This is a genomic window from Vibrio sp. VB16 (assembly GCF_015594925.2).
In the GTDB taxonomy this organism is placed as follows: Bacteria; Pseudomonadota; Gammaproteobacteria; order Enterobacterales; family Vibrionaceae; genus Vibrio.
Genome location: NZ_CP087590.1, coordinates 115,343 through 173,013, shown reverse-complemented (window position 1 = coordinate 173,013; position 57,671 = coordinate 115,343). Strand labels below are relative to the sequence as shown.

The following is a 57,671-nucleotide window of genomic DNA, read 5'->3' as shown; positions in this document are numbered from 1 at the left end:
GTTAAATGGCTTAAAGATTGACTGCGATTTTGTAAAATTACCCGAATACCCAACCATTACCAAACTGCGCGTCATTAGTCGTGGGCAACAGTTGATTCGATTAGATTTTGAAGAAAAATTTAAACATGTCGATCCTGAATTAATCTTATCTCGCATGGACGCCGTACTTCCTACAATAAATGCCGTCATTTTGTCAGATTATGCGAAAGGCGCTCTAGAACATGCTCAATTGATGATTCAAAAAGCGCGAGCTGCTAACGTACCGGTGTTTATTGATCCTAAAGATGTCGATTTTGAACGCTATCGTGGTGCCACTCTCTTAACGCCTAATATGGCTGAGTTTGAATTGAAAGTCGGCAAAATCGAATCAGAAGAAGAGCTCATAGAAAAAGGGCTAGGACTAATTGAAGAATTTGATTTAGAGGCTCTACTCGTGACTCGTGGCGAACATGGCATGACGTTATTACGTAAAGGCATGGCTGCATTTAATCTTCCCACTCAGGCTCAGGAAGTGTATGACGTAACAGGCGCTGGCGACACGGTTATTTCGGTATTGGCCGCTTCCGTCGCGGCAGGAAAACCATTGGATCAAGCCTGTGCGCTAGCCAATGCAGCAGCTGGTATTGTCGTCGGTAAACTAGGTACTTCAACAGTATCTGAAATTGAACTTGCAGAAGCCATTCATGGTAGCCAAGACTCCGATTTTGGCGTCATTGGTGAAGAGGCTCTCGTTGAAGCCGTGAAGAAAGCAAAATCAAAAGGCGAAACGGTGGTCATGACCAATGGTTGTTTTGATATTCTTCATGCTGGCCACGTTTCTTACCTGAATCAAGCGGCAAAATTGGGTGAACGACTCATTGTTGCGGTCAATACGGACGAGTCAGTAAGAGGACTGAAAGGGCCCGGTCGACCAGTCAATCCAACCAACCGTCGCATGGCGGTACTGGCTGGTTTAGGCGCCGTTGATTGGGTTGTTCCATTTAACGAAGAGACCCCACAACGCCTGATTTCTGAAGTATTGCCGTCATTGCTTGTTAAAGGTGGCGATTACAAACCAGAAGAGATCGCAGGAGGAACAGAGGTTATTGCCGCCGGTGGTGAGGTTCGCGTACTTAATTTTGAAATTGGTTGTTCGACGACAGAGATAATTGAAGCAATTAAGTCTGGTATCTAATAACACGTTATATGATACCAATGCTGTCGGGTTAACGTTATCGAAACTCGTCATCCCGACAAAACCCGTCACTCTCTCGACCCTGTCGTCGTTCCCTCGGCCTCATCGTCATTCCCTCGAAGGAGGGAACCTAATGCGACAAGGTCGCTGACCACCCACACGGAAATGACGAATGAATGCAGGAATAGAGACGAGGATGAAAAAAGAGAGGCCGATACAACGGCGCATGTCATCGCCAACAGATCGGCCTGTATAAGCTACAATAAACCTCTCTCTGCGAAAGACATCACGTCTCCATCACCAACAATAAAATGATCCAACAATCTGATGTCAACTAAGGCAAGCGCATCAACAATACGATCCGTAATTCTTTTATCTGAAGTACTGGGTTCAGCAATACCTGACGGGTGGTTATGAGCGACAATAATAGAAGCGGCATTGTGATAAAGCGCTCTCTTAACTACCTCCCTAGGGTAAACACTCGCCGCATTGATGGTGCCTTCAAACAAAATTTCATCCATAATAACGTGGTGCTGGCTATCTAAATAAAGGATCAAAAAAGCTTCCCTATCCCTGTGTCTTAAGCGGCTAGAGAGGTACATCCTTGTATTATTCGGCGCAGAAAGTATGTCACCTTTGCTGATTGTTTCGGCAAGATACCTGTTGGTCATCTCTAATACCGCTTGCAGTTGGGTATATTTCGCTTCACCTAACCCTTTATGCCGACAAAACTCTTCTTTGCTACAACTGAATAGCTTTCTAAGCGAACCAAATTCAGAGATAAGAAAATCAGAAAGAACAACAACATTCATCCCTTTTATGCCTGTTCTTAAAAATATCGCCAACAGTTCAGCGTCCGATAAAGCCTGTGCCCCACGCAACAGAAGTTTTTCTCGTGGTTGAGATTCAAGTGGGAGCTTTTTGATAGTCATTACATATCCTTCATAAAAAAGGATATGTAACAAATAAGAAGCAAGATTAAAAAGTTTAGCGATGACTATGCGGCTTATACGGGTGAAGCTAATACTTAAAATAGTCGTGATGATGAAAAATTAAAACGTTGCCGCCTAAATTTACACCAACTTTCTGTTTCATCTCTATACAGGTAATTTTTCATAATTTTGTGATATGGTTTGCTCATAAAATGGAGAATCAACATGCAATCTTTAACCGGGAAAAAAATCCTTTTAGGTATCAGTGGTGGTATTGCCGCATACAAATGTGCTGAGCTAACCAGACGCTTAACTGAAAGAGGCGCGCAGGTACACGTCGTAATGACCAAAGCTGCTAAAGAGTTTATTACGCCTTTAACCATGCAAGCCGTATCTGGCAATCCAGTTTCAGACAGCCTATTAGATCCTGCGGCAGAGGCCTCTATGGGGCACATTGAGTTGGGGAAGTGGGCCGACATTGTATTGTTGGCTCCGGCTACGGCCGACCTTATCGCTCGAATAACTGCCGGCATGGGAAATGACCTACTTTCAACCGTCATATTGGCGACAAATGCCCCAGTGGCCGTCGCTCCAGCGATGAATCAACAGATGTATACAAATATCGCCACTCAAGAAAATATCGCCACATTAACAAAACGGGGCTTTCACATTTGGGGCCCAGCAGCGGGTGAACAAGCGTGCGGTGATGTTGGATATGGCAGAATGTTAGAACCGATGCAGTTGGTCGAAAGATGCGAAAGTTTTTTCCAGTCAACCATTAAGATGGATAAAATTCTCGACGGAAAATCTGTACTGATCACTGCTGGTCCTACCCGTGAAGCGATAGACCCTGTTAGATTCATTTCTAATCATAGCTCTGGAAAAATGGGATACGCTCTTGCTCAGGCCGCTTCGAAGCTAGGTGCTAACGTAACCCTAATCAGTGGGCCTGTGGTACTCAACACACCTAAAAATGTACGTAGAATTGATGTGGAAAGTGCAAAGGATATGCACGCAGAAGTGATGGGCAATGTGAGCGATAACAATATATTTATTGCCTGCGCTGCCGTCGCTGATTATCGCCCAGGATCCGTATCCGATCAAAAAATCAAAAAGAAAGAGGATTCTGACGAAATTTCTCTCACCATGATTAAGAATCCGGATATCGTTGCCAGTGTGGCGAAGCTCGAAAAAAACAGACCTTTTACCGTTGGCTTTGCGGCTGAAACTGAAGATGTCGAAAAGTACGCCAGAGGCAAATTAACGAAGAAAAACCTAGATCTTATCTGCGCCAACGATGTATCAGTTGAAGGGCAAGGGTTTAATTCAAATGATAATGCGCTAACGCTCTACTGGCATCAAGAGGAAGGGCAACAAGGCGAACAATCCCTGCCATTTGACTCTAAAGAGGCTCTTGCCTTACAAATAATGCAAAAAATAAATGCGCTTATGAAATAGAGTAAACAAAACTTAATCTTGTGTCTGAAATTGATAGTCCTATGCAAGTCAGGGGTAGATTTGGACACACAAGTAAGCAATAATCAGCAAAGAACCTATAGTAAGCACCAACTTCATTGATGATGGTGCTTCAACAAGTCTATTCAACTTAAGACTACTGCTGTAAAAGCATTTCAAAAAATGGCATTACAGAATCGTCAGTTTGTAGTCGCTCTATTTGTTGTAAAAGAGAATAAATACTCAATACGCTAGTAGAGATACGTAAAGGAATCGGAACCATGACCGGAACCAGAAAATCTAATCGCCGTGAAGAAATCCTTCAGGCCTTAGCTCATATGCTAGAGACGACTGATGGCGCATCTAGAATCACTACTGCCAAATTAGCCAAACAAGTTGGTGTCTCTGAAGCTGCACTTTATCGCCACTTTCCTAGCAAGGCTCGTATGTTTGAAGGCTTAATAGAGTTTATTGAAGACTCACTTATGTCCCGAATCAACCGCATACTCGATGAAGAAAAAGACACGTTGCAGCGGATCCGACTGGTTCTTCAACTGATACTCGCTTTTGCAGAGAAAAACCCAGGGCTAACAAGGATTATGTCTGGCCACGCGTTGATGTTTGAAAACGAGCGATTACGCGGTCGAATTAATCAACTCTTTGAAAGAATCGAAATGCAGCTCAGACAAATATTACGAGAACGTCAGTTACGTGAGGGCAAATCTTTTCCTGTTGATGAATCTATTTTGGCGGCACAACTTCTCGGCCAAGTAGAAGGCAGTCTCAATCGATTTGTTCGTTCTGATTTTAAATACCAACCAACTGAAAATTTTGAAGAATATTGGGCTCTACTCAGCGCTCAAATTCAATAATACGTATAACGCCCCAAAGCGAGACCATAATGAGTAGAAGCATTAAACCTAAGTTTACCTTATCTCTTCTCCACCCCAAATACTGGTTGGTTTGGTTGGGCTTTGGTTTTCTAGCACTTTTCGTCAACATATTGCCTTATAAATTGCTCTACCTTGTTGGTAGAAAGCTTGGTCAAGTGAGTATGAAAATAGGCAAGAGTAGAGTAAAGGTTGCTAGACGTAATCTAGAGCTCGCCTTTCCAGAAAGAACCGCTCAAGAGAACCAAGATTTTGTAGAAGAGAATTTTAAAAATACCGGACTTGCGTTAATAGAAACCGCGATTACTTGGTTTTGGCCGACTTGGCGCTTTAAAAGGTTGTTAAACGCCGGAGATTTTTCTGAGATAAGGAAATTCGAAAATGAAAAAAAAGGCATACTCTTTTGTTGCGCTCACGCACTTAATTTAGAGATAACCGGCCGAGCACTTGCCGTCTTGGGCATTGGTGGTTTTGGCGTTTACCGTCCACATAATAACCCTGTTTATAATTTCATTCAGTATCGAGGTCGAGCCCACAATGGCAACCGCTTAATAGACAGAAAAGATGTTAAAGGGATGATTCGCGCACTCAAAAGCGGAGATCGTATCCTTTACCTACCAGATCATGACTACGGCCGAAAAAAATCCGTGTTTGTTCCATTTTTTGCCGTTGAGGATGCCTGTACCACAACAGGTACCAGTATTTTGGCCTACACAAGTCATTGCGCCATTGTCACCGTTTCAGGGTTTAGAAATCCAAACCTAAAATATGATATTCAAGTTGACCCATCGTTCCATCTCGATTACCCACAACGCGATGAAAAAGCGGCGGCCGCATTTATGAATAGACATATCGAAAATATTATTTTGAAGGCTCCAGAACAGTGGATGTGGTTACATAAGCGTTTCAAAACAATGGAAGACGAATCCATTCCGCGTGGAATAAGATACAAATAATATGACCACTTCGCTTTAAGAAGCGAAGTGGTCCTGATTCAAGGTTTCTTTTTAAACCCCAAACTCAGCTCGATAAGCTTTCACTTTCTCTAATTGTTCAACGCTACCACCTTTCTCTTCGAGATAAGAGATAAGATCCGTAAGGCTAACAATAGAGACAATTTGACACTGGAAATCGCGTTCTACTTCTTGAATCGCAGAAAGCTCGCCTTTTCCTTTCTCTTGTCTATCAATAGCAACAAGCACACCGGCTAAGTCTGCGCCATTGGCTTGGATTATCTCCATTGACTCGCGGATAGCGGTACCAGCAGTAATAACGTCGTCCACAAGCATGATACGACCTTGTAGCGCGCTACCGACAAGGTTGCCACCTTCACCATGATCTTTCGCTTCTTTGCGATTAAAGCAATAAGGTGCATCCACGTCATGGTGATCAGCTAAAGCAACCGCCGTCGTTGTCGCTATAGGAATGCCTTTATATGCAGGACCAAAGAGAACATCATATGAAATACCAGAATCGATAAGTGCCGCAGCATAGAATCGACCTAGTCGAGCGAGATCTCTTCCGGTATTAAACAAGCCAGCATTAAAAAAATATGGACTGATACGTCCAGATTTCAATGTAAACTCGCCAAATTTAAGGACTTCTTTTTCTAATGCGAATTCAATAAATTCACGCTGATATGCTTTCATTTCGTTTTCCCCCTCACACTTAAGGTGACCAAATTAACCATCCACCAATAAGCTTGTTGGATTTAAATTTCTATGAATAATGAATCTAACACCGCGTCATTCCCGCGAAAACGGGAAACTTGGTGGAATTAGACCCCCACTTTCGTGGGGATGACGTTGTGTTCCGTAGGGACGACAAGGTTAGAACCACATTGCATGACTAATCGACTAGCGCCGCTTTCTGCACCTCAATAATATCGGAAATACCCTGTTTAGCGAGCGCCAGTAAATCCATTAATTCGTCATGCGAGAAAGGTTCGCCTTCTGCGGTACCTTGGATTTCGATCATCTTGCCTTCTTCTGTCATTACCACGTTCATGTCGGTATCAGCAGCAGAATCTTCTACGTATTCTAAATCACACAAGGCTTCTCCACCCACGATGCCAACAGAAACGGCCGCAACATGACCTTTCATTGGGTTCGCTTTTATTTTACCTTGTGCAACCAATTGTTGAAATGCATCCGCCATTGCGACACTTGCGCCAGAAATAGAGGCGGTTCTTGTTCCGCCGTCAGCTTGAATTACATCACAGTCAACAGTAACCATGAACTCACCCATCGCTTCAAGATCAACAACGGCACGCAAACTACGAGCGATAAGGCGTTGAATTTCCATCGTACGCCCACCTTGCTTTCCACTTGCGGCTTCACGGCGGTTACGAGTGTGTGTTGCTCTTGGTAACATGCCGTATTCTGCCGTTACCCAACCTTTGCCTTTCCCTTTTAGCCAACGAGGCACATTCTCTTCAACCGTTGCATTACATAACACTTTGGTGTTTCCAAACTCTACTAACACAGAACCTTCAGCATACGCTGTATAGTTACGAGTCATTTTAATTGGACGAACTTGTACCGCGCTTCTGTCGTTTGGACGCATGGGTATTTACCTATTATGTAATGGATTTCAATTGGGCGGGAATTATAGCGGAAAACATGAATGGTTCCTAGCTACGCTATGGAGGCCTCGCCCCAACTTGTGCTACCATCTTTTACTTATTACTTACATTCAATAACACACGTATTTCGACTATCAAGGAAATATCCATGATCTACAGCATGACGGCATACTCTCGCAAAGAAGTGAAAGGCGATTGGGGTAGCGCAGTATGGGAAATTCGTAGCGTGAACCAACGCTATTTAGAAACTTACTTCCGCTTACCAGAACAATTTCGTGGTTTAGAGCCTATTTTGCGCGAGCGCTTTCGTAAACGTCTTGCTAGAGGCAAAGTAGAGTGCCATTTGCGCTTTGAAGCCAACCCTGATGCGAAAGGTGAGTTATCAATCAATGAAACACTTGCTAAACAAGTCATTAATGCGGCAAACCAAGTATCTAATCTTATTGGTGAAAGTAATCGAATCAATCCATTTCAAGTTATGCAATGGCCTGGCGTGATGGAAACACCAGAACAAGACATGGATGCGATCAAAAAAGATTTATTAGCGGCGTTTGATGAAGGTGTAAGTGAATTCATTGAAGCTCGTGGCCGTGAAGGCACAAACATGAAAGATTTGATTACCACTCGCCTTGACGCGATTACAGATGAAGCCATCAAAGTTCGTGATCGTATGCCTGAGATTATTGAGTGGCAACGTGAACGACTAATCAAGAAATTTGAAGAGGCTAAAATCGAACTTGACGCGACTCGTGTGGAGCAGGAGCTCATTATGCTTGCTCAGAAAGTAGATGTAGCCGAAGAGATAGATCGTTTAGATTCTCACGTTAAAGAAACAAATAATATTCTGAAAAAAGGCGGGGCATGTGGCAGAAAGCTCGACTTTATGATGCAAGAATTCAATCGTGAAGCAAATACTCTGGCCTCTAAATCAATCAGTACAGACATCACCGCTTCAGGTGTTGAGCTGAAAGTATTGATTGAGCAGATGAGAGAACAGATCCAGAACATAGAGTAAATTCCTAACTCTTCTTCGAACGCCGTAAAAGCCCTTATTTGTAAGGGCTTTTTTATTGCTATTTTATAAGAATATTCCCGGAATTCCGGTTTAGGCCAGAGACAAACGGGCCGTACTGCAACACTAACATCTCTCACCTAGACACCTTGTTCACATTCAGATTAGGCTCACTGAGAAACAAAATGGGCGAGAAGTTGCATCTGAATCAGGGACTACCTCAGGGAAATGAAGTTTCAATAAAATCCCAATCGTACAAAAAAATTCTGTCCATCACAGCTAGAACACGGATATGCATTGCTGAAAAAAGGAGGGTGACATACCCCAGAAAAGATAGAAAACGACATAGCGCTAATGATCAAATAACCCAGCCTAAACCAAAAATAGCGGTTAGAACGGATATGCCTATAATTAGCCTTATAATGAATAAGACATTTTCCAAGTCATTAGAATCATCGTTTGTCTCGATAGTTGGATTTGAGATAGTTTTTGGTTGCGCAGTTATTGAATTCATATTTTTGCCTAAAGTGGTAAAATTCATATATGAGTTCAATTATTCACTATTTTTGTGACGAATGTCAACAAAAATACGTGATGTAGCGCATTGCAAGTTGTGCTGAGTACAAAGCTCGTAGCACAACAATTGCAATGACAAAGAGAAGTATCACAGCTCAGGCAAATGCCACTTACCACCGACAGATTCGGTCAGTTTTTTTGCAGATAGTTGTGCGAATATTTTAGCTTTATCTACACCTACAATATTGTGATGTAATGTTGTCGCATTCAAAGTCAGATACGGTATTGTTAAGACAGCAGCAGCGTTCCCATGAATGGATAGGATAGGTAAAGAAATATTGGTGACGCCGCTTATTTGTGGACTTTCTCCAACATATAACCCGTCTCTTATCGTCTTTTCAACTTCTTGTAAGACGAATTTTATTTCTTCTTCTGTCGCTCCAGAGCTTTCCAACATCTTCATTCTCGTTTCTAAATCATTAAATGCTAACGCTACAATACCTGAACCAGAACCAAATATATCTATTCGAGCTCCTAACCTAACGCCAAAACCCATTTTGTATGGGCTCTCTTGTCTCGCAACTATAAGCATGTGACCTCGATCATACATGCTCAGGTGACAAGATTGTTGTACATGCTCACTTAACTCGAGCATTTCAGGATTTGCCGTTCGAAGTAAACGTTTGATAGGAGGATGAAGATTAGATAACTCATACATCTTCAAGCTCAACTCGTATGTGCCCTGAACATCGTTATGAGTTACATATTCACGAACCTTGAGTACCTCAAGCATTCGAAAAATTTCATTTACTGTTCTATCTAAACTTACTGAGATCTCTTTTTTTGTAAGTGGTTGCTTCGATTGACTCAGTAACTCAATGATATCAAGAGCTTTTTCAAGAGCCGGAGCACGATATTCCACTTTATTCTGCATAGTCATTAAGAACCTTTTTATGGCGAATTGCACAAACATCAATTAGTGATTATTGTCACACGTATAAAAATTCATATACGAATACATTTGATTATATATGAATATTTAGGCAAGATTTAATTAATCCTAACAAATGAGGAAGAATCATGATAACAAAATATTCAAATTCTCCTGAAGATGTGAAACATTACCAGACCTCACGACTTCGCAAAGAATTTTTAATAGAATCACTATTTAATGATGATTTTATTAATATCGTTTATAGCCATATTGATCGTGTTGTCGCGATTGGTGTCTCTCCCTTGACGAAATCTCTGAAACTTGAAGATTTTATTGAACCTAAATCATTTGGTGTTGAGTTTTTCTTACAAAGAAGAGAAATGGGCATTGCCAATATAGGCGGAGCTGGGGAAGTGACCGTAAATGGCGAGTGCTACCACCTTGAGAACCTTGATGTACTTTATATTGGATTAGGAAATATCGATATTTCCTTTGCATCCAATGATTCTAATGCGCCAGCACAGTTTTATTGCCTTAGCTCTCCTGCTCACCAGAACTATCCTACCGTGCTCATAACAAAAAACATGGCAAAGTAGTTGGATCTGGGTGAGCCGGAAACGGTCAACGCTAGAACTCTCAATCAATATATCCACCCAGATGTCATGCAAAGCTGCCAACTCTCTATGGGAATTACTCATATTAAAACGGGTAGCGCATGGAACACCATGCCTTGTCATACTCATGAACGCCGGATGGAAGCCTACTTTTATTTCAATATTGAACCCAACGAAGTGGTCTTTCACTTTATGGGAGAACCAACAGAGACTCGTCATTTAGTTATAAAGAATAAAGAGTTGGTCTTCTCTCCTAGTTGGTCCATTCATTCAGGGTGTGGTACCAGAAATTACAGTTTCATTTGGGGAATGGCGGGTGAAAACCAGACGTTCGACGACATGGACTTTATCGCAAATAGCGATCTTAAATAGGAATTATTATGTTTGATTTATCAGGGAAAGTAGCCATTGTTACAGGTTGTAATACGGGCTTAGGTCAAGGTATGGCTGTCGCTTTAGCAAAGGCTGGAGCAGACATTGTCGGTGTTGGTCATATTCAACCGACTGAAACAGCGAAAAAAATAACCCAGTTTGGGAAAAGATTTAAGTTTGTTGAAGCAAACCTATTATCAATAGAGCCAGTACAAAGAATCATTGATGAAGCCGTAGAAGCTTTCGGAAGAGTCGATATTTTAGTTAATAATGCCGGTATCATCCGCAGAGAGGATTCGATCAATTTCTCTGAAAAAGATTGGGATGACGTTATGAACATCAATATCAAGGTTCCAATGTTCTTGTCTCAATCAGTTGCGAAACAGTTCATAAAACAAGGTAATGGCGGAAAAATAGTCAACATAGCATCCATGCTTTCGTTCCAAGGTGGCATACGCGTTCCTTCATATACATCAAGTAAGTCTGGAATTATGGGGTTAACAAAACTGTTAGCTTGCGAATGGGCATCTCATGGAATTAATGTCAATGCCATCGCGCCCGGTTATATGGCAACAGACAATACTGAAGCGTTACGTAAAGACGAAGATCGAAGTGCAGAAATATTAAGTCGAATCCCAGCCAGTCGCTGGGGCACACCAGACGATCTTGCTGGTCCTGTTGTCTTTTTAGCTTCTCCGGCTAGTGATTATGTGAATGGATATACCGTTGCCGTCGACGGTGGTTGGTTAGCAAGGTAACGCATTATAAATGTATGGCTAAGCTTAGCAGACGAGTCGAACAGTAAATTACGTGGTATCAAGGCTGCATATTGGTCTATTCAGTATTCTCAGATAAGAGGAGAATTAATGATTCTTATCGATCTGTAAATTAGAGCCTATGAGGCTAGCTTTCTTATTATAAATTAAGCTTAACCATCAGATTTAATTGATAAAATACAAGCTACTCCGCCTAGTGCAGAGTGGCTTTTTTTTGTGTTTTGAATTGAAAAATCAGTCAATAGACAAATTTAAAATAACATGTGATTTGGGTAACAAATATACGATCTTTACCTATGAATATTATTATTCATATGCAAATATCTAGGCATCGCGGAATAGCGATCCATAAAAAAGGAAAAGAAAATGTCTGTTGAAAGAAAACAATATGTCTACACAATTAAAGATCTTCCAATGACTCCCATTGTAGAGGAGCAAGGAATCAGTACGCGATTTCTTCTTGGAGATAGCATCATGGTTAGCTTCATTGAAAACCCTCCAGGTGCAGATTTTCCGATTCACTCACATGACTGTGAGCAAATAATGATTATGCTAGAAGGGTCAGAAGAACATGTCATTGGTGATCAAGTCATATCAATGAAGGCTGGTGATGTTGCGGTACATCCTTCAAATACACCACACGGTGGTAAAAGTGTCACTGGCATGAAAGCCATCGATATTTTTGCTCCGCCACGTCGTGGGCATTTAGAAAAAATGAAGCAATATGGAACATTCCCTAACCCTGATGGTACTTATCCTAAGAAAAACAACATTGATGATTAACATTTAGTTGGAACGAATACTTATAAAAGGACATTAAAATGAACATCTACCCTACATTGAAAAAAATCACATTGTCTGCCATTGCCTTGGGATTATTAGCTAGCAACCCTGCGTTTAGTGCAGTGACATTGAAGTTAGCTCATTACGCAGAACCAGGACACCCTGCAGATGTCGCTGCAAATCAAATGGCAAAGAATGTTAAAGAAAGAACAGGTGGTGAAGTAAAAATAAACGTATATCCCGCAAACCAATTGGGTAGCCCAAATGACGTTTTAGAGCAAAATGTACTTGGTGTTATTGACATGAGCCTACCAACTCAAGGTCACCTAAGTAAGTATTCGTTGAAATTTGCAACCGTAATGACGCCGTTCGCATTTAGAGACGCAAAGCATGCATATGACGTTCTTGATGGGCCTTTTATCGAATGGGCAGCACCTGATTTAGAGCAACATAATCTGATTTATTTATCTAATTGGGATTGGGGATTTAGAAACATAACCAACAATAAGAAAGCCATCAATCACGCGACTGATGTCGAAGGACTTAAATTAAGAACACCACCAGAGGTTCAACTTCAGTCGGCAATGTCTGCTCTTGGTGCGAATGTAGCACAGCTTTCATTTAATGAATTGTATATGGCGCTCAAGCAAGGTGTCGTTGATGGACAGGAGAACCCACTTTCCGTCATTTATTATAATAAATTATACGAAGTTCAAAACAATCTAGCGATGACAGAGCATGTCTATAACTCAATGGTTAACGTTATATCTAAGAAAAAATGGGATAAATTAACGCCAGAACAACAAATTATTCTAAAAGAGGAAAGTATCAAAGCTGGGAATATGATGCGTGAGACCATGCAAAAGGAACAAGTCGAGCTAGTTAAAATGCTTGAAGAAAAGGGTATGAAGGTGACACGTCCGAACAAAGCAGAATTTAAAGCTGCGATGGGACCTGCTTATACCAAAATTGGTCAGTATGCAGGCGAAGAAAACCTTCAAACGTTCCTCGATATGTTGAATTAAAGCAATTGGCTCACCCTACTTGGTGAGCCGTCATTTAGGAGGTTTCTTTTTATGTCAGCACTAGTTGTATTTGTAGGGCTTATCTCGTTGATTTTGTTGGGCGTACCGATTGCTGTGTCTATGGGAGGGGTCTCCATAATAGCAATGCATGAAGACTTCTCTAGTCTTACCATGCTCGCCCAAAGAATGTACGCATCCACAACAGGCTTTACATTATTGGCAATCCCTTTCTTTATATTAGCCGGGAACTTAATGAATACAGGTGGTATCACCGATAGGATATTCAGATTTGCCAAAGCTGGAGTGGGCCATTATTGGGGTGGTTTGGGGCAAGTCAATATACTATCAAGTGTTATTTTCTCTGGTATGTCAGGCGCTGCTGTTGCTGATGCGGCAGGGCTCGGAAAAATTGAAATAAAAGCTATGGTAGACAATGGTTATGATTCAAAATTCGCAGCGGCCATCACTGCAGCATCTTCCACTATTGGTCCCGTCATTCCACCGAGTATTCCATTTGTTATTTATGGTTCCCTTACTGGTGTGTCCGTAGGAAAATTATTTCTTGCCGGTATGATTCCAGGTGCGCTGATGGCGATAACGATGGTCATAGCCGTTTATATCATATCAAAAAGAAGGAATTACAAACGACAGCCTAGAGCGGCTAGAAGCGAGTTCTGGATTAGTTTGAAAGAGGCTATTTTGCCTCTAATGACACCCGTCATCATTGTAGGCGGAATATTAGGCGGCGTTTTTACTCCTACTGAAGCGGCAGTAGTAGCCTGTATGTATGCGATGGCATTGAGTGGCCTTGTTTACAAGGAGCTTAGTTTTCGCTCACTAATTGACATATTGAAAGATACGTTACTCCATACAGTAAGAGTCATGTTTATTATTTCAACAGCTGGGTTCTTTAGTTGGGTTATGATTTACCTACAAGTACCACAAGCCGTCATAGATTCGTTGATCTCCATGACCGATTCTTCAGTCGTATTACTGTTAATAATGATATTTGTGTTGCTGGGTCTTGGAATGTTTCTAGAGGGTGTGGCGGTTATTCTAATCTGTGTACCGATATTTATGCCTTTAGTACAACACATCGGAATGGACCCTATTCAATTTGGTGTTGTTATGATTTTAGCATCAATGATTGGACTATTGAGCCCACCCGTAGGAATGTGTCTATACGCTGTAGCCAGTATAAGTAATGTCAAAATTGGTGCACTGAGTAAAGAAGTACTTCCTTATATGTTAGGGATACTGCTTGTTCTGTTCTTTGTAGCTTTTATTCCAGAAATCTCGCTGTTTGCTCCGTATCTTTTGGGATGACCTTTATTATGAATATAATTTTAATAAAATTAGACAAGTTGATATTTAAAACATTTAGTACCATTGCTATCAATTTCTTAGTCTGTCTTTTTTTACTTATGGCGATGAATGTCATTTTACGATTCTTTCCAATAATATCGATTGGTTGGTTTGACGAAATAATAGAGTTGCTGTTTTCGTGGATGATATTTTGTGAGGCCGCCGTTCTGTGGAAACTTAAAGAGCACCCATACATTGACCTTATTGAAAATAAAATAAAAAATGATGTTATTAAATATAAATTATTTACATTAATTGAACTTATTAACATTTCCTTTTTAGCATTTTTTGTTTATTACAGTTGCACATTAATTAATAATGCAAGTGCATGGTCTCCAATATTTAAAATCTCTAAAAAAATATACTATCTTTCTATGCCATTGTCAGGTTTGTATATGATAGCTTGCTCCCTTTTGTTTATTTATCACCATATGGACAAAATTAAAAAAGCGAAATATGAACAAAGAATTAATGACATAGAATCTCAATACAAAATTAGGAGTTAGTAACATGGCCAAATATTTAATCACGGGTGCAAGTACAGGCATTGGTGCAGAGGCATCTCGCACCCTAGCTAAAGACAATGAATTATTTTTAGTTTATAACCGATCTAAAGAAAACGCTGAACAACTTAAAATCGATGTCGAAACGATGGGGGCAAAAGTTCATTTATTTCAAGCTGATCTCACGTCTGAAGAAGCTTGCATTAAGTTATTCGACGACATTAGCTTAGTCACAACTAGTCTAGATGGTTTAATTAACAACGCCGGAGGGCTGGTACAGCGCCAAAGTATTGAAGAGTTTAAATGGGATTTAATGTTAGATATATTCAATTTAAATACATTTTCACTCTTGAAAGTGACTTCTCTAGCCGTTCCTTTCCTGAAAAAAGGAACAAACCCTAGCATAGTTAATACAACGTCAATTGTGGTAAGACACGGTGGGCCAACAGCAACTTTATACGCCGCGTCAAAAGGAGCCGTCGATACATTTACAAGGGGGGCATGTAGAGAACTAGCACCAACGATCCGAGTTAACTCAGTTTCTCCTGGCGTTATCGACACACCATTTCACCATAAAGTGTCTACCGAAGAACAAATGAAAACCTGGGCCGAGGGCAATCCTTTGAAGAGAAATGGTGTGTCAAAAAATGTTGCGGACGCCATTAAATTTTGTTTAGAAAATGATTTTGTTAACGGTGAGAGTATCGACGTTAACGGTGGTCTTTATATTCGCTAAATTGAATGCCCCTAGGTATAACCTGGGGGCATAATAGGAAGAAAAATGAAAATAACCCGAGAGTTAATTTATAGTAACATCGATCAAATAATGCGAAATTCTGAAAAAGTAAATGCCAAATCCGAATTATCCATAAAGGAGCTCTTAAATGATGATTTTTTGTTAGAGAAAACCGATCTCAGAAACATACAAGAAATATTTTCTATATTGGGCAAAAGTGAAGTGACGGAAAAATCATTTGATGAAATAACAGATGAAGATTGGGAGCACTTCATAAATAACCACACATCTTTTAAAAACTGGGAAGACATGCTAAGCAATGCAACTGGATTCTACATTAAGAAAAATGTATTTTCTGACATTCTAGGATAAAAACGTGCCAAACATAGATGCCGCACAAGCCATTGGTCTTGTAGCCCTTGTTATTGGTGGCTGTAATTTTTTAAATACAAATGACCACCAATTCAAAGTTCAATTAACTATTTTCTGCGTTGTATTATCAATTCATTTCTATTTAATGGGCGCGATTACTGGTTGTATCATTTCGTTTATAAGTGGGTTGCGTACATTAGTATCATTAAAGAACCATGATTATCGGATAATGTTTATTTTCATGTCTGTATTTTGGCTAGTAGGACTTCCAAGCATCGATTATGGATATGAATTACTACCAATAATAGGATCCTCCATAACCACTTACGCTTACTTTAAGACAGGTGGTATTAAGATGAGACTTTTGGTCGGTATAAACAGTTTGTGTTGGCTAGTTCATAACATATTAATATCATCAATTGGTGGTGTAACAATGGAAACAATATTCATAGTATTTAACCTCTATACTATCTCCCGCATCTATAGTTCAAATTTGGAGTTAAAAAGGAAACTAAAGCATCAATACCACCAATGTGACCCATCTTAAAATGGATGAACCACCCTAACGACAATACTACTTTGATACTTGTATCGAGCCCTCAACCATAGTGCTAGTATCTCGCTACTTTCATCAAAAATAGGCATTTAGATCACGTAATACTTCTTTTCACCACTTAATCTTTTACCGCGCTTAGCGAAAATCGGGATGGATTCAAATTTACCGTTGAACTGATAAAAGCTTTCCGCATCTACGAGGGTTAAGATAGTTTTAATTTACGGTCTAATGAACGGAAGGAACCGACACCTTCATCCCTAAATATAGAAAACAACTAACAACCAAGTTGAGAATAGGCGATAACCTGTGCTACTCTTCGCCTCCATTTTTCCGGCCTCTGGTTTAACCAACTGGAAGCCGTTATTATCTTGTTTGGCTTCGAAGATTGGTGGTTCACTAATCGGCGAAAAACATCAAATTTGTGTGGGGTAAAAGAGATGGCTCAAGGGACTCTTTATATAGTATCCGCTCCTAGCGGTGCAGGTAAATCTAGCTTAATTTCAGCGCTGCTGGAAACAAACCCGACTTACGCAATGAAAGTCTCTGTATCTCACACAACGCGTAACATGCGCCCTGGTGAAGAAGATGGCTTGCACTACCATTTTATTCAAAAAGAGAAGTTTGAAGCGCTAATCGCGAAAAACGAATTTCTCGAATATGCTGAAGTTTTCGGTAATTACTATGGAACTTCTCGTGTATGGATTGAAGATAACCTGAACAAAGGTATCGACGTTTTCCTTGATATTGATTGGCAAGGTGCTCGACAGATCCGTAAACAGATGCCACTTGCTAAGAGCGTTTTTATTATTCCACCATCTAATGGTGAATTAGAACGTCGCCTCAATGCAAGAGGACAAGATAATGAAGCAATCATAGCAAAGCGCATGAGTGAAGCTAAATCCGAAATGTCACATTTTGACGAATACGATTATCTTATTGTTAATGATGATTTTGATGCATCATTGATGGACTTTAAGGCGATTATTCGTGCGGAGCGCTTAAAACAAGACAAACAAGCGGCGAAATATAATGGTATGCTCACAGCACTATTGGCAGAGTAAGCCTTTAGACTGTATACTTTCTCGTCATTCAGAATATTTAGTTAACCTATTGGAGTCCACATGGCACGCGTAACCGTTCAAGATGCAGTTGAAAAAGTTGGCAACCGCTTCGACCTAGTACTAATCTCGGCTCGCCGCGCTCGTCAGATGCAAACTGGCGGCAAAGATTCACTAGTGCCAGAAGAGAATGATAAGCCTACTGTTATCGCACTTCGTGAAATCGAAGAAGGCTTGATCACTAAGGACGTTCTTGATGCACGTGAACGTCAAGAACAACAAGAACAAGAAGCGGCTGAACTCGCTGCTGTAAGTAGCATTACTCACACTCGTTAATTCTAGTGAATAACTTTAAGTAACCTTTCGGGCCTTTAATTTGTATCTATTCGATAGCCTAAAAGATGTTGCCCAAGAATACCTAACAGAGCCTCACCTAGAGGCTCTGCGTCAATCTTATGTGGTAGCAAAAGATGCCCATGAAGGGCAGACCCGCTCAAGCGGGGAACCTTATATCATTCACCCTGTTGCTGTAGCTCGTATCCTCGCAGAAATGCGTTTGGATCATGAAACCTTAATGGCTGCACTTTTACATGATGTGATAGAAGATACGGAAGTCTCTAAGGAAGAACTTGCTAATCAGTTTGGTGATACGGTTGCTGAACTCGTTGATGGAGTATCTAAGTTAGATAAACTTAAATTTAGAGATCGAAAAGAAGCCCAAGCAGAGAACTTTCGTAAGATGGTTCTTGCTATGGTGCAAGACATTCGCGTGATCCTTATCAAGCTTGCTGACCGCACGCATAATATGCGTACGCTTGGTGCACTTCGTCCAGACAAACGCCGTCGAATAGCGAAAGAAACACTCGAAATATACTCTCCCCTTGCCCATAGATTAGGCATCCATAATATTAAAACTGAGTTAGAAGAACTTGGTTTTGAAGCGCTCTATCCAAATCGCTACAAAGTCCTCAAGGAAGTAGTGAAGACCGCGCGTGGTAACCGAAAAGAGATGATTCAACGTATTCACTCAGAAATCGAAGGTCGTCTAGAAGAAGTAGGCTTAAAAGCCAGTGTGTTAGGACGAGAGAAAAATCTCTTTTCGATCTACAACAAAATGAAAACCAAAGAGCAGAAATTCCATACCATTATGGATATCTATGCCTTTCGAGTCATCGTAGATAGCCCCGATACGTGTTATCGAGTATTAGGTCAGGTGCATAACCTTTATAAACCTCGCCCAGCTCGAATGAAAGATTATATTGCCGTCCCAAAAGCCAATGGCTATCAGTCGCTGCATACTTCAATGGTTGGCCCTCACGGCGTGCCTGTAGAAGTACAAATTCGTACAGATGACATGGATCAAATGGCAGACAAAGGTGTTGCTGCACATTGGTCATATAAAGCTGGTGGCGAACGCAAAGGCACCACCGCTCAGGTTAAAGCGCAGCGTTGGATGCAGAGCTTACTTGAGCTTCAACAAAGCGCAGGTAACTCCTTTGAGTTTATTGAAAACGTTAAGTCCGACCTTTTTCCTGACGAAATTTTCGTTTTCACACCTAAAGGTCGTATTGTCGAATTGCCTGCTGGCGCGACTGCCGTCGATTTCGCCTACGCCGTCCACACTGATGTAGGCAATACCTGCGTAGGTGCTCGAGTTGACCGTCAACCCTATCCTCTGAGTAAATCACTTAAGAACGGTCAGGCAATTGAAATTATAAGTGCTCCTGGGGCTCGCCCTAATGCCGCATGGCTCAACTATGTGGTTACCTCTAGAGCAAGAACCAAGATACGCCAAGTGCTGAAAACCATGCGTCGTGATGAATCGGTGGCGTTGGGTCGCAGGCTGCTTAACCATGCTTTAGGCCGGCACACTATAGAAAGCGTTTACCCAACAAACATCGAGCATGTTTTATCTGACCTTAAGGTCAAGTCCATGGACGATTTACTTGCGGCTATCGGTTTGGGTGAGCTCATGAGTATTGTTATTGCTCGCCGTTTGCTGGGCGATGCCGATGCACTGACCGAAACCAGTTCAGTAACGTCAACATCAAGTAAGAAACTATCTATCAAGGGCGCTGATGGCATTCTGCTTACCTATGCTAAGTGCTGTCATCCAATACCCGGTGACCATATCATTGCTCACGTTTCACCAGGGCGCGGCTTAGTCGTACACCTTGAATCTTGTCCAAATATACGTGGTTATCAGAAAGAACCAGATAAATACATGTCTGTGGAATGGTCTGATGAACACGAACACGAGTTCATTTCTGAGTTGCAGATTGATATGCATAATAAACAAGGTGCACTTGCAGAGCTCACCAACGTTGTTTCGCGTACTGGCTCTAATATTCACGGCATTACAACGGAAGAGAAAGATGGTCGTTTATACACAGTCACTTTAGCGGTTACGACAAAAAACCGCGTTCATTTAGCGGAAATAATGAAGAAAATCCGCGTGATACCACATGCATTGAAAGTTAGACGCAAAAGAACGTAGCCATACTATCCTGAGCCTTGAACCTAAAATGAAGAAAATAGGCGCTCAAGGCTCAAGATTTTAAAACCCAACCAGTCATCGTTGAATTATCATGAACCTAGACCGCTATAACCGCATCCAAACTGTCCTTAAAGCTCGCCAAACCGACCTAACCCTTTGCCTTGAAGAAGTTCACAAACCGAACAACGTATCTGCAATTATTCGCACCGCCGATGCGGCTGGTGTCCATAAAGTACATGCTGTTTGGCCCAACAAGAATATGCGAACCTTAAGCCACACCTCTGCTGGTGCGCGTAACTGGGTCGAAGTCGAGACTCATGAAACTATCGAAAGTGCCGTTGGCGAACTAAAAGCCCAGAATATGCAGATCTTAGCGACCAACCTTTCCGACAAAGCCGTCGATTTCAGAGAAATCGATTACACCAAACCAACGGCAATCATTCTTGGTGGCGAAAAGTACGGTATCTCTAGCAAGGCATTAGAGTTTGCCGATCAAGACATTATCATTCCGATGGTCGGTATGGTTCAGTCTCTCAACGTTTCGGTGGCCAGTGCGCTCATTCTTTTCGAAGCACAAAGACAACGCCAACATGCAGGGATGTATGACAGAGAAACCTCAGCATTAGCGGAAGAGGTAATACACAGAACGCTATTTGAGCGTGGCCATCCCGTTCTTGCTAAAGTCGCTAAACGCAAGAAACTTGAATACCCTCCTCTAGACGAAGAGGGTCAGATTGTCGCCGATGCGGCTTGGTGGGCAGAGATGCAAAGACGCTAAGGCCTATCACCCTTGTACCCAGTTTTGTCGGTTACTATGTGTCCGACCAGTCGGGAATCTTGTCTGTATAAACCACACGCTCTTAAGGGTGACGAAACGTTGAAAACAACGAGTTTACGTTGCCTTCTATTTACGTTTTAATTAGTAAACCAGGCCGCCACTTGCTCTGCCTTGGGTACACTGCCTTTGTGTACCACCGTTTCATCTATAACCACCGCAGGTGTTTTCATTACGCCATAAGCCATAATGTCTTTTAGATCTTGAACCTTTATCAGCTCTATCTCTATATTATTTAATCTAGCCACTTCTTCGATGACCGATGCCGTTACCTGACAATTTTTACAGCCAGAACCTAATATTTTGACTACTTTCATTACTTTCTCCTTGAATAAAAATGAGTTTTAGATCAGCGGTATGGCATTAAAAATCCAACCAACGAGCGTAAACGCGACTAATAAGACTACGAATAGCACCATAAGTAACGGCCACTTCATCACCTGCTTTAAAAGAATGAATTCAGGAAAACTCGCGGCAACAGTGCTCATGCAAAAAGCCAACGTCGTACCGATTGGCAGCCCGTTCATTATCAAACTCTCCATAACCGGAATGACGCCCGTCGCATTAGAATAGAGAGGTATCCCTAGGAGAACAGCCGCCGGCACAGACCACCACTGCCTATCGCCTAAATAGGCTTCAATCCACCCCTCGGGAACAAACCCGTGTAAAGCGGCACCTAGTCCAACACCAATAAATACCCACTTCCAAACCCGTCCAAATATCTCACTGGTTTCATCTTTGGCAAACTGATGGCGCTCTTGTAGGGATAATTTTTTAACCTCTTGAGTGCGAGTAGGACTCTCTTTTTGATTGATTGATCCTTGCTTTAAAGCATCAGCAGCAAAAGAAACCAACCAACGTTCCGCTTTTATCACATCTAAAAATAAGCCCCCTAACATACCAACGCTAATACCAATCAATACATACAAAACCGTAAACTTCCAACCTAACAAACTAACCAGTAGCAATACCGCTACTTCATTGATAAGCGGTGAAGTAATAAGAAACGCCATCGTAATACCAAGCGGTATACCCGCCGAGGTAAATCCGAGGAATACAGGAATGCTTGAACATGAGCAAAATGGGGTGATTGCACCAAAAATTGAGCCCAGTAAGTAACCCGTAAAACGATGCTTTCCTGCCAAATAATCCCGGACACGTTCGATATCCAATGAAGCTCGGATAATAGCAATTAGGTAGATCATAATAATAAGAAGCGCGAAGATCTTAGTGGTATCTTCTACAAAAAAATGCAGTGCATCACCAAGCTTAGAATTGGGGGATAGATTAAGCAGATCAAACACCAACCATGATGCTAAATCAGTGAACATTTGAAACATATAAACCCTATAAAATAAAACCGCTTTGTCTTAAAGACGAAGCGGTTTTAAAAAGGATTCATAAAAAATGACATTTATTTTAGCCTCGACGAGTAAAACAACAAACCTGTTGATTCTCGTCTAACTTTACTTGGCAAGAAAATTCTATCTGTCGTTTCAATTTGTCTCTTGCACGACGAATTCGAGATTTCGTCGCCGCAAGGGTAAGCCCATGTTCAACGGCGAATTCTTGCTGACTGACGCCATCTAAATCACATGCCACAATAATGGTTCGGTCCGCTTTGTCAAGTTCAGAGATCACTCGAGGAAGACAACTCAAGGCAAGAAGATCTACGGGCGCTAAGTTTTCTTCTTCCAGTTCAATATCGGCACTTATCTGCTGAAATGTGCGCTTTCTTGTATGATCAATAAACAAGTTCTTCGCCACCCGAAACAACCATGCCTTCGTATTTGTTACCTCACAAAACGTCGCTTGCTGATGCATTATTTTAATAAAAACATCTTGCAGGATATCCTGAGAAAGTTGTCTGTCGTTGGTTTGTTTAAACAGCCACAGCAGCAGTGCCTGTTCATGTTGATGCCAAGCACGCATCGCACAAGGAAACGCGTTACCTAGGTTTTTGGATCGATTCTCTAACATTACTGTTTTATATCTTTTTCAGACCCACCCAGCAGAAACTTGCTATCACTGGTAACGACCACACCATGACGCAGAAAGTTTTCACCAAGGATCATACTGTAGCCAAATCGAGAGCGGTCTTGTAGGTTAACTTTGACCTTCTTACGTATATCACCAATCTGTACATCCATCTTCACTACTGGTCTGTGATTGGCTTTTTCCCCTTCCTTCGCTTTAACGGTCATCATTCTCACGACTTGTCGGGTAAACGATTTCTTGTCGCCTTGTTTGTTCTCATATACAAAGTCGACCATGTCTTTACCCTCTTTTTGGTATAATTTGATCTCTTTGGCATTCATTGAACTGACATCCGCGCCTGTATCTAACTTCACCGGAAAACTTAACCCTTCGACCGTGGCATTTTCAATGTAACCCGCCTTGACTAAATCGTGAGACTCTAGCAATAGATCCGTCCGAGTATTAATTATCACACCACCTTTCTTTGTTTTTTGCCCTATTAGAAAAATTTGTTCTTCATTTTTATCTAGGGTTTCTAGCGCAATGTCATATTCAGTATATTTTCCGTCAGCCTCAAGTCTGACCTCAATCACGGGTCTTATTGAGTCACCCACTTTGATTTTTCGAAGAATAGATTTAACAAATTTTTTCTTATCGCCTTCATCATCTTCTAAGAAATAAGTGACATGTTCGCCCTTATCAGCGCTCGATATTTCAAAGCTGGACACCTTGAGAACAGGGGTTTTCACTCTCAGATCAGGCTTTGCGTTTACCTCTATACCATCGACTAAAATTAACTCTTCTGGAGAGATCACAAGTGGGTTCTTATCTTTAACTCGTTGAGTGAATTTCTCTTTGGGCTTATCCAAAAGGTTTTTTTCACTGGCACTAATGACAAAGTTTTTACTCAGCGCTTCTTTGCCTAATCTCAATTGACTAGAACTGTTGGAGCGATCTTTTAAATAAACATGCAGATTAGTATCAAAGTGCTTATCACCTTTTACTGGGATATAGACCTCTGGACGCTCAATATCACCAAATTTAATCATGCCTATCAGAGGGAGAGTGAATGACTTACTGTTTCCTTCTTTGTCATTGGTATCAAAGCGGACTTTTTTTGCCTTTTTGTCTACCTTGATATTCGTGGCATGTAAAACAGACGATTTACTTTCCATTGAAATACTGACATTCATCGCAAGACCATTCACCATCATTGTCTCTTCACGACCAATAAGGGTTGCTTTCGGTTGCTCCTGTAAATAATCATAACCTGCAAATACCCAAGCATTCTGTTTTAGAAATGTCTTACCAATTAAAATTGGGGTACTAAAATTACCTCTGTCTGTCAGGCTCGCTTCTGTTTCTATTTCAACGTCACCTATCTTCATCTTAAGCTCTATAACAGGACGATAAAGAGGCTCTTTACTCGTACGACTTCGAACCACACTGACTCTCGCTAAAGGCCTTTCAAACTCTAAAACGTCACCAGTGTAGGGGTTCGTCACATTGAACTTCACGTTAAGCTTTAGCTCTCTTTCTGGGGTATCGAATTCATCTAACCACCAATTACTTTGGGAACCACCATATTCATCCACGATATGTTTAAGTAATTCAGTATCCGAAAGGTTTTTATATTTAGGGTTACTACTCAAAATATGAATATTATCGGCATGGATTGACGTAGTATCCGCTCCGGTATCTATTTTCCCATCAAATGGGATATGTTTGTATTTGTCTGTGCTCGTCAGATACACATTTTCTATACGACCAAAAACTGATAAACCTTCTAACTCATAAGCTGGGTTCTGTGTCGTGTAACTGCTTTCACTAGCGATAGTACTGACGCTAAATAACATTATTGTTAATAACGAGATGGGCATTTTTTTCATTTTTATAGTCCGTAACATGCAGATATTCCTTTTATTTATTCTAGTCAATGTAACCAATAACAACAGCAGTTCATGTCAAAGTTACGCAAAAGAAAATTAAAGATTGAGATAACCAACGACAACCTAGTAATTCTCTGTTTTGCCCCCATTTATGAAACAATGCAAAAAATTGATTAAAGAGATCTACGGATGAGCCAAACCCCTTCTCAGCAACAAAGAGACTCACAACACTTAAGCCAACAGATTGCGAAAGAGCTTAACGTTCGAACCGAGCAGGTTGCAGCAACAATTCGTCTTATCGATGAAGGAAGTACCATTCCTTTCATTGCACGATATCGTAAAGAGGTAACGGGTGGCTTGGACGATACCCAACTAAGAACCCTAGATTCGCGTTTGAGCTATCTTCGAGAGCTGAATGAACGTCGAGTGACTATTCTTAAATCCATCAATGATCAAGAAAAACTAACGTCTAAGTTAGAGAACGATATTAATCAAGCAGAGAGCAAAACTCGACTTGAAGATCTTTATCTTCCCTATAAACCCAAAAGAAGAACCAAGGGACAGATTGCTATAGAGGCAGGGCTAGAACCATTGGCATTGAGGCTATGGAAAGAAGCACAAGGTGATCCAGAATCAGAAGCTCGACGCTATATTAATGCTGAAAAAGGAATCAATGATACTAAAGCGGCGCTGGATGGTGCTCGTTTTATTATCATGGAGCAGATTGCTGAAAATGCCGATTTAATTAGTAAACTTAGACAATACCTCACTACTCAGGCGGAGATCGTATCCCGAGTTATCGTAGGAAAAGAACAAGAGGGACAGAAGTTTAAAGATTATTTCGAACACAGTGAAAAACTAAGTAAAGCACCGTCTCACCGTGCATTAGCAATGCTTCGTGGCCGAAATGAAGGTTTTTTGCAGTTATCTATGAATGCTGACCCAAATCAAGATGAGAGCATTCGCCGCTCATATTGCGAAGATATCATCACTAACCACTACGGACTTCATCTCAGTGATACGCCAGCAAATAAATGGCGTAGTCAGGTAATCAGCTGGGCGTGGCGAATCAAAATTTCGACCCATATGGAAACCGAATTGATGGGAGCGATGAAGGAGCGCAGCGAAGTGGATGCAATAGAAGTGTTTGCTTCTAACCTAAAAGACCTATTGATGGCAGCTCCTGCGGGCCCTAAAGCGACACTGGGTTTAGACCCTGGGCTTCGAACTGGTTCTAAAATTGCTGTCGTAGATGCCACAGGTAAAGTGCTTGATACCGACACTATTTACCCAAACCAGCCTCACAAACAGATCGATAAGTCAGCCCATGTAATTGAAAAGCTGATCAGAAAACATAACGTCGACCTGATTGCGATTGGAAATGGTACCGCTTCCCGCGAAACTGATGATTTTGTAGTAAATACATTAAAAAAAGCCCATTTAAGTACACAAAATATTATTGTCAGTGAGGCAGGCGCATCGGTGTATTCCGCATCCGAGCTCGCCGCTAACGAATTCCCTAACATGGACGTCTCTTTACGTGGTGCCGTTTCTATCGCAAGACGCTTACAAGATCCTCTGGCTGAGTTGGTTAAGATTGACCCTAAATCTATTGGCGTTGGCCAATACCAACATGACGTTGGTCAGAATGCATTGGCAAAACGATTAAATGCCGTAGTAGAAGATTGTGTCAACGCTGTTGGTGTTGACGTCAATACTGCCTCAACAGCACTTCTTACTCGTGTTGCTGGACTTTCTAACACTATTGCAGAAAATATTGTCAAATATCGAGATGAAAATGGTCGCTTTGAAACTCGAACAACCTTAAAAAAGGTTGCTCGTTTGGGGCCTAAAGCCTTTGAACAGTGTGCTGGTTTCTTACGTATTATGGATGGTAAAAATCCATTAGATGCGTCTTCTGTTCACCCTGAAGCCTATCCTTTGGTTAAAGCCGTCGCAGAGAAAAATAATAAACCAATAAAAGCCCTTATTGGTGACACACTATTTTTACGCTCTCTCAATGCAATAGACTATACCGACAGTACCTTTGGGGTTCCTACGGTAACCGACATTATCAAGGAGCTTGATAAACCGGGTCGAGACCCTAGACCGGAATTCAAAACCGCAACTTTCGCCGACGGAATTAACGCTATCTCAGATCTTGAACCGGGAATGATTCTTGAAGGGGTGGTCTCTAACGTGGCAAACTTTGGTGCATTTGTCGATATTGGCGTTCATCAGGATGGCTTAGTCCATATCTCTGCTTTGACCGACCGTTATGTCTCTGACCCTCGCGAAATCGTTAAAGCTGGTGACATTGTTAAAGTCAAAGTGCTTGAGGTTGACGTTCAGCGCAAGCGAATTGCGTTGACTATGCGTCTAACCGACGAACCTGGACAGACGAACAAACCGCAGACGAATCGAAATGCATCCCCAGAACGTAAGAACAAACCCAAAAGCCAAGGTTCTCAAAACCAGCCAATGGGAAACAGTGCGTTTGCGGACGCGTTCAAGAAAGCAGGACGATGATGACAGGTTAGTCGGGAGAAAAAATAAGTTATAGATCCTAGAGCATTCTAGAATCTATAACTCTATTCAGAGTTGTCAAAGCACCGCAATAACTTCAGAAGGGCAGTTTGGTGCTACAGCATGACCGTAGTGATATTTAATCACAGTACGTCTCCGCTCCATTTTTCCTGAAGTAATCGCTGCATCAATGATTTTTTTAGGCAAACGAAAGCGAATCGTGTAACCCAACCCCTGTTTCTCCGAATAGGTTTGAAGTGCAAGCAATTCAAACAACCGGCTTAAGGTATCTTTGGGTTCTTCACTCTTCGCTGACTTAGCGTTTGTCTCACTGTCCAGTTCATAATCAGGATGGTCCGACGCGTCCCAAGCAGGTCGTTTCCGGCGCTTATCTTCTGCTTTAATGCGCCTTTCTGCATTGGATTTTGCCAATTCTACTGGCGGCGTAACAGGTTCACGAATTTTGTTATCTCTCGCCGCTTGTTCAGTTTGAACATTGACCGAAGGAGCAATTAGTGGCACGTTCACATTGGTCGGCGACACAATCATAACAAACCTCCCTCTTATACAACCTATTACTTCATAGCGAATTAGGTACCTTATCTTCCTTGGTAAATAAAACGCTATCTATAATTGGTTAAATATCTTATCGGCCAAACTGTTCAATTATTTACCACTAAATTGTATTAATTGTGTGCAAAACTCATCGAGTTCGGTCATAAATGGAGCATGAGAGGACTGATTAAAAATGTAATGTTCTGAATTTGATAACAATTCTTGTAAATCATTCGCGACTTTTATCGGTACTAAACCATCAAGTCGGCCATAAAAACGCAAAAATGGCATACTGATCTGATCCAACTGGCCACGTAAATCTACATTTCCCAACATATTTAAGCCAACCAACAAGGACTCTGGAGTAGGAAGAGGCCGCGACAGCACCGCTTTTTTAAGTAACTTCACATCCTGTCTTGCGGTTGGACTTCCCATCGCCTGTAACGCCATAAACCGTTCAATGGTAGGATGAAAGTCTTCTACTAGCTGTTCAGTAAAGGTAGACAATACGGCAGGTTTAATGCCCCTCCAGCGCTTCTCCGCGGCAAATTTAGGTGAACTGGCAACAGTGACGAGTTTCGATACTCGATTGGGTGTATTTAACGCGATATGGGTAGCGATTAACCCTCCTAACGACCAACCCACCCAAATAGCTTGCTCCGGTGCATGCTCCAGAACCATCTTAGCTGCGCTATTGATATCATCTGCATGTCGTTCTGAACTGTGACCATAGCCCGGCAAATCAACCACATGAACCGTAAAATGTGCCGAAAGTCGCTCAACCGTTTGCTGCCAAACCGCGCCATTCATTCCCCATCCATGGATTAAGACCAAGTCTTTACCCTTTCCTTCTCTGTGCCAAAACAAACGTGGGGGAGTTGTCATCTTCTCTGCTACTTCAATCATGAATTATCTCTTAGCGTATTCTTTATTATTTAACCTGAACTCAATACCCGTGATGACCGTAAATACCAGCTACCGAGATTCTTATGTGGAAAAAAGAATTCCGTCGTATTATTACCCAATATTCTAACCCAATTTGCCATTTATGTGGTCTTAGCAAGGGCAGTAAATTTGGCGATCTCATTTGGTGTCAGAGTTGTTTATTGCTTTTTATAGCCAAACCCCGTTGCTGCCAATGCGGATTAGAAACCCTAATACCCGTTGCCAAGTGTGGTGCTTGTTTATCCGAACCACCACTCTGGGACCGGCTTTTTTGTGTCGGTGATTATAAAGCGCCATTATCTAACTATATTCATAACTTAAAGTATTCAGGTCAACTGCAATACGCTTACGATCTGACCTATTTGTTGTCAAAAAGGATAGATAACCCTGCTCCACTCATCGTGAGCATGCCACTCCATTGGCGACGTTTTCTACATCGAGGTTACAACCAGAGTGATGTTCTCGGGCGCTACCTAACCACTCATTTACAAGGAAGGAGCACCTTCGACCAAACGCTCTTTAAAAGGGTTAAATCTACCCCCAGCCAACAGGGATTAGATAAGCAACAAAGGACGAAAAACCTGACCCATGCATTTACCCTCAATTGGTTACCTAATCAAACACATATCGCAATTATTGACGACGTAGTTACCACAGGAAGTTCCGTCCGACAATTATGCAAATTACTCCTTGATGTTGGAGTGAAAAAAATTGATATTTATTGCATCTGCAGAACAGGAACATAGTGCCTAATAACTCGACGTTATTGAAGCAAACAACAAAGTATCAATTTTCATTTGGCATCCTGTAATCGCAAGAGTAGAATAGAATCAAATAACCTACAAAAACAGTCAGGTATTAGTCGTGTCAATTATTATTACTGAAAGTGCTCAAGCACACTTTGCTAAACTGCTAGAACAGCAACCGGAAAATACCAATATACGTGTATTTGTCGTTAATCCAGGAACACCGAATGCAGAGTGTGGTGTCTCTTATTGTCCACCAGAAGCGGTAGAAGCAAGCGATACCGAGATGAAGTTAGCGCCCTTTTCAGCCTTTGTTGATGAGTTAAGCTTACCTTTTCTTGAAGATGCTGAAATCGACTACATAACGGACAAGATGGGTTCGCAACTTACCTTGAAAGCACCTAACGCGAAAATGCGTAAGGTTTCTGACGATGCATCTTTGATGGAACGTCTTGAATATGCAATTCAAACGCAGGTGAATCCTCAGCTTGCTGGCCACGGTGGTCACGTAAGCTTGGTAGAAATCACAGAAGACGGAATTGCCCTAGTTCAATTTGGTGGCGGCTGTAATGGCTGTTCAATGGTTGACGTAACGCTGAAAGAAGGCATAGAGAAAGAGCTAGTACAGCAATTTGAAGGTGAATTGACTGCCGTTCGCGATGCAACAGAACACGCACGCGGCGAGCACTCATATTACTAACTGGGTGCAGTTTATTTCCCATTTACACGTAGCACCGCTTCGGTAAATAACGAAATAATCCCTATTCTAAAATGCAAAAAGGACAGCGATTCGCTGTCCTTTTTAATGTCTGTTAATCTTTCATCTGTAAGATTTCATCCCAAGGCAGATTTTCATCTCCCAACACGATAAAATTGGGGTTCTCAAAGGTTTCTCTTTCATTGTAAGAAAGAGGCTCCAGCTTAGTACTCAATATCCTGCCCCCTGCTTCCTGAACAATACATTGAGTTGCGGCGGTATCCCATTCTCCTGTTGGCCCAAGTCTTAGGTAACAATCAACTGCGCCTTCTGCAACCAAGCAGGCTTTTAACGCCGCCGATCCAAGAGGAATGAGATCATAATTCCATGCCGGTGACATTCTGTTGGTGATTCTATTGATATCCTGGCGGCGGCTGATTGCGATTGCAATGGTTTGCTGTCCAACGTCATGTGTAAGTGTTTTTATACGAACACTTTCATGCATATCCGGAATCTTCCAAGCACCCTTGCCTTCGTAGGCATAAAAAGTCACACCAGAAACCGGTCCGTAAACCACCCCCATCACTGGCCTATTGTTTTCTATCAATGCAATAACTGTCGCAAAGTCGCCACTTCGAGCGATAAATTCTTGGGTTCCATCCAGAGGATCCACAAGCCAATAGCGATTCCAATTAGCACGCTGTTCTAGAGTTATATCCGCAGCTTCTTCGGATAATACTGGGATATCAGGTGTTAATTCAGATAATTTCTCTTCAATGAATTTGTGCGCGGCTAAGTCGGCACTGGTTACAGGCGTCGAGTCCGATTTGGTGAATTCTTCGTACTCTTTTTTCTCATAAATATCTAAAATGAGTTGTCCTGCCGCTCTAGCAACGTCGATGACCGACGGCATTAGGTGAGATAGATCTTTGTCAAAGGTTGCCATGTCAGTTCCTAGTTCGTCTTATTCGGTGACGTTGCTTGCGCTAAGTAACGTTGAGCCAGCATGAGTGCGGCAATACTTCTAGCCTCACTAAAATCCAAATGGGATAGCAATTCATCTGCTTGATTAAAAGGCCAACGTACCAATTCTAAGGGTTCTGGCTCGTCCCCTTCTAACGTTTCAGGATATAAGCCTTCTACTAGAAAAAGGGTCATTTCACTGGAAAAATAAGAAGGTGCTAAGACCACTTTTTTAAGCGGTGTAAAAACAGTGCCACCCAAGCCTATTTCTTCTTTTAATTCTCGATTCGCCGCCTCTTGCGGTGTTTCGCCTAAATCAACAAGCCCTTTTGGAAAACCAAGTTCATATTCTTCAGTGCCTGCGGCATATTCTCTAACAAGTAACAGGTCACCATTTTCCGTAATGGGAACCATCATGACCGCTTCACGACCACTTCGGCGCATTCGCTCATAAGTGCGCTTTACTCCATTAGAAAATTCAAGGTCAAGAGATTCAATAGTGAATAACTTCGATTTAGCCGCTGTCTCAACTGCTAATATTTTCGGCTTTTGAATTTTCGCCATCCCTTGCTCCTTGTCTGTTCGATAACTTAATTTTAACGGTAATATTCATTTTAGCAGTAACAATGAGCATCAAATATTTATTCTACAGGTTAGTTTAGTTTACCTGCATAAGTAAATGAGTATTCACCTTTGTTGTTAGGATTTCCAAGCCATTTAAGCTGAGATGTCATCGCCGTCGGAAATTCCGCATTAGGTTTAAACCGAGCATCCACGTTATAACGTAGATTCGGTTGTAATTCGGCTTGCAGTGAACCCGCTAACTGATTGTTGTTGTGCTCACCCATTGCGCTTAGCTTGCTTTCTTGGCACTGTAAATCCGTTATAACGCTACCTAAATCTAACCCACCTAAGGGTGACCCAATTTTACTTCCAACCCACACTAGTGTGCCAGTTGCCGACTGGCACCATGGTTGAGCATACTGATAGTCATTAATGGATAACTCTAGATTTCCTTTTACCGTAATTGGCACTGGTATAGATAATCGTTGCAATACATTTACAGCAGGCATTGAGATAACCACGTCATCGGCAAATAACCCTGATAAACCAACACCTACATTTCCTTTACCCATTAGTTTTATATCGCTCCCTCGACCAAAACGCAGAGAGTAATTGGCTTTACCTTGAAACAGTTCTAGTGGCTTAAACTGCCAATTCACCTGACCAAGGTTGTCATTTTTCCAACGAACATTTTGGGCTTCACCTGCCCAAATGGTGCCACTTGGCGACTCAATTTTTAAGTTCGGCACTTCTGGCATAGCTTTCAAAGCAAAGGAGACTGGCATGTGAATAAAGGCACTAATACACAGCACCGATATAAAACAAATGACGAGAAGAATAATACGTTTCAAATTATCCTCCTCGCTTTAGTTGTAAGCGTTTCACTTCAATGATCCCTTTAGAATCACTGTTCGAAATTTCCATAAATTCAACCTGAACCGCCTGTTTTTGTTGTAAATAAGCAAGCCAATGTACAAATTGGTCAAAGGCAACGGGTTTAACCCAGACCTGTAACATCTCATCACGTGGCTGAATTCTTATTAATTCAATTTTGTAGCTTTTGGCGGAAGTGGAAATGACCTGATTAAACGGCTCATTCGAAACAGAAATCCCACCGTTCCCTCTAAGTTCGATGATTCGGTCAGCACTATCAGATACCCATTGAAGCAACGCTTTCTCACTATTTATTCTTACTTTCGCCGTATTCGCTCTTTCGGATAGAGGTTGAATCAATCCCCAATTAAACCCACCTACGATTATTAGTATTGAGCAAACGAGAACCATACGCTGTTCCCTTAAAGAAATACTTCTCCACCAAGAGAAAATGGACTCTTTTAAAGTACTCATTACTTTCTCCTCAAAACGAAACTGCCTGACACTCGATTCTCTTTTCTATCAAGAGGCCCTTGAGTCACGTTAAACTTTTCAGCCAATTTAGTCCTTACCTGCTCAAAGGTTTGAAAGTCTTTCATTGAGGCATCAAGACGGACCTCACCCCGATTCGCGTCATACCGAATATTGCTTATTTCAACGGAAGTGTGCCCTTTTAGCGCTTCAGGTAGCGATGCTAACCAACCCAATACGGTCGTCTCATTATTGCCACGTGAGAGTGCGCTCTCTTCGACTGTCATTTGCCGTTTTAAGTAACTGACTGTAGGGATTTTGTTTTTATTTGGGAATATAGTGCGGAAAATTCGTTCACTTTCAGTACGGTAAGCAGAAGCTTGAGCCTCATATTGATTGACTTGAAGAACGCGCTGTATGGTCAATATTAATAGGAACAGACACGCTGCAAATGCAACATTCTTCCAAATTTTCAGGTGCTTAAATATTGAAGACTGAGGTTTGAACGTTCCTGTTAGTAGATTGGTTGGTGAATGGATTGCGCCTTTAGTAAGGAGTGCCATGACTAATTCAGGTTCCGCCTGCTTCCAATCTGTATTACTGATTACAGAATCAGGTATCGTGCTATAGCTTAATATTTTGTAATCTTCACTTTGACTAGCGCACCAATCAGATTCAATAAAGAGTGTTAACCACTGCTCATCTATTGATGTGGATTGATTTTGAGATTTTCTAAACAGCCATTGCGAATCCATTTGAACCGCTGACACTGTATTATCCATTAATGGTAATGTCTGTGCGTCAGGCACAATTTTGCTTATCGCAATCCCAATCGCAGTGAAAGCCTGGATCCACTCAATTAAATACGCTTTATCAATGGCAGCAACGTCGACTTTGTTTGCATTTTTTTTCAGAATCGTAAAATGCAACTCGTCAACATCCTGCGCAATATCATCTTCAAGCAAATATGGCAGCATCGTATCAACCTGCCGAGCTGCACCAGCCGGAATTTCTGCTTCCATTAACAATATGTCACGGCTATCCAATAACAACAAAGTTGTACGTTGGTCCGCGTAAGTAGAAAGCTCACCTAGCTGCTCTTTGCTGCTAAGTTCTCCGCTCGCAATAATTTCATTCTGACTAGTAGACCAAACCAACCACCGTATAGGGGCCTGCTTGTCTCTACTTAGTCGAACGGTCAGAAACTCGCTCAATGACTCCTCCAAAACGCCGTCGTATAACTGAGACGTCCTTCTTGTCTTTGCTAAAGAGTAGGCTTCTTATCCTAACTCTTGATTCATTTACCATAACCTGAGCATCAAGCTCAAAATAATGGCTATCTGTCGTTAAATAACCATTGGCTTTATCTTTTATCGTCGCATCTATTGTCGCGATCTGTCTTTCGGCTAAAAAGTCATCCACAGATGCCCAGCCATCATAAGGTCTGTTTTCTATCAATGAGGAAGCGTCACTTGCACTCAGTAGTGGTGAAAACATTGCCACCAATATAACCGAACCCGCCTCATTAATCGTATTCACATTTAAACGCCAATCGTCCCAAGGCAACGCGCACACCACCGGGCCAATCTTCTCCATCACTCCACTATCCATTTGATGAACCGCTCTCAACTCTGTGCTATCAGAGATCATCCCGTTTGGGGTGATGTAAGCGGGGTGAAGTGCTTCATAAAAGCTATCTTCAACGCCATAATTCGTTGATGATGTAGTATTTTTATCTAAAAATTCCCATGTAGAATCAGTAATAACTTCAGCTTGATAATTTTCTATCTCGAGCTCTTCGAGCATACGCTGAAAAACAGCCACCAAATAAGGCTTCGATGTACTATTGGCTTGCTGCTTTTCTTTACCTAATACGTTGATATTAAAACACGCTTGCTTATCTATTATTTTTCCAGATGCTGTGCCGTAATCGAGCGGGAAAACTTGTTCTTTCAACGCCCAAGGTTGACTAGTATTGATCGTATCACTATCTTCATAGCTCTGCTGAATACCATACTTGGCTAGCGCTTCAATACCAATACTGTACCAGTACGCCTGTTGGTGACTGATCCTATTTTCGGCTCGTGTATAGTTTACAAACAATCTCTCAGTCATTGTGGCGGCAATTGAAACCATCACTGCAAGAATCAGTAATACGACAATTAAAGCCGCACCCGCATTCTTTTTAACGGATCTATTAGAAGGCCTGTTAGTCATTGCTAACGCCTTCGCTGGCGACTTGCAGACGCTCTCCAGCCGTCAAATAAACTCGTTCAATATTGCCATAATCTTGTAGCGTAAATGTAATTGAAAGTGCCTTGGGTAATGCGAATGCCTCGTCCCAACTTTCACTCCATCCACCTTCTTTATAAAATTGCATATCAATCTTTTCAACATCGTTGAGAAGACGGGTGATCACGCCTTCCTGCCCTACCGGTGTGTCAGGATACCGCCACCAAACCCGTTCAAGTCGATTGGCGACAATTCGATAACCAACCTTGGTTATCTCCCCTCGAGGGAATACCTGCTGAGGGTTCTGCCATCCCAACCGAGTAAACAGTACGGCCTTGTTATCTGAGTCGAGTAACCCATCGCCCCAAAAGAGAATATTTTCTGTCGCTTCTTCTCCATTGGTTCTAAATCGTCTTAACGCTATCTGTCTAAAGTCATTGTCAATAATCACCATCGCTCGTTGAATCTCTTTCAACCTTTCTGTCTTTTCAAGCGATACTTGATTGCTACGCTGTACCTGATTTAACACCATGTAAGCTGACACACTTAGAGACGCAAAAATAGCAATCGCGACAAGCACTTCTATTAAGGTAAACCCCTGCTGTATTTTGCGATAAGACGCCTTATTTCTCGACATAACTTCTCACCGTTAATATTGGGCTTTCTGCGTTTTCATTCAATGAGACGCTAACATCAAATGCAGCAATAAAGCCAACGGCGGTTTCAACAGGCGTTACTTTCCAATACCACTGTTTACCCACCATTTCTGTTTTGCCCGATTTAGTGCTTTTAGGCGCACCTGATAACATCACCCGGCTAATTTGATTATCTATAACAAATGATGCGAACGTTTTTTCTTCCAAATAAGACAGCGTATTTAGGTGTTGAGTGACTGAGCGCATAACACTGATCGCGGCAGTAGCAAATATAGCTAGCGCAACCAATACTTCGAGTAATGTCATACCACGAGTGCGCTGATTCATCGAATACCCGTCTCATCTTGTGTTTCTTTCGCATGAACAAGGTCGATAGAACCGGATTCTTTCACATCGACAACCCAACCATTATATTTGTCTTCCTCTGAAAATATGGATAGACGAAAAGGGGTCATCTCGCCACTGGACAATACAAACAACTGGGGCGGCTTGATTTTTTTTTCTTTATCAAAGTCAGCAAACCTATCTTCATCAAATAAGCTTTCTTGCTTGAATAGGCTTTCATTCTGCAACCATGCATCACTACCTAATTCCAATGAAAGTAATACACCGTCTTGTAGTTGCGTTTCGACGTACGTTTTATTTTCAAAAACTTGCCATCCATTATTCTCTAATTGTAGATAGCTGTAGGTGCCTTTTTTTTCATCTACTCTTATGCCTAAATCTTTACCATTTAAGATGGCATGTTCATTAAGAAGCTGTATTCGATAATAAAAACGCTGTGCTTGTTCTTTCGCAATATCTTGCTTTGAATCAGGCAAATTAATGATCACTGCCACAGCACTAAGCGACATCAAGACGAGTACCAGCATGATCTCAATTAAGGTAAAACCTGTATTTTTCTTATTCATTACTGCCACAAGTCGCGCCTACTTTATGGACATGACTAGAGTCTGTTGACTCTAGTATTGATGATTAGAAATCTTGAATATTCCAATTGCCAATATCCGCAGCACTGCCTTCACCACCCTCTTGTCCATCTGAACCCAAGCTAAAGATATCAATCGTTCCTTTGTCACCAGGGCTTAGGTATTGATAATCGTATCCCCATGGGTCTTGTGGTAAGCGTCTTATATAACCACCGTCTCGGTAGTTTCTCGGCTCAGGGCTGCCACTTGGGTTTGTGACGAGTGCTTCTAAGCCTTGATCTGTTGATGGGTATACACTGTTGTCTAACTTATACATATCGAACGCTTGCTCTAATGCAGAGATATCAGACACGGCTTTTTGTTGATCCGCTTTTTCTTTGTTTCCTAACAAGTTAGGCACAACAACGCTGGCCAAAATACCTAAAATCACAACAACAACCATAATCTCAAGTAAGGTAAAACCATTTTGTTTTCTTTGTTTCATTTTCATCTCCTAACAAACTCAATCCTTCTGCTCAGAACGCCGGAACGCCAAACCGCTAAGCAGAAATCAAATTATTCATCTCTAAAATAGGCATCAACGTTGCCATTACAATAAACAAAACTACACCAGCCATCACAGCAACAAGTGCAGGTGTAAATAGCCCTAAGGCAATATTAACCGTGGATTCGAAATCCCTATCTTGATTGTCGGCTGCTCGAGTAAGCATCTGCTCTAACTCACCACTTTGCTCACCACTCGCAATCATATGTAACATCATGGGTGGAAATAATTTAGTCTGTTCTAAAGCACGCCTTAAACTGCCCCCTTCTCTTACTTTTTCGCAGGCCTCCAAAACGTGTTGCTCCATATATCGGTTGCTTATTACGTCTGTCGCAACTTTCATACCTTCCAATAATGGAATAGCACTCGAGGTACAGATGGATAACGTTCGAGCAAAGCGAGACGTGTTGATCCCTTTTGTTATCTTTCCTATCAAGGGAATACTCAGCAGCTTTTTATCCCAAGACATCCTTGTATTCGCATTCTTTAAGGCCATTTTCAAACCATAGTATGAGCAGATAACACCGACTAACAGATAGATCCCCCAGTTTTGTACAAAACCACTGGCATCCAAAAGAAATTGAGTTGACCCGGGTAGCTCCTGTCCCATTTGAACAAACTGATCAACGATTTTTGGCACAACACTGGCTAATAGAAAACTAACAACCGCAAATGCGAATACGGTTAACACCACAGGATAAATCATCGCCTGTTGGAGTTTAGAACGCATTAATTGGCGATTTTCAGCATAATCAGCGAGTCGATTCAATACGCTATCCAAATGACCGGAACGTTCACCAGCTGCAACCATAGCGCGGAAGAGATCATCAAATACATGAGGGTAATCGGCAAGACTATCGGCGAGCGTATACCCTTCAACCACTCGAGAACGGACCCCCATTAGCATATTGGTGATACGTGGCTTCTCCGATTGCTCTGCAACCGCTCTTAAACACTCTTCTAAAGGCATGCTTGCCTGAACCAATGTTGACAGCTGGCGCGTTAATAACGCGAGATCATTGGTGCTAATACTTCGATTAAATGATGTAGACGATTTCTCGGCACTGTTTTTTACTTTGGTTTCAATGACCTCAACAGGAATCAAGCCCTGTTCTTTCAATCGTTGTCGAACTTGACGTGCATTATCTCCCTCAATGACACCTTTTTTCTGCCTACCTTTGTCATTTAGTGCTTTGTATTCAAATGCGGCCATTAGACTTCCTTGGTTACTCGCATAACTTCTTCAAGGGTAGTAATACCTTGACGAACTTTTTTCAATCCATCAGCTCTGATACTTGGCGTATATGCACGAACTTCTTTCTCTATGCTCATTTCTCCCGCTTCTGAATGAATAAGTTCTTGAACGTTATCGTCAACAAGAAGCAGCTCATGTATTCCAGTTCGTCCTCTATACCCCTTAAAATTACACGCCTCACATCCATTCGCACGGTAAAGTGTTAAAGACTCTTGCTCCGTTAACTTAAACAACTTTTTCTGTTCTCTGTCGGCTTCAAAGCTTTGCTTACAATCAGGGCACAAGGTCCTTATCAGGCGTTGCGATAACACCCCTAACAAAGAGGATGAAATAAGAAAAGGTTCAATACCCATATCTCTTAGTCGAGTTATCGCCCCTATCGCCGTATTAGTATGCAAGGTAGACATGACTAAGTGACCCGTCAGCGAGGCTTGTACACCTATTTGTGCCGTTTCAAGGTCACGTATTTCACCGACCATAACGACATCTGGATCTTGGCGCAATATGGCGCGTAAACCACGGGCGAAGGTCATATCAACTTTAGGGTTAACCTGTGTTTGACCTATTCCGTCAATATCAAATTCGATAGGATCTTCTACCGTTAAAATATTCCGTTCCGTACTATTCAGTTCTTGTAACGCGGCATATAAGGTTGTTGACTTACCTGAGCCCGTTGGTCCGGTAACCAAAATGATGCCATGCGGCCTAGCGATCAATTTTCTTATTACTTCGTGATTTTCTTCCGTCATCCCTAGGCTATGTAAATCAAGGCGGGTGGCGTTTTTATCCAGTAAACGCATTACAACGCGTTCACCATGCGAAGATGGCATTGTAGAGACACGGACATCAACCGCACGACCACCAATTCTCAATGAGATTCTTCCATCTTGAGGGACACGTTTTTCAGCGATATCAAGTTTTGCCATAACCTTAACTCGTGAGACGAGAAGTGGCGCTAGCTTGCGGCTTGGTTCTAATACCTCACGTAATACACCATCAACCCGGAATCGAATAGACAAACTCTGTTCAAAGGTTTCAATGTGAATATCCGAAGCCCCTTCTTTAATTGCTTCGCCTAGCATCGCATTGATTAACTTAATGATAGGGGCGTCATCTTCTGTTTCTAATAGGTCTTCATTTTGAGGTAACTCTTCAGCTAATGAGAAAAAATCGTCATTATCTGCGCCAATATCTTCCATTAACTGTCGTGCTTCTGACGAATCTCGTTGATAGATCTCTGTCAGTTTCTTTTCAAAGCTATCTTTATCGGCCGAAACCAATGTAAACGGCACCTTAATGACTCGTTGTACTTCCGCTAAAATTGATATTGCAATAGGTTCGACATAATACAACTGAGGCAGTTCTGTTCGCTGTGGACTATTTTCTAAAACCACGTGGTGACGCCTAGCAAAACCAAATGGTAGACGCCCAACAAAGCTGGCCAACTGTGTCATCAATCTAGCTCCAATTGGTCAATAAAGGCTTGTACTTCTGCCGGATAACGAGGCGAATCGCCTTTATATTCTGCAAGAACCGGAATGAGGTCATCCGATAACAGTTTCAAGCCTTCTTCCGCTTTAAATAATTGCTCTGCACGAATGTAGTTATATTTACGCTGGGTAATGCCATCGGCGGTCACACCATCACGAATAATGGTCGGCTTGATGAACACCATCAGATTTTTCTTTTCAACAGAACTGCTTGTTGATTTAAAAAGGTGACCAATTACTGGAATATCACCTAAGAATGGTACTTTAGATTCACTCTCCATGACGCGTTCATCGATTAATCCGCCTAGAACCAACATCTGACCATCTTGGATCATAACCTGAGTATTAAGTTGTCGTTTGGCAAAACGCACATCGACAGCGCCACTGGCGCCAAGTACGTTTGATACTTCCTGCTCTATCGTTAATTGAACAGAGTCACCTTCGTTTATTTGAGGCACAACCTTAAGCTTAATCCCGACTTCTTTCCGCTCTACGGTCTGAAATGGATTGCTGTTGTTTGCCCCTGCAGTGGAGCCAGTTAACACTGGAACTTCTTCGCCAACGATAAAGGATGCTTCTCCGTTATCCATCACCGTAATACTAGGAGAAGAGAGAATATTAGAATTGGAATCGGTAGAAACCGCGCTGATCAGAGCAGTCCAGTCACCCAGAACTAAACTCATTGCTGCACCGTTCACTCCGCTTAATGCGGAAGCTAGTGAGGAATAATCCCCTTCTGTCGTAGTGGTTTCATTTCTAACGAAGGCACCATTATCATCATAAACGGCGGTTGTGGTTGTGGTATCTTTTGCCTCTTCAAGGCCCACCATCACGCCACCAATTGATGCACCTGTATTACCATATTGAATAACAGCACCGGTATCCAGGTTACCCCATTGCACCCCTAAATTAATGCCATCACCTTCAGACATCTCAACAATAAGCGCCTCGATAAGGACCTGAGCACGACGAATATCCAACTGAGCAATGACATCCATAAGGGCGTTCATAATATCTGGTGGAGCCGTCAAAACTAATGCATTAGTATCTTTGTGAGCGGCAATCATCACCTGAGATTTACTTGTCGCACCTTGAGCTTTAGATGAGCTCTGCTTCTCTGACTGAATATTTTCAGATACACCTTTTAAAACGTCGACAATATCTTCAGCTTGCGCATATTTTAGATAAACAACTTGATTGTTACCCCGACTCGCCATTTCAATATCGAGCTGTTTTATCAACTTACGAAGGCGCGTGCGTACGGTTGGGTCTCCGGAGATAAGAACGGAGTTAGTGCGGTCATCGGCCACAAGTTTAGGTTGTAAAAATGCCGGTGTGTTTTTTGTGTCGGTCGTTTTATTTAACGCATCAACTATTCGCACCATTTCTGAGGCAGACGCATTTTTAAGAACAACCACTTCTATTGATTTGTCCCCAGCCTGATCAACACGTTCAATAATTTCGGCAAGACGATTAACAACAGCAGCACGACCTGTAATCAAGATGATATTAGCAGGGTCATAGTGGACCACGTTACCCGCACCAGCGTTATCATTTAATTGACGTAATAATGGAGACAACTCTCGAACAGAAACATTTTTTACTGCGACGACACGAGTAACAACGGCATCACCTAATATTTTTTCATCCGCCCCGACAACTGGAATCGCGGATGTTTTCGCATCTTTAGCCTTTATGATTTTAAGTACACCACTCTCCATCTCGACAACGGCAAAACCATAGACTTCTAAAACATTAAGAAAAAATTGATAGTATTGTTTTTCATTTAATACGTCATAGCTTCGAACATCTATCTTCCCACGAACAGAAGGGTCGACAATAATGGTCTTTTCTAAGTTTCGTCCAACAATATTAATGAATTCTTGAATATCCGTGCCTTTGAAACTCGCACTATATTCATCGGCAGAAACAGATAAGCACATTAGACTTCCTATCAGTAACATCGCACTTCTGCTTAACCAGTTCTTCACTAAAAAACCTCCAAATCACCGACACTTAAGCCAGTATTAAAATTCTAAATATATTTCATGTGCCTGACCGTCACGCTCTACGGTCAAGTTGAATTCTGTCATTTCCGACATCGACTGCCAAACTTTACCCATTGAAGCAGGGTCCGTTAGGTCTTCACCATTCAAAGACGTGGCAATATCACCATTTTTAAGTCCTGCCGAATCAAATAGTGCACGCTGCTTACCAGGCCTAATTCGATAGCCGACAAGCTTCCCATCTTTCTTTACTTGAGATAAACGTATGTATTGGAGGATTTTTTGAGGATCAGCTAAAACCTCTGCTCGAATCGATTCAATCTCATTACCTGAGGGAGCAGGATTATTTCCAATTTCGCTAACCATTGCGTTACTCGCTCTTTTATTACTCGCTGTTGGTCGCACTTTTTTGTACTCGATCCCTTCAAGCATCAACGTTTCATCTCGACCCGCATTGTCTATAATAATGCGGTCAATAAAAACGTTCTTTAGTTTCGCTTGTGTCCCTTCAATTTTTTCACCAATGCCATACGTTTCTTGGGATCCATTGTTTGCAATAACAGCCAAGCTGCTTTTCGCTACAGAACTAGAGACAGCACCAACCAAAATTAAGTTCAAACGCGTTTTTGGTGCATCCTGAATTACAGGTGCTGACACGACTTTATCTACCTTTTCGTCGTGCCGACCAAATAGCGCAGCTTCTAATAAACCAGATATAATAATCCCCTTCGACTCAGAAGAAGATTGAGCATTAACAGATTGAGCGGACCATTTGGATACCGTCGTCTGTTCATCGGATAAATACCAAATCGTTTGACCCGCAATCCAGGCTGATAAGCAGACCAACAATATAGTCAATAAAGTGCAGAGCTTAGATTGAGAAGCAGCAAATAAACGGAAAACCTTTTCCGTTAAGCCGGAAAACGGATGAGTTCGGCTCAAAACAGAAGACATTTACAACCTCTTTAGTGTCTATAATCACAGTAAACATTATGCAGAAGAATATCATACCCCCTTCAAGATTGAGGTAAGGGAATTCCTAAAATTTACATTTACCACTTGAAAAGAGAGACATGCGTCACCATTTTTACAGAAAATAGTTTACAGCATGGAGTCGTAAAAAAATGAGCACAAATACAGAGACAGTAAGGCTCGACAAATGGCTTTGGGCTGCTAGATTTTACAAAACTCGGTCGATAGCTCGAAATATGATAGACGGGGGTAAAGTCCATTATAATGGACAGCGCTCAAAACCAAGTAAAATAATAGAACTTGGTGCAACAATAACGCTAAGACAGAGACAAGAAGAGAAGACCGTTGTCATAGATAAAATTTCAGAACAAAGGCGTGGAGCACCAGAAGCACAACTGCTCTACACGGAGACACCAGAAAGTATCTCAAAACGCGAAGAAAACGCACAAAAGCGTAAACTCAATACGTTATTCAGTCCTAGCCCTGAACGTAGGCCAGACAAGAAACAACGTAGAGACATCATTAAATTTAAAAACCAGTAAGCCGGAGTGTTCTGACATGGCACAAGACGTATTAAATCGTTATTTATTCGAGAATCTTTCTGTACGTGGGGAACTTGTACAGTTAGATAAAGCATATCAAGAAATTATATCTAGTAAAGAGTACCCAGCACCGGTACAAAACTTATTAGGCGAGCTATTAGTCGCCACCACCCTTTTAACTGCGACGCTAAAATTTGAGGGTTCCATCACACTTCAACTGCAAGGCGACGGTCCTGTTTCTTTAGCGGTCATCAATGGTGATCAAAACCAAAAAGTACGCGGCGTTGCGCGATGGGAAGGTGATATTGCTACTGATGCAACACTTCACCAATTGGTAGGGAAAGGGCATCTCGTGATCACCATTTCACCAGATAAAGGGGAACGCTATCAAGGGGTTGTAGGTCTTGAAGGGGACGATCTTTCAAAGGTATTAGAAAACTACTTCCTTCGTTCTGAACAACTCAAAACACGCCTATGGATTCGCCTTGGTACTCAAGATGGAGTGCCTCATGCTGCTGGTATGTTGCTTCAAGTTATGCCTGATGGAACCGGCACAGCAAACGATTTTGAACATTTAGAACAACTTACAAACACAGTTAAGAATGAAGAACTCTTTACTTTAGAGGCAAACGAACTGCTTTATCGATTGTACAATCAGGAGACGGTAAATCTTTTCGAACCACAACCCGTTGTCTTTCATTGCGGCTGTTCAAGGGATAAAAGTGGCTCTGCAATCCTAACGGTTGCCAAAGATGAAGTTTATGACATTTTAGCGACTGAAGGCACAATTTCTTTACATTGTGATTACTGCGGCACGGATTATTCGTTCGACGAAAATCAAGTGGCAGACCTTTATTCTCAAGCAGATCAAGGCAACACTACCCTTCATTAACATGTATATATATGAGAATTCATTCAAATTATATATTAAGCCGGTGTAAACCGGCTTTTTTTTGGGTGATACTTATATAAATCACACAATTAAGCACTTTTCACTCCAACTCTCATTTCTGAAAACAAAGATAAAATTGATCTAGCGCAAGGCTAACAAATGGTGATAAAACAACCACTCGAAAATGTGACGGGTGATTTAAAACCCTGAATAAATCATCGGCAATTTATGACTTATCTCCCTGTTTTCTCGCTTTCACGTTGCTAGCATGGTGAACAGAATAAAAAACAAATTATATAAAATCCCTACAAAAATCTTAATTAAGGAGCACCTATGACCGTTATGGAACATACCAAGGCTGCAGAACTAGACCTAACTGAATACGGACTATCTGGCGTAAAAGAGATTCTTCGCAATCCAAGTTATGACATGTTGTTCGAGGAGGAAACTCGCACTGATTTAGAAGGCTATGAAAGAGGCGTTGTTACAGAGTTAGGAGCCGTTTCTGTTGACACTGGCATCTTCACTGGTCGTTCACCTAAAGATAAATTCATCGTTTTGGATGACACCACAAAAGAAAATATGTGGTGGACCTCAGAGCAAGTCAAAAATGACAACAAAGCAATCTCCCAAGAAGTTTGGAACGAACTAAAAGTTCTGACAACATCTCAGCTTTCAGGTAAGCGCCTGTTTGTTCTAGATTGCTACTGTGGTGCTAACGAGGATACTCGTCTGTCCATTCGTTTCATTACTGAAGTGGCATGGCAATGTCACTTTGTTAAAAACATGTTCATCCGTCCAACAGAAGAAGAATTGGCCACATTTGAACCAGATTTCGTTGTTATGAACGCGGCAAAAACAACAAACCAAGATTGGGAAAAACAAGGCCTTAATTCAGAAAACTACACTGTATTTAACCTAACAGAGAAAATGCAACTTATTGGCGGTACTTGGTACGGCGGTGAGATGAAGAAAGGTATGTTCGCAATGATGAACTACTTCCTACCGTTGAAAGGCGTTGCATCGATGCACTGTTCTGCAAACGTTGGTGAAGAAGGCGATACGGCTATCTTCTTCGGCTTGTCTGGTACTGGTAAAACAACGCTATCTACAGACCCTAAACGCGCATTGATTGGTGATGACGAACATGGCTGGGATGACGATGGTGTATTCAACTTCGAAGGGGGTTGCTATGCCAAAACTATCAAGCTTTCTAAAGAAGCCGAGCCTGACATCTATAACGCTATCCGTAAAGATGCGTTACTAGAGAATGTAACGGTTCGTAATGATGGTTCTATCGATTTTGATGATGGTTCTAAAACCGAGAATACTCGTGTTTCATACCCTATTTATCACATTGATAATATCGTTAAGCCTGTCTCTAAAGCTGGCCATGCAAACAAGGTTATTTTCTTAACAGCAGATGCATTTGGTGTTCTTCCGCCTGTAGCTAAATTAACAGCAGAACAGACTAAATATCACTTCTTATCTGGTTTCACTGCGAAATTGGCCGGTACAGAACGAGGTATTACTGAACCAACGCCAACCTTCTCTTCTTGTTTCGGTGCGGCATTCTTAACGCTACACCCAACTAAGTACGCGGAAGTATTAGTGAAGCGTATGGAAGCAGCTGGTGCAGAAGCATACCTAGTTAATACGGGTTGGAACGGTACTGGTAAACGTATCTCTATCCAAGATACTCGCGGTATTATCGATGCCATCTTAAATGGTTCGATTGAGCAAGCAGAAACTAAGCAAATCCCAGTGTTTAATCTAGAAGTCCCAACAGCACTTCCAGGTGTAGACCCTGCGATTTTAGATCCTCGCGATACTTATGTTGATCCACTTCAGTGGGAAAGCAAAGCCGAAGATCTGGCACAACGTTTTGTTAAGAACTTCTCCAAGTACACTGACAATGCTGAAGGTGCAGCACTCGTCGCCGCTGGCCCGCAACTAGACTAAGCCTTGTTAATTGGTAAATAGTGATTAAGCCCCTCATTTGAGGGGCTTTTTTGTTGAATCTCTTTCCTAATTAAGTCAATCTGTCCAAATTAAATAATGGGTTAGGTATTAACAGATGAAAAAAGCACTAGTCATATTATCTATTGCGCTACTGCTGATCATATCTTGTGCTGTGCTTGGTCTCTACTTAGCTATGCAGGGTCCCTATACAACCAAACTCACTAATCACTTACTCAAGCAGTATTCTTCGCTACCCATTTCTGTTTATGACGCTAGGTTTGAATTCCCAAATCATTTCTCCTTTCAGGGAGTGGAAATACAAGAACTCCAAGAAGATACGATTAATATTGAACAGGTTGATGTCTGGATAAACTCCGACTCATTTGTTGAATCTATGCCTGTGATAGATAGCCTTCTGATAAACGGTTTACTGCTCCAAAGTGGGCTACCTGCTATTCCAACATTTGAAAACCTCAAGTTGCATCAGTTGGCCATTACCAACCTCGATTATTCTGATGGTGATTTCATCTCACGCGATACCAATATTCAGATAGAGAACCCACTCTATTTAAACAACAGTCAGAAAGTTCCTTATGGTTCAATACAGTTCTCAGCGGAACAGATTTATTGGCACAGAGAAGCATTTAATAACGTTTTAGTTGATGCTAACTACAAGGCAGAAAATAGCACGGTTTACGGAGCTTCATTTGAGTGGCGGGGAGGCGATTTCTCGACCCAAGCAGAACAATACTCAGAAGGGTGGTCGCTCGTTAATACGACGATAGACCGACTTAGGTTAAACATGAAGCAGCAAGACGAAATCGAACCATCCGACTGGTCGTTCCTTGTTGATAAGATAACCCATTTCAATAGCCTTGATATTCTGGGTAGCTCTATCGATACCCCTCATTTCCAAATCACTAACGGTGACTTTTCTGTCGAGAATCTGTCCCTTTTAAACGGGGTTTGGCAACAGAAAGACAGCTATGTTTCTTTCAGCGCAGAAAGCATCAATTACCTAGACCACTTGTGGCTAGAACCGGCATTTGAAAGTTACTTTGATAATAACCTGATCTCCATTGAGGCGCTTAGCTTTGAGTTCGAGAAGGGGCTTGTCAAAATGGTCGGCGAATTAACACCAAATTCTGTTTATCTCAAAAACCTGGATATCGATGGCATTAAATGGTTCTACGAACTGCCAGAAGACACTCTTGTGATAAAGAACTATTTAAACTCATTAGATCAGCTACTTATTGATGATGTGAAAATTAGACGATCACAGTTTGTTCAAATCGCTCATCAACCAAACTGGCAGTTCTCTGGTCTCTCAGTCGATGGAAAACATCTCGCACTCATCAAACAAAATCGAGTTGGCCTTTGGGATGGGCAAGTAAGTATCACGGCTAACAATGCCAGTTTTAAGAGTTTTCTCACAAGCCAACCAATCATAACAATGCAGAGTAGAGAAGGTATTTGGCAACTAAACGAAGCTTTTATTCCCCTAGAGAATGGGCTTATTGAAGCGACGGCGAGCTACTCGCTTTCTCAACCAAGCCAGCCATGGCGGCTTGAAGCGTTCGCGGACGGCCTACCCATTGAGCTGTTTTCTGATTGGGTATCGCTACCCGTCGACATCGAAGCTATTGCGGAATTTCAGATTGGTTTAAATGGCTTAGGTGGAGACGCGTTAATGTTGAAACATAGCTTGACCGGACAGTTAGTCGGTTCGCTGAGAGACGCCTTTTTATTGCCGGATATCGAGTCCGACCAACCAGAAATCATACCATTTGAGAGCTCTGAGTTTTCTATTTCAGCTGATAGAGGTCGAATCGATATTGCACCCATCATAATTAACGGCGATAGAATTACCGGACGCTTACGAGGTAATGTTGATTTGGTTCAAACTGACGACAACTCAATTTCACTTGAGCTAATGGATGGCTGTATAAAACAGAGCTTTGAATTGTTAAAGGGTACACGACAAGAAAAGAATACTTGTCCAAAAAAATAGTCCCACGCAACACTGTGACACTATTTGGCGATAAAGCCAGCCATAGGGCTTTAGTCGCTTTATATTAAGATTCTTGTATTTCAGGCAGCAGCATATAGGTACCAACAAATTCAACAGCTGCAGCATTGCCGCTATAAATAGTCACGCTAATGACAACTCGAGCCTTTCGTCCATTCTCAAACCGATCTAGGTCACCACTGATCCCATCTAAGGATGTTGTGGCAATGGGTGTCTCTTCAACTGGATGACGGTAACGTACTTTACTATCCGCCAACACAATGTCGGCTTTAAGACCACGCTCTTTCATCAGTAACCATGTCATTCCCCAACCTGTCAACGTTGCTAACGTAAAGGCGGAACCAGCAAACATTGAATTCCTAGGGTTTAAGTTCGGGTTTAATTGCGCACTACACTCGAATTGATAGCCCGTGTATTGTGTTATTTTGATACCCATTTTGTCGCTAATGGGGATTTGCTGTTCCCAGCGTTCTTGCAACTCAGCACACCAATCTGGTCTGCGTAAAATATTATCCATAGGATCGAGCTGTTTTACCAACTGCTGGTGGCGATTCGCACCATATTGCCCACTTATCTCACCTTGACTCTCAAAACCATTTTTTATATAGAAACTCATGGCTTCTTGGCGAGCATTACAAACCAACCGCTTTACACCTTCTTGGCGAGCAAATGATTCGAGTGCCACAAGGATCAGTGAACCAACGCCTTTATCTCTCCGGTTGGGCTTAACCGCCATAAATCGAATCTGTCCTTCATGATCGGAGGTCACGTACAAGCGCCCCACAGCCACTGGACGACCTCTGCCATCAACAATCATACGATGATGACTCATCTCGTCAAACTCATCCCGTTCGGAGCCCACAGGCATGCGTAGAGGCTCTCGAAGCATCTGCCACCGAAAATAATAGTACTTAGCAATTTGATTTGCTGTTTTGGGCGTGATTAGTTTAAACATTTAAATCCTTTTAAAATCTTTCTACTTTAAAACTTTATATTTAAAACCATAAGAGAGCGAAAAAACTTGCGATTTCAAACCTGTAGCCAAAATGTAACGGGTCCATCATTAACCAAAGACACTTTCATGTCAGCCGCAAAGCGTCCTCGCTCTGTCGGCAGAATTTCATTACAACGTTCAGAAAAGTAATTATACAATCGTTCGGCATCTATTGGGTGAGCACCACGTGAAAAACCAGCTCTTGTTCCCTTTTTTGTATCGGCGGGCAAGGTAAATTGCGAGACAACCAGAACACTGCCACCCACCTGTTTAACGTTCAGGTTCATCTTGCCTTCTGCATCGCCAAACACACGATAATTAACGACTTTTTCTACCAAACGTTGGGCTTTTGTTTCGTCATCCTCTTTTTCAACACCTAATAGTATAAGAAGCCCTTCATCAATTTGCCCAACAATCTGCTTATCTACTTTAACAGAGGCTTCACTCACTCTTTGTATTAGCGCTATCAATGCCTTCTCTCCTATCCCCAATCATACGCTCTACAAATTTCGGTATTATTAAATCCGAATTATAATTCCACTGATCTCTTTCGCCTAGACTTGCTGTTAGCTCGGCACCAATTAAAACTATAAACCAACACAAATAGATCCAAACAAAGAGTATCGGTACAGCCGCAAGCGTGCCATAAATCAACTGATAACTGGGGAATGCCGATATATAGTAGGCGAAAATGCTTTTACTGATTTCAAACAAAAAAGTACTAACAAAGGCACCAAACATCGCATGCCGAATTTTAACTTGGATATTCGGCACAAATAAATATAGTCCTAAAAACCCAATATAAGAAAAAAGTAGAGGTAACCTGCCGTATAAAAAGTTAACAGTATCGTCACTAAAAAATTTGAGAGACATAATGTGGGAGCTAACGGCAATACTCGCACCCATTAATAGAGGACCTAATGTAAGCACCATCCAGTACATAGAGAAGGAAAAGACCATGCGTCGCTTTTTCTTTATTCTCCAGATGTAATTCAAATTTTTATCGATACTAGAAATAAGCAAAATCGCAGTAACAAATAAAAATGCGGCACCGACTGTTGTCATTTGAGCCGTATTTTGTACAAACGCTTCTAATGCATCTTCTATTGCTTCACCAGCAGCAGGAACAAAATTGTTAATAATAAATTGCTGTATTGTATCACCGACACCGTCAAACGCAGGAAATCGCGCAAGAGCAGAGAATATAACCGTTGTTAAAGGAACCAATGATAACAGAGTAATATACGTCATATAGCCTGCATTCACAGTTAACCTGTCGTGTATAACTCTCTGCTTCAAATAGAATAAGTAATAAATAGTTGTGTGCATGAAGCACTTTAGTTTTTCCATAAACCGCCTTTAGCCAATCTGCTCCAATATAAAATCTACACGTTCTTCTACACTACCCCATGGCACCTTAATCGGTTGATAACCTAAATTTCGGTAGCACGTCAAAAGTAACTGATGTATCTCTAATGCCTCAGAAAAAGAGTGAGGACGAACCGCATCTTGAGTGTATATTAATTGTTTGGGAGCGCAGAAAAAAACCTTCTCAAAATAACCGTTACTGGCATCAATATATCTTTTTTTAACGTCCAGTTTACCGAGCTGAAGATAAGCGCATATATCAGGTATCGCTCTATCCAAGAAAGAAATATTTTTTTGTTTTTCCGATGTCCGTTTCTGCTTTTCCATCATATCTAGACACATTTCTGCAAATTCAGCCAAATGTGTCCAAGGCAGTATGCCATTAGTTAACCGTGATTGCTGCTCAATTAAATAGCGAGGGCTCTCTTCAAAAGTAAGGTACCCGCGCGTGGCAAGTACACCAATAATACTTGTTTTTCCTGCACCGGGGCCACCCGTTATGACTATCGGTTTCATAGACTTCCTTTGCTTAATGCAACTCACAATTTCCAGTCTACCAAAAAAACAATCCCCCTTCATGATCGCTCATGAAGGGGGATTCGTGTCGTTTCTTAAAGTAACGAGTGACGTTATGCTTTCGCTGGGCGACCTGCACGTTTACGTTCATTTTCAGTAAGAAGTTTCTTACGAATACGAATGCTTTCAGGCGTTACTTCTACAAGTTCATCTTCATCGATAAACTCTAAAGCTTGCTCTAGGGTGTACTTGATAGCTGGCGACAATGTTTGCGCTTCATCTGTACCAGATGAACGAACGTTTGTTAGCTGCTTACCTTTAAGACAGTTTACTGTCAGGTCATTTGAACGGTTATGAATACCAACAATTTGACCTTCATATACTTCATCTGCGTGTTCAGCAAATAAACGACCACGCTCTTGAAGATTAAACAGTGCATATGTCAGTGCTTTACCTGTCGCATTTGAGACAAGAACACCATTAGCACGTCGACCAATAACACCACCTTTGTGTGGGCCATAATGATCAAACGTATGATAAAGAAGACCTGAACCAGACGTCATCGTCATAAATTCAGTTTGGAAACCGATAAGACCACGAGAAGGCATCATAAAGTCCATACGTACACGGCCTTTACCATCTGGAGACATATCAGTTAACTCACCTTTACGGATGCCGATGTTCTCCATGATACTACCTTGGTTCGCTTCAACCACATCGATAGTCACTGTCTCGTATGGTTCTAAAAGCTTACCATCTTCTTCTTTTAGAATTACTTCTGGGCGAGATACTGCAAGCTCGAAGCCTTCACGACGCATATTCTCGATAAGAATAGAAAGATGAAGCTCTCCACGACCAGACACTCGGAATTTATCAGGATCATTTGTTTGTTCTACACGTAATGCAACGTTATGAACGGATTCTTTCTCAAGACGTTCTAGAATATTACGAGAGGTAACAAATTTACCTTCTTTACCAGCAAACGGAGAGGTGTTTACCTGAAACGTCATTGTTACCGTTGGTTCATCTACAGAAAGAGGAACCATGACTTCAACATTATTTTGATCACAAATAGTGTCAGAAATCTTCAATTCACCCAAACCTGTAAAGGCAATAATGTCACCCGCATTGGCTTGTTGTATTTCATGGCGGTCAAGGCCAAGGTAACCAAGAACGGTACCAACTTTACCATTTCGTCTTGTGCCATCAGCACTAACAATCGTCACTTGCTGGTTTGGTGCAACTTTACCACGAGTAACGCGTGCAACACCGATAACACCAACATAAGAGCTGTAATCAAGCTGAGAAACTTGCATCTGCAGAGAACCATTGATATCAACCGCAGGAGCATCTACGTTGTCTACGATGGCTTGGAACAATGGTTCCATGTCTTCACCGACAACATCTTCTTCTAGCGTAGACCAACCGTTTAGTGCTGAAGCGTAAACAACTTGGAAATCCAGTTGCTCATCCGTTGCGCCTAGGTTGTCAAAAAGGTCAAAAACTTGATCCATAACCCAATCAGGGCGAGCACCAGGACGGTCAACCTTGTTGATAACAACAATAGGTTTAAGGCCATGTCCGAATGCTTTTTGTGTTACAAAGCGAGTTTGAGGCATCGGCCCATCAACGGCATCAACAATAAGCAATACAGAGTCAACCATAGACATGATACGTTCCACTTCACCACCGAAATCGGCGTGTCCTGGGGTATCAACGATATTGATTCGGTAGTCGTGCCAGTTAATCGCTGTGTTTTTTGCAAGGATAGTGATACCGCGTTCTTTCTCGATATCATTCGAGTCCATTACACGTTCTTCAACTTCTCCACGAGATTCTAGCGTGCCTGACTGCTGAAGCAGTTTATCTACAAGAGTCGTTTTACCGTGGTCAACGTGCGCGATGATCGCGATATTTCTTAATTTTTCAATCTGTGGAGTAGTCATGAATTTTGATTCACTCAGTCATAATGAAGCTGCGAAACATCGCAACAATGGTTTAAAGTTGTGTAAAACCGTTTTAAAAATAAACAGTTTTAAAAATCGGCGCTAATGTATCAGATTTTTGCTCAAATACCTAAAGAATGTGATCTTTATCTATATATTGTTAAATAGCCGGAATTAAATACAACCGACATACCTCAAACTCGCGCTTTGCAACCGTGATTGGCAGAGTCATTGATGACGAATAAACGTTAAGGTATTACCGTTTCTAAAATCAGATTGACATTTTTTAGCCATGAGTGCTGAATAGAGATTGTTCGATTCTTAGTATAGTTCAACTTTGAACGCACACTATTGGTGCATGCGAGGATCATTTTGGTGCACATTCTGCACCAAAAGAATACAAGAACAGCCCAAGACCTTGAAATTAAAGGATTAAAATAAGTGGCACAGTTTTCGCTTAGAAGGTTAGCATCGGGTAATTCACTTAATATTTAGAAATTACTCAATGACAATTTTTTAGATTCGAAATTGTATCAAATTAATAACACTGGAGGTTATCCAAGATGTCAGTAGAAAATGTTCTATCACTGATCCAAGAAAATGAAGTTAAGTTTATTGACCTGCGCTTTACCGACACTAAAGGTAAAGAACAACATATTTCTATTCCATCTCACCAAATAGATGCTGACTTCTTTGAAGATGGTAAAATGTTTGATGGTTCTTCTGTTGCTGGTTGGAAAGGTATCAACGAGTCAGATATGGTGATGATGCCAGACCCATCAAGTGCTGTTCTAGACCCATTCACAGATGATGCGACGCTGAATATTCGTTGTGACATCCTAGAACCTGCAACGATGCAAGGTTACGATCGTGACCCACGTTCAATCGCAAAACGTGCTGAAGACTTCATGCGTGCTTCTGGTGTTGCAGATACCGTACTTATCGGTCCTGAACCTGAGTTCTTCCTATTTGATGATGTTAAATTCCATTCTGACATGTCGGGCTCTTTCTACAAAATTGATGATGTAGAAGCAAGCTGGAACTCTGGTTCTGATTTCGAAGAAGGCAACAAAGGTCACCGTCCTGGCGTTAAAGGCGGTTACTTCCCAGTAGCACCTGTTGATTCGTCTCAAGATATCCGTTCTGCCATGTGTCTAGTTATGGAAGAAATGGGCCTTGTTGTTGAAGCACATCACCATGAAGTAGCCACTGCTGGTCAAAATGAAATCGCCACTCGCTTTAACACGTTAACGACTAAAGCAGATGAAATCCAAATCTATAAGTACGTGGTTCATAACGTTGCTCACGCATATGGTAAAACAGCTACATTTATGCCTAAGCCAATTGTCGGTGATAACGGTTCTGGTATGCACGTCCATATGTCTCTTAATAAAGACGGTGTAAACTTATTTGCTGGTGACAAGTACGGCGGCCTGTCTGAAATGGCGCTTTATTATATCGGCGGCATTATCAAGCATGCTCGTGCAATCAACGCATTTGCCAACGCATCCACGAACTCATACAAGCGCCTTGTCCCAGGCTTTGAAGCTCCAGTTATGCTCGCTTACTCAGCTCGTAACCGCTCTGCTTCTATCCGTATCCCTGTGGTACCAAGCCCGAAAGCACGTCGTATTGAACTACGTTTTGGTGACCCAACAGCTAACCCATATTTAGCATTCGCTGCAATGTTAATGGCTGGCCTTGACGGTATTAAGAACAAGACTCATCCTGGCGAAGCAATGGATAAAGATCTTTACGACCTTCCAGCTGAAGAAGCGGCCGAGATCCCAACCGTTGCAGAATCACTACAACAAGCACTTCAGTGCCTAGATGAAGACCGTGAGTTCTTAACATCTGGCGGTGTATTCTCTGATGACTTTATCGATTCTTATATCGCACTTAAGACTGAAGATGTAGTGAAAGTAAACATGGCTACTCATCCACTTGAGTTTGAACTTTACTACTCTGTATAAGCGTTAATTTTTTAACTGTCTAAAGGGCTCGCATAAGCGAGCCTTTTTTGTATCTCTAAATCCCCTTCTAATACGTTGGAATTCATACTTTGGCACGACGCGCGAAGAACGTTAAACACTAACCGAATTCCTTCATTCCTGTGAAAACATAATGCTGTTCGGTTAGTTCTAAATACTTCGTCATTCCCGTGAAAACGGGAATCTTGGTGATATTAGATCCCCACTTTCATGGGGATGACGTTAGTTTTCGTGAAAATAGGCCAATTTTCATCGGGATGACAAGTTTAGATAACGTTAACCGAACTGCATTGCATTGCATTGCGTGCAGACGGAAATCTGGGTGGGTTTAGATCTCCACTTTCGTGGAGATGACGTAGGTTTCGTGGAGATGACGTAGGTTTCGTGGAAATGACGTAGATTTCATGGGGATGACGCTAGTTTTAGTGAATATGAAAGGGAACGATTCAAAACAGCTGGTACCTAGAAGCGTATTAATTGCTTGAACAAGATGAACTGAATACTACTTAGCTCTTATTTACCTACGCCCAAGGAAGCGGCAAGGTTATTGCATTATTTAAACCATAACGGTGCATTAACGTTGTAAGTTTATAAAATAGAGCGTGCTCGTGGATAAACCCTCAATTTTCTACGTTTTATGACCTGTTAGCCGTTGTATCTTACTTTTCATGGTTCATACTGAATCTAACGTTGCACCATTTTGGTGCTAGGTGCAATCATAGAGCAGAGCGAGGACGGGAATTGTGACAACAGAGCTTTCAACAGCCATATTGGATAACATTGTAACCGCCACCTTAATGCTTGATGAAAATCTAGTCATTCGTTACGCAAACCCGGCTACAGAGCAGTTATTTTCGCAAAGCACGAAACGCATTATAGATAAGTCTTTGTCACAGCTCATTCAACACGCCTCGATGGATATCGCTTTGTTAACTCAGCCTTTGCAAAGCGGTCAAAGCATGACAGATAGCGATGTCACTTTTATCATTGATGGTAAACCATTAATGTTAGAAGTCACTGCCAGCCCACTCTCTTGGAACAAGCAATTAATGCTACTTATAGAGATGCGTAAAATTGGCCAGCAACGTCGCTTAAGCCAAGAGCTAAATCAGCATGCACAACAACAAGCCGCCAAGCTGCTCGTTAGAGGATTAGCTCATGAAATTAAAAACCCTTTAGGTGGTTTAAGAGGTGCGGCTCAGTTATTAGGGAAAATGCTCCCAGATCCTTCTTTAACGGAATATACACAGATTATTATCGAGCAAGCCGATCGTTTAAGAGCGCTTGTTGACCGCCTACTTGGTCCTCAAAAACCGGGAAAAAAAGAACACGAAAACCTGCATGTTGTATTAGAAAAAGTACGACAACTGGTCGAATTGGAGTCGGGTTCTAATCTCACTATTGATAGGGATTATGACCCCAGCCTACCTGACATTCTAATGGACACAGATCAAGTAGAACAGGCGATGTTAAATATCGTCAGTAATGCAGCACAAATGATGATTAATCAAGATGATGCAAGGATAATCATTAAAACCAGAACCATGCATCAGGCCAATATCCATGGTCAGCGTCATAAATTGGCCGCTCGAATTGAGGTCATAGATAATGGACCTGGTATTCCAACAAATCTGCAGGACACGCTCTTTTATCCCATGGTGAGTGGTAGAGATGGTGGTACCGGATTAGGGTTGTCAATTTCACAAAACTTAATCGACCAACACAATGGAAAAATAGATGTAGAAAGTTGGCCTGGTCGCACGACATTTACAATTTATCTCCCTATCTAACGGATGTGAGATAGGAAAAGGCAAGAAAGCCTCTATATGAGTAAAGGATATGTATGAGTAAAGGATATGTTTGGGTTGTTGATGACGATAGTTCCATCCGTTGGGTTATGGAGAAAACACTGTCGTCTGCCAATATCAAGTGTGAGACATTTGCAGATGCAGAGAGTGTCTTGATGTCACTGGAACGTGAAACCCCAGATGTACTGGTATCCGACATACGTATGCCGGGTATCGATGGTCTAGACCTGCTTAATCAGGTTCATACGCGCTACCCTGAACTCCCAGTCATAATAATGACGGCACATTCAGACTTGGATGCTGCAGTAAATGCCTATCAGAAAGGGGCATTTGAATATCTACCT

Annotated in this window: 56 protein-coding genes and 1 pseudogene (2 of these 57 running past the window's edge); 28 read left to right on the top strand and 29 right to left on the bottom strand. The window is 41.7% G+C overall.

Translation table 11 applies throughout. The features are described 5' to 3' along the window. Positions 1-1,174, top strand: partial view of a bifunctional D-glycero-beta-D-manno-heptose-7-phosphate kinase/D-glycero-beta-D-manno-heptose 1-phosphate adenylyltransferase HldE gene (hldE, locus tag IUZ65_RS00805; protein ID WP_195704888.1) — the 3' portion only. Its footprint begins 254 nt before the window's first position; the window shows 1,174 of its 1,428 coding nt (coding positions 255-1,428); its start codon lies off the left edge, out of view; it ends in the stop codon at positions 1,172-1,174. Between the two features lie 257 nt (positions 1,175-1,431). Here the strand turns inward: hldE and radC are convergent, their stop codons facing one another. After that, entirely contained in the window at positions 1,432-2,106 is a 675-nt protein-coding gene (gene radC, locus IUZ65_RS00800) for a RadC family protein (RefSeq protein ID WP_195704887.1), read from the bottom strand. 225 nt (positions 2,107-2,331) lie between these two features. Between radC and coaBC the strand changes: the two genes are divergently transcribed. The 3 genes from coaBC to lpxL all read left to right on the top strand — a co-directional run bounded on the left by coaBC (position 2,332) and on the right by lpxL (position 5,407). Further along, positions 2,332-3,564, top strand: a complete 1,233-nt coding sequence (gene coaBC, locus IUZ65_RS00795) for a bifunctional phosphopantothenoylcysteine decarboxylase/phosphopantothenate--cysteine ligase CoaBC (RefSeq protein ID WP_195704886.1) — start codon at positions 2,332-2,334, stop codon at positions 3,562-3,564. Between the two features lie 278 nt (positions 3,565-3,842). Further along, positions 3,843-4,433, top strand: a complete 591-nt coding sequence (gene slmA, locus IUZ65_RS00790) for a nucleoid occlusion factor SlmA (protein ID WP_195704885.1) — start codon at positions 3,843-3,845, stop codon at positions 4,431-4,433. Between the two features lie 29 nt (positions 4,434-4,462). Then, positions 4,463-5,407 (top strand): LpxL/LpxP family Kdo(2)-lipid IV(A) lauroyl/palmitoleoyl acyltransferase, encoded by a 945-nt coding sequence (lpxL, locus tag IUZ65_RS00785; RefSeq protein ID WP_195704884.1) that lies wholly within the window; start codon positions 4,463-4,465, stop codon positions 5,405-5,407. 51 nt (positions 5,408-5,458) lie between these two features. On the opposite strand, the gene pyrE is transcribed toward lpxL, so the two are convergent. Next, positions 5,459-6,100 (bottom strand): orotate phosphoribosyltransferase, encoded by a 642-nt coding sequence (gene pyrE, locus IUZ65_RS00780; RefSeq protein ID WP_195704883.1) that lies wholly within the window; start codon positions 6,098-6,100, stop codon positions 5,459-5,461. 199 nt (positions 6,101-6,299) lie between these two features. After that, positions 6,300-7,016, bottom strand: a complete 717-nt coding sequence (gene rph / locus IUZ65_RS00775; RefSeq protein WP_195704882.1) for a ribonuclease PH — start codon at positions 7,014-7,016, stop codon at positions 6,300-6,302. Between the two features lie 167 nt (positions 7,017-7,183). Here rph and IUZ65_RS00770 point away from each other — a divergent pair, with 167 nt between their 5' ends. Next, a complete protein-coding gene (locus IUZ65_RS00770; protein WP_195704881.1) occupies positions 7,184-8,050 on the top strand; it encodes a YicC/YloC family endoribonuclease in 867 nt (288 codons plus the stop codon). A 661-nt stretch (positions 8,051-8,711) separates the two neighbouring features. Here the strand turns inward: IUZ65_RS00770 and IUZ65_RS00765 are convergent. Next, positions 8,712-9,503: an IclR family transcriptional regulator gene (locus IUZ65_RS00765; RefSeq protein ID WP_195704880.1), complete on the bottom strand. Its 792-nt coding sequence runs from the start codon at positions 9,501-9,503 to the stop codon at positions 8,712-8,714. A gap of 140 nt (positions 9,504-9,643) precedes the next feature. Here IUZ65_RS00765 and kduI point away from each other — a divergent pair. The 13 genes and pseudogenes from kduI (at position 9,644) to trmH (ending at position 20,932) form a co-directional block, all read left to right on the top strand. Then, positions 9,644-10,483, top strand: a pseudogene (gene kduI, locus IUZ65_RS00760) (5-dehydro-4-deoxy-D-glucuronate isomerase). A gap of 8 nt (positions 10,484-10,491) precedes the next feature. Further along, positions 10,492-11,241, top strand: coding sequence for a 2-dehydro-3-deoxy-D-gluconate 5-dehydrogenase KduD (gene kduD / locus IUZ65_RS00755; RefSeq protein ID WP_229638082.1), 750 nt, complete (start codon positions 10,492-10,494; stop codon positions 11,239-11,241). A 384-nt stretch (positions 11,242-11,625) separates the two neighbouring features. Next, positions 11,626-12,042, top strand: coding sequence for a cupin domain-containing protein (locus IUZ65_RS00750; protein WP_195704879.1), 417 nt, complete (start codon positions 11,626-11,628; stop codon positions 12,040-12,042). A 38-nt stretch (positions 12,043-12,080) separates the two neighbouring features. After that, positions 12,081-13,067 (top strand): TRAP transporter substrate-binding protein, encoded by a 987-nt coding sequence (locus IUZ65_RS00745; protein WP_195704878.1) that lies wholly within the window; start codon positions 12,081-12,083, stop codon positions 13,065-13,067. Between the two features lie 51 nt (positions 13,068-13,118). Then, positions 13,119-14,393, top strand: a complete 1,275-nt coding sequence (locus IUZ65_RS00740) for a TRAP transporter large permease (protein WP_195704877.1) — start codon at positions 13,119-13,121, stop codon at positions 14,391-14,393. An 8-nt stretch (positions 14,394-14,401) separates the two neighbouring features. Continuing rightward, positions 14,402-14,938: a TRAP transporter small permease gene (locus tag IUZ65_RS00735; protein WP_195704876.1), complete on the top strand. Its 537-nt coding sequence runs from the start codon at positions 14,402-14,404 to the stop codon at positions 14,936-14,938. Between the two features lie 4 nt (positions 14,939-14,942). Beyond that, entirely contained in the window at positions 14,943-15,671 is a 729-nt protein-coding gene (locus IUZ65_RS00730) for an SDR family NAD(P)-dependent oxidoreductase (RefSeq protein ID WP_195704875.1), read from the top strand. A gap of 45 nt (positions 15,672-15,716) precedes the next feature. Then, on the top strand, positions 15,717-16,043 hold the full coding sequence (locus IUZ65_RS00725) for a hypothetical protein (RefSeq protein ID WP_195704874.1): 327 nt from the start codon (positions 15,717-15,719) through the stop codon (positions 16,041-16,043). Positions 16,044-16,047: 4 nt separating this feature from the next. Further along, the gene (locus IUZ65_RS00720; protein WP_195704873.1) at positions 16,048-16,590 is read left to right on the top strand and encodes a YgjV family protein; all 543 of its coding nucleotides are present in this window, start codon (positions 16,048-16,050) and stop codon (positions 16,588-16,590) included. A 446-nt stretch (positions 16,591-17,036) separates the two neighbouring features. Beyond that, a complete protein-coding gene (gene gmk / locus IUZ65_RS00715; protein ID WP_195704872.1) occupies positions 17,037-17,660 on the top strand; it encodes a guanylate kinase in 624 nt (207 codons plus the stop codon). A 60-nt stretch (positions 17,661-17,720) separates the two neighbouring features. After that, entirely contained in the window at positions 17,721-17,993 is a 273-nt protein-coding gene (gene rpoZ / locus IUZ65_RS00710; protein ID WP_102563458.1) for a DNA-directed RNA polymerase subunit omega, read from the top strand. A 40-nt stretch (positions 17,994-18,033) separates the two neighbouring features. After that, positions 18,034-20,154: a bifunctional GTP diphosphokinase/guanosine-3',5'-bis pyrophosphate 3'-pyrophosphohydrolase gene (gene spoT, locus IUZ65_RS00705; protein ID WP_195704871.1), complete on the top strand. Its 2,121-nt coding sequence runs from the start codon at positions 18,034-18,036 to the stop codon at positions 20,152-20,154. Positions 20,155-20,245: 91 nt separating this feature from the next. Next, positions 20,246-20,932 (top strand): tRNA (guanosine(18)-2'-O)-methyltransferase TrmH, encoded by a 687-nt coding sequence (gene trmH, locus IUZ65_RS00700; protein WP_195704870.1) that lies wholly within the window; start codon positions 20,246-20,248, stop codon positions 20,930-20,932. A 137-nt stretch (positions 20,933-21,069) separates the two neighbouring features. Here the strand turns inward: trmH and IUZ65_RS00695 are convergent, their stop codons facing one another. From IUZ65_RS00695 to IUZ65_RS00680, 4 genes are all read right to left on the bottom strand, one after another. Further along, positions 21,070-21,306, bottom strand: a complete 237-nt coding sequence (locus tag IUZ65_RS00695; RefSeq protein WP_195704869.1) for a thioredoxin family protein — start codon at positions 21,304-21,306, stop codon at positions 21,070-21,072. Positions 21,307-21,333: 27 nt separating this feature from the next. Then, a complete protein-coding gene (locus IUZ65_RS00690; protein ID WP_195704868.1) occupies positions 21,334-22,329 on the bottom strand; it encodes a permease in 996 nt (331 codons plus the stop codon). A 79-nt stretch (positions 22,330-22,408) separates the two neighbouring features. Further along, a complete protein-coding gene (locus IUZ65_RS00685; RefSeq protein ID WP_195704867.1) occupies positions 22,409-22,969 on the bottom strand; it encodes a sigma-70 family RNA polymerase sigma factor in 561 nt (186 codons plus the stop codon). Continuing rightward, entirely contained in the window at positions 22,969-24,855 is a 1,887-nt protein-coding gene (locus IUZ65_RS00680; protein ID WP_195704866.1) for a putative ATP-dependent zinc protease, read from the bottom strand. Before IUZ65_RS00680 ends, IUZ65_RS00685 begins: the two co-directional genes overlap by 1 nt. A gap of 189 nt (positions 24,856-25,044) precedes the next feature. Here IUZ65_RS00680 and IUZ65_RS00675 point away from each other — a divergent pair, with 189 nt between their 5' ends. After that, positions 25,045-27,384, top strand: a complete 2,340-nt coding sequence (locus tag IUZ65_RS00675) for a Tex family protein (RefSeq protein WP_195704865.1) — start codon at positions 25,045-25,047, stop codon at positions 27,382-27,384. A gap of 75 nt (positions 27,385-27,459) precedes the next feature. Here the strand turns inward: IUZ65_RS00675 and IUZ65_RS00670 are convergent, their stop codons facing one another. Together IUZ65_RS00670 and bioH are read right to left on the bottom strand one after the other, a co-directional pair. Next, on the bottom strand, positions 27,460-27,930 hold the full coding sequence (locus tag IUZ65_RS00670; protein WP_195704864.1) for an ATP-dependent Lon protease: 471 nt from the start codon (positions 27,928-27,930) through the stop codon (positions 27,460-27,462). Between the two features lie 117 nt (positions 27,931-28,047). Next, positions 28,048-28,842 (bottom strand): pimeloyl-ACP methyl ester esterase BioH, encoded by a 795-nt coding sequence (gene bioH, locus IUZ65_RS00665; protein WP_195704863.1) that lies wholly within the window; start codon positions 28,840-28,842, stop codon positions 28,048-28,050. Positions 28,843-28,925: 83 nt separating this feature from the next. Here bioH and IUZ65_RS00660 point away from each other — a divergent pair, with 83 nt between their 5' ends. Together IUZ65_RS00660 and nfuA are read left to right on the top strand one after the other, a co-directional pair. Next, the gene (locus tag IUZ65_RS00660; protein WP_195704862.1) at positions 28,926-29,627 is read left to right on the top strand and encodes a ComF family protein; all 702 of its coding nucleotides are present in this window, start codon (positions 28,926-28,928) and stop codon (positions 29,625-29,627) included. Between the two features lie 118 nt (positions 29,628-29,745). Beyond that, entirely contained in the window at positions 29,746-30,327 is a 582-nt protein-coding gene (gene nfuA / locus IUZ65_RS00655; protein ID WP_443083722.1) for a Fe-S biogenesis protein NfuA, read from the top strand. A 112-nt stretch (positions 30,328-30,439) separates the two neighbouring features. Here nfuA and cysQ read toward each other — a convergent pair whose 3' ends face one another. The 14 genes from cysQ to gspC form a co-directional block, all read right to left on the bottom strand. Further along, the gene (cysQ, locus tag IUZ65_RS00650; RefSeq protein ID WP_195704861.1) at positions 30,440-31,270 is read right to left on the bottom strand and encodes a 3'(2'),5'-bisphosphate nucleotidase CysQ; all 831 of its coding nucleotides are present in this window, start codon (positions 31,268-31,270) and stop codon (positions 30,440-30,442) included. A gap of 8 nt (positions 31,271-31,278) precedes the next feature. Continuing rightward, on the bottom strand, positions 31,279-31,851 hold the full coding sequence (nudE, locus tag IUZ65_RS00645) for an ADP compounds hydrolase NudE (RefSeq protein WP_195704860.1): 573 nt from the start codon (positions 31,849-31,851) through the stop codon (positions 31,279-31,281). A gap of 89 nt (positions 31,852-31,940) precedes the next feature. Continuing rightward, positions 31,941-32,702 (bottom strand): type II secretion system protein N, encoded by a 762-nt coding sequence (locus IUZ65_RS00640; protein WP_195704859.1) that lies wholly within the window; start codon positions 32,700-32,702, stop codon positions 31,941-31,943. Between the two features lies 1 nt (position 32,703). After that, a complete protein-coding gene (locus tag IUZ65_RS00635) occupies positions 32,704-33,198 on the bottom strand; it encodes a type II secretion system protein M (RefSeq protein WP_195704858.1) in 495 nt (164 codons plus the stop codon). Beyond that, positions 33,198-34,409, bottom strand: a complete 1,212-nt coding sequence (gspL, locus tag IUZ65_RS00630; protein ID WP_195704857.1) for a type II secretion system protein GspL — start codon at positions 34,407-34,409, stop codon at positions 33,198-33,200. The genes IUZ65_RS00635 and gspL overlap by 1 nt, the downstream gene beginning before the upstream one ends. Next, positions 34,378-35,412, bottom strand: coding sequence for a type II secretion system minor pseudopilin GspK (gene gspK / locus IUZ65_RS00625; RefSeq protein WP_195704856.1), 1,035 nt, complete (start codon positions 35,410-35,412; stop codon positions 34,378-34,380). The genes gspL and gspK overlap by 32 nt, the downstream gene beginning before the upstream one ends. Beyond that, on the bottom strand, positions 35,405-36,064 hold the full coding sequence (gene gspJ, locus IUZ65_RS00620) for a type II secretion system minor pseudopilin GspJ (protein ID WP_195704855.1): 660 nt from the start codon (positions 36,062-36,064) through the stop codon (positions 35,405-35,407). Before gspJ ends, gspK begins: the two co-directional genes overlap by 8 nt. After that, positions 36,051-36,410 carry a type II secretion system minor pseudopilin GspI gene (gspI, locus tag IUZ65_RS00615; RefSeq protein WP_195704854.1) on the bottom strand — a complete coding sequence of 120 codons (360 nt, stop codon included), beginning with the start codon at positions 36,408-36,410 and terminating at the stop codon, positions 36,051-36,053. The genes gspJ and gspI overlap by 14 nt, the downstream gene beginning before the upstream one ends. Beyond that, positions 36,407-36,994 (bottom strand): type II secretion system minor pseudopilin GspH, encoded by a 588-nt coding sequence (gene gspH / locus IUZ65_RS00610; RefSeq protein ID WP_195705155.1) that lies wholly within the window; start codon positions 36,992-36,994, stop codon positions 36,407-36,409. Before gspH ends, gspI begins: the two co-directional genes overlap by 4 nt. Before the next feature lie 64 nt (positions 36,995-37,058). Continuing rightward, positions 37,059-37,502, bottom strand: coding sequence for a type II secretion system major pseudopilin GspG (gene gspG, locus IUZ65_RS00605; RefSeq protein ID WP_195704853.1), 444 nt, complete (start codon positions 37,500-37,502; stop codon positions 37,059-37,061). A 49-nt stretch (positions 37,503-37,551) separates the two neighbouring features. Further along, entirely contained in the window at positions 37,552-38,769 is a 1,218-nt protein-coding gene (gene gspF, locus IUZ65_RS00600; RefSeq protein WP_195704852.1) for a type II secretion system inner membrane protein GspF, read from the bottom strand. Next, positions 38,769-40,265 carry a type II secretion system ATPase GspE gene (gene gspE / locus IUZ65_RS00595; RefSeq protein WP_195704851.1) on the bottom strand — a complete coding sequence of 499 codons (1,497 nt, stop codon included), beginning with the start codon at positions 40,263-40,265 and terminating at the stop codon, positions 38,769-38,771. The genes gspF and gspE overlap by 1 nt, the downstream gene beginning before the upstream one ends. After that, positions 40,265-42,265: a type II secretion system secretin GspD gene (gene gspD / locus IUZ65_RS00590; RefSeq protein WP_229638209.1), complete on the bottom strand. Its 2,001-nt coding sequence runs from the start codon at positions 42,263-42,265 to the stop codon at positions 40,265-40,267. Before gspD ends, gspE begins: the two co-directional genes overlap by 1 nt. A gap of 63 nt (positions 42,266-42,328) precedes the next feature. Further along, complete coding sequence (gspC, locus tag IUZ65_RS00585; RefSeq protein ID WP_195704849.1) at positions 42,329-43,261, bottom strand: type II secretion system protein GspC; 933 nt, start codon at positions 43,259-43,261, stop codon at positions 42,329-42,331. Between the two features lie 170 nt (positions 43,262-43,431). Here gspC and hslR point away from each other — a divergent pair, with 170 nt between their 5' ends. From hslR to IUZ65_RS00565, 4 genes are all read left to right on the top strand, one after another. Further along, positions 43,432-43,821, top strand: a complete 390-nt coding sequence (gene hslR / locus IUZ65_RS00580) for a ribosome-associated heat shock protein Hsp15 (protein WP_195704848.1) — start codon at positions 43,432-43,434, stop codon at positions 43,819-43,821. 16 nt (positions 43,822-43,837) lie between these two features. After that, the gene (gene hslO, locus IUZ65_RS00575) at positions 43,838-44,713 is read left to right on the top strand and encodes an Hsp33 family molecular chaperone HslO (RefSeq protein ID WP_195704847.1); all 876 of its coding nucleotides are present in this window, start codon (positions 43,838-43,840) and stop codon (positions 44,711-44,713) included. 333 nt (positions 44,714-45,046) lie between these two features. Continuing rightward, a complete protein-coding gene (gene pckA / locus IUZ65_RS00570) occupies positions 45,047-46,675 on the top strand; it encodes a phosphoenolpyruvate carboxykinase (ATP) (protein WP_195704846.1) in 1,629 nt (542 codons plus the stop codon). 115 nt (positions 46,676-46,790) lie between these two features. Continuing rightward, positions 46,791-48,686 (top strand): AsmA family protein, encoded by a 1,896-nt coding sequence (locus tag IUZ65_RS00565; RefSeq protein WP_195704845.1) that lies wholly within the window; start codon positions 46,791-46,793, stop codon positions 48,684-48,686. 64 nt (positions 48,687-48,750) lie between these two features. Here the strand turns inward: IUZ65_RS00565 and IUZ65_RS00560 are convergent, their stop codons facing one another. The 5 genes from IUZ65_RS00560 to typA all read right to left on the bottom strand — a co-directional run bounded on the left by IUZ65_RS00560 (position 48,751) and on the right by typA (position 53,528). After that, positions 48,751-49,659 (bottom strand): bifunctional GNAT family N-acetyltransferase/hotdog fold thioesterase, encoded by a 909-nt coding sequence (locus tag IUZ65_RS00560; protein WP_195704844.1) that lies wholly within the window; start codon positions 49,657-49,659, stop codon positions 48,751-48,753. Positions 49,660-49,733: 74 nt separating this feature from the next. Next, the gene (gene dtd, locus IUZ65_RS00555; RefSeq protein ID WP_195704843.1) at positions 49,734-50,168 is read right to left on the bottom strand and encodes a D-aminoacyl-tRNA deacylase; all 435 of its coding nucleotides are present in this window, start codon (positions 50,166-50,168) and stop codon (positions 49,734-49,736) included. Then, positions 50,140-51,048: a virulence factor BrkB family protein gene (locus IUZ65_RS00550; protein WP_195704842.1), complete on the bottom strand. Its 909-nt coding sequence runs from the start codon at positions 51,046-51,048 to the stop codon at positions 50,140-50,142. Before IUZ65_RS00550 ends, dtd begins: the two co-directional genes overlap by 29 nt. A gap of 9 nt (positions 51,049-51,057) precedes the next feature. Then, positions 51,058-51,582: an AAA family ATPase gene (locus IUZ65_RS00545; RefSeq protein ID WP_195704841.1), complete on the bottom strand. Its 525-nt coding sequence runs from the start codon at positions 51,580-51,582 to the stop codon at positions 51,058-51,060. Positions 51,583-51,695: 113 nt separating this feature from the next. Further along, the gene (gene typA, locus IUZ65_RS00540) at positions 51,696-53,528 is read right to left on the bottom strand and encodes a translational GTPase TypA (protein WP_195704840.1); all 1,833 of its coding nucleotides are present in this window, start codon (positions 53,526-53,528) and stop codon (positions 51,696-51,698) included. Positions 53,529-54,091: 563 nt separating this feature from the next. Between typA and glnA the strand changes: the two genes are divergently transcribed. From glnA to glnG, 3 genes are all read left to right on the top strand, one after another. Further along, complete coding sequence (gene glnA, locus IUZ65_RS00535; RefSeq protein ID WP_195704839.1) at positions 54,092-55,501, top strand: glutamate--ammonia ligase; 1,410 nt, start codon at positions 54,092-54,094, stop codon at positions 55,499-55,501. An 815-nt stretch (positions 55,502-56,316) separates the two neighbouring features. Continuing rightward, positions 56,317-57,309, top strand: coding sequence for a nitrogen regulation protein NR(II) (gene glnL, locus IUZ65_RS00530; protein WP_229638208.1), 993 nt, complete (start codon positions 56,317-56,319; stop codon positions 57,307-57,309). Positions 57,310-57,362: 53 nt separating this feature from the next. Further along, positions 57,363-57,671: the beginning of a nitrogen regulation protein NR(I) gene (gene glnG / locus IUZ65_RS00525; RefSeq protein WP_195704837.1), read on the top strand. It continues 1,101 nt past the right edge of the window; only the first 309 of its 1,410 coding nucleotides appear in the window; it begins with the start codon at positions 57,363-57,365; the stop codon falls past the right edge of the window.

Bases quoted from the DNA above. Each gene is read 5' to 3' on its own strand.
- radC (WP_195704887.1), bottom strand. From the start codon at position 2,106: ATGACTATCAAAAAGCTCCCACTTGAATCTCAACCACGAGAAAAACTT.
- coaBC (WP_195704886.1), top strand. From the start codon at position 2,332: ATGCAATCTTTAACCGGGAAAAAAATCCTTTTAGGTATCAGTGGTGGT.
- slmA (WP_195704885.1), top strand. From the start codon at position 3,843: ATGACCGGAACCAGAAAATCTAATCGCCGTGAAGAAATCCTTCAGGCC.
- lpxL (WP_195704884.1), top strand. From the start codon at position 4,463: ATGAGTAGAAGCATTAAACCTAAGTTTACCTTATCTCTTCTCCACCCC.
- pyrE (WP_195704883.1), bottom strand. From the start codon at position 6,100: ATGAAAGCATATCAGCGTGAATTTATTGAATTCGCATTAGAAAAAGAA.
- rph (WP_195704882.1), bottom strand. From the start codon at position 7,016: ATGCGTCCAAACGACAGAAGCGCGGTACAAGTTCGTCCAATTAAAATG.
- IUZ65_RS00770 (WP_195704881.1), top strand. From the start codon at position 7,184: ATGATCTACAGCATGACGGCATACTCTCGCAAAGAAGTGAAAGGCGAT.
- IUZ65_RS00765 (WP_195704880.1), bottom strand. From the start codon at position 9,503: ATGACTATGCAGAATAAAGTGGAATATCGTGCTCCGGCTCTTGAAAAA.
- kduD (WP_229638082.1), top strand. From the start codon at position 10,492: ATGTTTGATTTATCAGGGAAAGTAGCCATTGTTACAGGTTGTAATACG.
- IUZ65_RS00750 (WP_195704879.1), top strand. From the start codon at position 11,626: ATGTCTGTTGAAAGAAAACAATATGTCTACACAATTAAAGATCTTCCA.
- IUZ65_RS00745 (WP_195704878.1), top strand. From the start codon at position 12,081: ATGAACATCTACCCTACATTGAAAAAAATCACATTGTCTGCCATTGCC.
- IUZ65_RS00740 (WP_195704877.1), top strand. From the start codon at position 13,119: ATGTCAGCACTAGTTGTATTTGTAGGGCTTATCTCGTTGATTTTGTTG.
- IUZ65_RS00735 (WP_195704876.1), top strand. From the start codon at position 14,402: ATGAATATAATTTTAATAAAATTAGACAAGTTGATATTTAAAACATTT.
- IUZ65_RS00730 (WP_195704875.1), top strand. From the start codon at position 14,943: ATGGCCAAATATTTAATCACGGGTGCAAGTACAGGCATTGGTGCAGAG.
- IUZ65_RS00725 (WP_195704874.1), top strand. From the start codon at position 15,717: ATGAAAATAACCCGAGAGTTAATTTATAGTAACATCGATCAAATAATG.
- gmk (WP_195704872.1), top strand. From the start codon at position 17,037: ATGGCTCAAGGGACTCTTTATATAGTATCCGCTCCTAGCGGTGCAGGT.
- rpoZ (WP_102563458.1), top strand. From the start codon at position 17,721: ATGGCACGCGTAACCGTTCAAGATGCAGTTGAAAAAGTTGGCAACCGC.
- trmH (WP_195704870.1), top strand. From the start codon at position 20,246: ATGAACCTAGACCGCTATAACCGCATCCAAACTGTCCTTAAAGCTCGC.
- IUZ65_RS00695 (WP_195704869.1), bottom strand. From the start codon at position 21,306: ATGAAAGTAGTCAAAATATTAGGTTCTGGCTGTAAAAATTGTCAGGTA.
- IUZ65_RS00690 (WP_195704868.1), bottom strand. From the start codon at position 22,329: ATGTTTCAAATGTTCACTGATTTAGCATCATGGTTGGTGTTTGATCTG.
- IUZ65_RS00685 (WP_195704867.1), bottom strand. From the start codon at position 22,969: ATGTTAGAGAATCGATCCAAAAACCTAGGTAACGCGTTTCCTTGTGCG.
- IUZ65_RS00680 (WP_195704866.1), bottom strand. From the start codon at position 24,855: ATGAAAAAAATGCCCATCTCGTTATTAACAATAATGTTATTTAGCGTC.
- IUZ65_RS00675 (WP_195704865.1), top strand. From the start codon at position 25,045: ATGAGCCAAACCCCTTCTCAGCAACAAAGAGACTCACAACACTTAAGC.
- IUZ65_RS00670 (WP_195704864.1), bottom strand. From the start codon at position 27,930: ATGATTGTGTCGCCGACCAATGTGAACGTGCCACTAATTGCTCCTTCG.
- bioH (WP_195704863.1), bottom strand. From the start codon at position 28,842: ATGATTGAAGTAGCAGAGAAGATGACAACTCCCCCACGTTTGTTTTGG.
- IUZ65_RS00660 (WP_195704862.1), top strand. From the start codon at position 28,926: ATGTGGAAAAAAGAATTCCGTCGTATTATTACCCAATATTCTAACCCA.
- cysQ (WP_195704861.1), bottom strand. From the start codon at position 31,270: ATGGCAACCTTTGACAAAGATCTATCTCACCTAATGCCGTCGGTCATC.
- nudE (WP_195704860.1), bottom strand. From the start codon at position 31,851: ATGGCGAAAATTCAAAAGCCGAAAATATTAGCAGTTGAGACAGCGGCT.
- IUZ65_RS00635 (WP_195704858.1), bottom strand. From the start codon at position 33,198: ATGAGTACTTTAAAAGAGTCCATTTTCTCTTGGTGGAGAAGTATTTCT.
- gspK (WP_195704856.1), bottom strand. From the start codon at position 35,412: ATGACTAACAGGCCTTCTAATAGATCCGTTAAAAAGAATGCGGGTGCG.
- gspJ (WP_195704855.1), bottom strand. From the start codon at position 36,064: ATGTCGAGAAATAAGGCGTCTTATCGCAAAATACAGCAGGGGTTTACC.
- gspI (WP_195704854.1), bottom strand. From the start codon at position 36,410: ATGAATCAGCGCACTCGTGGTATGACATTACTCGAAGTATTGGTTGCG.
- gspH (WP_195705155.1), bottom strand. From the start codon at position 36,994: ATGAATAAGAAAAATACAGGTTTTACCTTAATTGAGATCATGCTGGTA.
- gspG (WP_195704853.1), bottom strand. From the start codon at position 37,502: ATGAAAATGAAACAAAGAAAACAAAATGGTTTTACCTTACTTGAGATT.
- gspF (WP_195704852.1), bottom strand. From the start codon at position 38,769: ATGGCCGCATTTGAATACAAAGCACTAAATGACAAAGGTAGGCAGAAA.
- gspE (WP_195704851.1), bottom strand. From the start codon at position 40,265: ATGACACAGTTGGCCAGCTTTGTTGGGCGTCTACCATTTGGTTTTGCT.
- gspD (WP_229638209.1), bottom strand. From the start codon at position 42,265: ATGTTACTGATAGGAAGTCTAATGTGCTTATCTGTTTCTGCCGATGAA.
- gspC (WP_195704849.1), bottom strand. From the start codon at position 43,261: ATGTCTTCTGTTTTGAGCCGAACTCATCCGTTTTCCGGCTTAACGGAA.
- hslR (WP_195704848.1), top strand. From the start codon at position 43,432: ATGAGCACAAATACAGAGACAGTAAGGCTCGACAAATGGCTTTGGGCT.
- hslO (WP_195704847.1), top strand. From the start codon at position 43,838: ATGGCACAAGACGTATTAAATCGTTATTTATTCGAGAATCTTTCTGTA.
- pckA (WP_195704846.1), top strand. From the start codon at position 45,047: ATGACCGTTATGGAACATACCAAGGCTGCAGAACTAGACCTAACTGAA.
- IUZ65_RS00565 (WP_195704845.1), top strand. From the start codon at position 46,791: ATGAAAAAAGCACTAGTCATATTATCTATTGCGCTACTGCTGATCATA.
- IUZ65_RS00560 (WP_195704844.1), bottom strand. From the start codon at position 49,659: ATGTTTAAACTAATCACGCCCAAAACAGCAAATCAAATTGCTAAGTAC.
- IUZ65_RS00550 (WP_195704842.1), bottom strand. From the start codon at position 51,048: ATGGAAAAACTAAAGTGCTTCATGCACACAACTATTTATTACTTATTC.
- IUZ65_RS00545 (WP_195704841.1), bottom strand. From the start codon at position 51,582: ATGAAACCGATAGTCATAACGGGTGGCCCCGGTGCAGGAAAAACAAGT.
- typA (WP_195704840.1), bottom strand. From the start codon at position 53,528: ATGACTACTCCACAGATTGAAAAATTAAGAAATATCGCGATCATCGCG.
- glnA (WP_195704839.1), top strand. From the start codon at position 54,092: ATGTCAGTAGAAAATGTTCTATCACTGATCCAAGAAAATGAAGTTAAG.
- glnL (WP_229638208.1), top strand. From the start codon at position 56,317: ATGCTTGATGAAAATCTAGTCATTCGTTACGCAAACCCGGCTACAGAG.